This window comes from Gammaproteobacteria bacterium, from assembly GCA_030680605.1.
In the GTDB taxonomy this organism is placed as follows: Bacteria; Pseudomonadota; Gammaproteobacteria; order SURF-13; family SURF-13; genus JAQBXX01.
In genome coordinates this window covers 1-55,694 of record JAUXUQ010000010.1, presented here as the reverse complement: position 1 = coordinate 55,694, position 55,694 = coordinate 1, and the positions used below count along the sequence as shown (strand labels likewise).

The 55,694-nt window shown below is 61.1% G+C and carries 63 protein-coding genes (1 of these 63 running past the window's edge); 25 read left to right on the top strand and 38 right to left on the bottom strand.

Features of this window, described 5'->3' with window-relative positions:
* The 5 genes in view from bioB to bioD are tightly spaced (at most 1 nt apart) and all read left to right on the top strand, a layout consistent with a single transcriptional unit that may run on beyond the window.
* Positions 1 to 753, top strand: the 3' portion of a protein-coding gene (gene bioB, locus Q8L89_04950) for a biotin synthase BioB (protein MDP1708396.1). It extends 210 nt beyond the left edge of the window; 753 of the gene's 963 nt are visible here — the last part of the coding sequence; the start codon falls outside the window, past its left edge; its stop codon occupies positions 751 to 753.
* A complete protein-coding gene (gene bioF, locus Q8L89_04945; protein MDP1708395.1) occupies positions 750 to 1,919 on the top strand; it encodes an 8-amino-7-oxononanoate synthase in 1,170 nt (389 codons plus the stop codon). Before bioB ends, bioF begins: the two co-directional genes overlap by 4 nt.
* Positions 1,906 to 2,673, top strand: coding sequence for a pimeloyl-ACP methyl ester esterase BioH (gene bioH / locus Q8L89_04940; GenBank protein MDP1708394.1), 768 nt, complete (start codon positions 1,906 to 1,908; stop codon positions 2,671 to 2,673). The genes bioF and bioH overlap by 14 nt, the downstream gene beginning before the upstream one ends.
* A 1-nt stretch (position 2,674) precedes the next feature.
* Positions 2,675 to 3,568: a malonyl-ACP O-methyltransferase BioC gene (gene bioC / locus Q8L89_04935; GenBank protein MDP1708393.1), complete on the top strand. Its 894-nt coding sequence runs from the start codon at positions 2,675 to 2,677 to the stop codon at positions 3,566 to 3,568.
* Positions 3,565 to 4,245, top strand: coding sequence for a dethiobiotin synthase (gene bioD, locus Q8L89_04930; protein ID MDP1708392.1), 681 nt, complete (start codon positions 3,565 to 3,567; stop codon positions 4,243 to 4,245). The genes bioC and bioD overlap by 4 nt, the downstream gene beginning before the upstream one ends.
* Here bioD and rpoH read toward each other — a convergent pair.
* From rpoH to ftsY, 4 genes are all read right to left on the bottom strand, one after another.
* Positions 4,242 to 5,108 (bottom strand): RNA polymerase sigma factor RpoH, encoded by an 867-nt coding sequence (rpoH, locus tag Q8L89_04925; protein MDP1708391.1) that lies wholly within the window; start codon positions 5,106 to 5,108, stop codon positions 4,242 to 4,244. The genes bioD and rpoH overlap by 4 nt on opposite strands.
* A 113-nt stretch (positions 5,109 to 5,221) precedes the next feature.
* Positions 5,222 to 6,262 carry a permease-like cell division protein FtsX gene (gene ftsX / locus Q8L89_04920; protein ID MDP1708390.1) on the bottom strand — a complete coding sequence of 347 codons (1,041 nt, stop codon included), beginning with the start codon at positions 6,260 to 6,262 and terminating at the stop codon, positions 5,222 to 5,224.
* Positions 6,259 to 6,927, bottom strand: coding sequence for a cell division ATP-binding protein FtsE (ftsE, locus tag Q8L89_04915; protein MDP1708389.1), 669 nt, complete (start codon positions 6,925 to 6,927; stop codon positions 6,259 to 6,261). Before ftsE ends, ftsX begins: the two co-directional genes overlap by 4 nt.
* Before the next feature lie 41 nt (positions 6,928 to 6,968).
* Positions 6,969 to 7,967 (bottom strand): signal recognition particle-docking protein FtsY, encoded by a 999-nt coding sequence (gene ftsY / locus Q8L89_04910; GenBank protein ID MDP1708388.1) that lies wholly within the window; start codon positions 7,965 to 7,967, stop codon positions 6,969 to 6,971.
* Between the two features lie 58 nt (positions 7,968 to 8,025).
* Between ftsY and Q8L89_04905 the strand changes: the two genes are divergently transcribed.
* The 7 genes from Q8L89_04905 to Q8L89_04875 all read left to right on the top strand — a co-directional run bounded on the left by Q8L89_04905 (position 8,026) and on the right by Q8L89_04875 (position 14,918).
* Positions 8,026 to 9,414 carry a pitrilysin family protein gene (locus Q8L89_04905; protein MDP1708387.1) on the top strand — a complete coding sequence of 463 codons (1,389 nt, stop codon included), beginning with the start codon at positions 8,026 to 8,028 and terminating at the stop codon, positions 9,412 to 9,414.
* Positions 9,401 to 10,735: a pitrilysin family protein gene (locus Q8L89_04900; GenBank protein MDP1708386.1), complete on the top strand. Its 1,335-nt coding sequence runs from the start codon at positions 9,401 to 9,403 to the stop codon at positions 10,733 to 10,735. Before Q8L89_04905 ends, Q8L89_04900 begins: the two co-directional genes overlap by 14 nt.
* On the top strand, positions 10,707 to 11,303 hold the full coding sequence (gene rsmD / locus Q8L89_04895) for a 16S rRNA (guanine(966)-N(2))-methyltransferase RsmD (GenBank protein MDP1708385.1): 597 nt from the start codon (positions 10,707 to 10,709) through the stop codon (positions 11,301 to 11,303). The genes Q8L89_04900 and rsmD overlap by 29 nt, the downstream gene beginning before the upstream one ends.
* Positions 11,304 to 11,372: 69 nt before the next feature.
* On the top strand, positions 11,373 to 11,852 hold the full coding sequence (coaD, locus tag Q8L89_04890) for a pantetheine-phosphate adenylyltransferase (GenBank protein ID MDP1708384.1): 480 nt from the start codon (positions 11,373 to 11,375) through the stop codon (positions 11,850 to 11,852).
* A gap of 322 nt (positions 11,853 to 12,174) precedes the next feature.
* Positions 12,175 to 13,512, top strand: coding sequence for a DEAD/DEAH box helicase (locus tag Q8L89_04885; protein MDP1708383.1), 1,338 nt, complete (start codon positions 12,175 to 12,177; stop codon positions 13,510 to 13,512).
* A gap of 384 nt (positions 13,513 to 13,896) precedes the next feature.
* Complete coding sequence (locus Q8L89_04880) at positions 13,897 to 14,406, top strand: cbb3-type cytochrome c oxidase subunit I (GenBank protein MDP1708382.1); 510 nt, start codon at positions 13,897 to 13,899, stop codon at positions 14,404 to 14,406.
* On the top strand, positions 14,403 to 14,918 hold the full coding sequence (locus Q8L89_04875; protein MDP1708381.1) for a hypothetical protein: 516 nt from the start codon (positions 14,403 to 14,405) through the stop codon (positions 14,916 to 14,918). The genes Q8L89_04880 and Q8L89_04875 overlap by 4 nt, the downstream gene beginning before the upstream one ends.
* A 62-nt stretch (positions 14,919 to 14,980) precedes the next feature.
* Here the strand turns inward: Q8L89_04875 and Q8L89_04870 are convergent, their stop codons facing one another.
* The 18 genes from Q8L89_04870 to Q8L89_04785 all read right to left on the bottom strand — a co-directional run bounded on the left by Q8L89_04870 (position 14,981) and on the right by Q8L89_04785 (position 31,413).
* Positions 14,981 to 15,637 (bottom strand): invasion associated locus B family protein, encoded by a 657-nt coding sequence (locus Q8L89_04870; protein ID MDP1708380.1) that lies wholly within the window; start codon positions 15,635 to 15,637, stop codon positions 14,981 to 14,983.
* Positions 15,638 to 15,773: 136 nt separating this feature from the next.
* Positions 15,774 to 19,685, bottom strand: coding sequence for an autotransporter outer membrane beta-barrel domain-containing protein (locus tag Q8L89_04865; protein ID MDP1708379.1), 3,912 nt, complete (start codon positions 19,683 to 19,685; stop codon positions 15,774 to 15,776).
* A 186-nt stretch (positions 19,686 to 19,871) separates the two neighbouring features.
* Positions 19,872 to 20,279, bottom strand: a complete 408-nt coding sequence (locus Q8L89_04860; protein MDP1708378.1) for a hypothetical protein — start codon at positions 20,277 to 20,279, stop codon at positions 19,872 to 19,874.
* On the bottom strand, positions 20,251 to 20,706 hold the full coding sequence (locus Q8L89_04855; GenBank protein MDP1708377.1) for a hypothetical protein: 456 nt from the start codon (positions 20,704 to 20,706) through the stop codon (positions 20,251 to 20,253). Before Q8L89_04855 ends, Q8L89_04860 begins: the two co-directional genes overlap by 29 nt.
* A complete protein-coding gene (locus Q8L89_04850) occupies positions 20,703 to 22,052 on the bottom strand; it encodes a 4Fe-4S binding protein (GenBank protein ID MDP1708376.1) in 1,350 nt (449 codons plus the stop codon). Before Q8L89_04850 ends, Q8L89_04855 begins: the two co-directional genes overlap by 4 nt.
* An 84-nt stretch (positions 22,053 to 22,136) precedes the next feature.
* Positions 22,137 to 24,752 (bottom strand): fused MFS/spermidine synthase, encoded by a 2,616-nt coding sequence (locus Q8L89_04845; GenBank protein ID MDP1708375.1) that lies wholly within the window; start codon positions 24,750 to 24,752, stop codon positions 22,137 to 22,139.
* Positions 24,753 to 24,768: 16 nt separating this feature from the next.
* A complete protein-coding gene (locus tag Q8L89_04840) occupies positions 24,769 to 25,128 on the bottom strand; it encodes a hypothetical protein (GenBank protein ID MDP1708374.1) in 360 nt (119 codons plus the stop codon).
* The gene (locus Q8L89_04835; protein MDP1708373.1) at positions 25,112 to 25,348 is read right to left on the bottom strand and encodes a hypothetical protein; all 237 of its coding nucleotides are present in this window, start codon (positions 25,346 to 25,348) and stop codon (positions 25,112 to 25,114) included. The genes Q8L89_04840 and Q8L89_04835 overlap by 17 nt, the downstream gene beginning before the upstream one ends.
* A gap of 25 nt (positions 25,349 to 25,373) precedes the next feature.
* Positions 25,374 to 26,417 (bottom strand): SUMF1/EgtB/PvdO family nonheme iron enzyme, encoded by a 1,044-nt coding sequence (locus Q8L89_04830; protein MDP1708372.1) that lies wholly within the window; start codon positions 26,415 to 26,417, stop codon positions 25,374 to 25,376.
* A gap of 22 nt (positions 26,418 to 26,439) precedes the next feature.
* Positions 26,440 to 26,937, bottom strand: coding sequence for a cytochrome c (locus Q8L89_04825; protein ID MDP1708371.1), 498 nt, complete (start codon positions 26,935 to 26,937; stop codon positions 26,440 to 26,442).
* A 24-nt stretch (positions 26,938 to 26,961) separates the two neighbouring features.
* On the bottom strand, positions 26,962 to 27,222 hold the full coding sequence (locus Q8L89_04820; protein MDP1708370.1) for a hypothetical protein: 261 nt from the start codon (positions 27,220 to 27,222) through the stop codon (positions 26,962 to 26,964).
* A 9-nt stretch (positions 27,223 to 27,231) separates the two neighbouring features.
* The gene (locus tag Q8L89_04815; GenBank protein MDP1708369.1) at positions 27,232 to 27,531 is read right to left on the bottom strand and encodes a hypothetical protein; all 300 of its coding nucleotides are present in this window, start codon (positions 27,529 to 27,531) and stop codon (positions 27,232 to 27,234) included.
* Positions 27,532 to 27,616: 85 nt separating this feature from the next.
* Positions 27,617 to 27,745, bottom strand: a complete 129-nt coding sequence (locus tag Q8L89_04810) for a hypothetical protein (protein ID MDP1708368.1) — start codon at positions 27,743 to 27,745, stop codon at positions 27,617 to 27,619.
* Positions 27,742 to 28,431: a hypothetical protein gene (locus Q8L89_04805; protein MDP1708367.1), complete on the bottom strand. Its 690-nt coding sequence runs from the start codon at positions 28,429 to 28,431 to the stop codon at positions 27,742 to 27,744. The genes Q8L89_04810 and Q8L89_04805 overlap by 4 nt, the downstream gene beginning before the upstream one ends.
* 11 nt (positions 28,432 to 28,442) lie before the next feature.
* Positions 28,443 to 29,393 carry a cbb3-type cytochrome c oxidase subunit II gene (locus Q8L89_04800; protein ID MDP1708366.1) on the bottom strand — a complete coding sequence of 317 codons (951 nt, stop codon included), beginning with the start codon at positions 29,391 to 29,393 and terminating at the stop codon, positions 28,443 to 28,445.
* Positions 29,394 to 29,426: 33 nt separating this feature from the next.
* On the bottom strand, positions 29,427 to 30,833 hold the full coding sequence (locus Q8L89_04795) for a cbb3-type cytochrome c oxidase subunit I (GenBank protein MDP1708365.1): 1,407 nt from the start codon (positions 30,831 to 30,833) through the stop codon (positions 29,427 to 29,429).
* A 75-nt stretch (positions 30,834 to 30,908) separates the two neighbouring features.
* Positions 30,909 to 31,070: a hypothetical protein gene (locus Q8L89_04790; GenBank protein ID MDP1708364.1), complete on the bottom strand. Its 162-nt coding sequence runs from the start codon at positions 31,068 to 31,070 to the stop codon at positions 30,909 to 30,911.
* A gap of 64 nt (positions 31,071 to 31,134) precedes the next feature.
* Positions 31,135 to 31,413, bottom strand: coding sequence for a hypothetical protein (locus tag Q8L89_04785; protein ID MDP1708363.1), 279 nt, complete (start codon positions 31,411 to 31,413; stop codon positions 31,135 to 31,137).
* Between the two features lie 134 nt (positions 31,414 to 31,547).
* Between Q8L89_04785 and Q8L89_04780 the strand changes: the two genes are divergently transcribed.
* On the top strand, positions 31,548 to 31,739 hold the full coding sequence (locus tag Q8L89_04780) for a hypothetical protein (GenBank protein MDP1708362.1): 192 nt from the start codon (positions 31,548 to 31,550) through the stop codon (positions 31,737 to 31,739).
* A gap of 2 nt (positions 31,740 to 31,741) precedes the next feature.
* Here the strand turns inward: Q8L89_04780 and Q8L89_04775 are convergent, their stop codons facing one another.
* The 6 genes from Q8L89_04775 to Q8L89_04750 form a co-directional block, all read right to left on the bottom strand.
* Positions 31,742 to 32,191, bottom strand: a complete 450-nt coding sequence (locus tag Q8L89_04775; protein ID MDP1708361.1) for a hypothetical protein — start codon at positions 32,189 to 32,191, stop codon at positions 31,742 to 31,744.
* Positions 32,191 to 32,691 carry a thioredoxin family protein gene (locus Q8L89_04770; GenBank protein ID MDP1708360.1) on the bottom strand — a complete coding sequence of 167 codons (501 nt, stop codon included), beginning with the start codon at positions 32,689 to 32,691 and terminating at the stop codon, positions 32,191 to 32,193. Before Q8L89_04770 ends, Q8L89_04775 begins: the two co-directional genes overlap by 1 nt.
* Entirely contained in the window at positions 32,692 to 33,201 is a 510-nt protein-coding gene (locus Q8L89_04765; GenBank protein ID MDP1708359.1) for a cbb3-type cytochrome c oxidase subunit I, read from the bottom strand.
* Positions 33,194 to 33,787 (bottom strand): cytochrome c, encoded by a 594-nt coding sequence (locus Q8L89_04760; protein MDP1708358.1) that lies wholly within the window; start codon positions 33,785 to 33,787, stop codon positions 33,194 to 33,196. Before Q8L89_04760 ends, Q8L89_04765 begins: the two co-directional genes overlap by 8 nt.
* Positions 33,788 to 33,900: 113 nt before the next feature.
* Entirely contained in the window at positions 33,901 to 34,770 is an 870-nt protein-coding gene (locus Q8L89_04755; GenBank protein ID MDP1708357.1) for a c-type cytochrome, read from the bottom strand.
* A gap of 142 nt (positions 34,771 to 34,912) precedes the next feature.
* Complete coding sequence (locus tag Q8L89_04750; protein MDP1708356.1) at positions 34,913 to 35,035, bottom strand: hypothetical protein; 123 nt, start codon at positions 35,033 to 35,035, stop codon at positions 34,913 to 34,915.
* Positions 35,036 to 35,237: 202 nt separating this feature from the next.
* On the opposite strand from Q8L89_04750, the gene Q8L89_04745 reads away from it, so the two are divergent.
* From Q8L89_04745 to Q8L89_04730, 4 genes are all read left to right on the top strand, one after another.
* Positions 35,238 to 35,999 (top strand): hypothetical protein, encoded by a 762-nt coding sequence (locus tag Q8L89_04745; GenBank protein MDP1708355.1) that lies wholly within the window; start codon positions 35,238 to 35,240, stop codon positions 35,997 to 35,999.
* 63 nt (positions 36,000 to 36,062) lie between these two features.
* On the top strand, positions 36,063 to 38,231 hold the full coding sequence (gene recQ, locus Q8L89_04740) for a DNA helicase RecQ (GenBank protein MDP1708354.1): 2,169 nt from the start codon (positions 36,063 to 36,065) through the stop codon (positions 38,229 to 38,231).
* Between the two features lie 169 nt (positions 38,232 to 38,400).
* Positions 38,401 to 39,744, top strand: a complete 1,344-nt coding sequence (locus Q8L89_04735; protein ID MDP1708353.1) for a Fic family protein — start codon at positions 38,401 to 38,403, stop codon at positions 39,742 to 39,744.
* A gap of 145 nt (positions 39,745 to 39,889) precedes the next feature.
* The gene (locus Q8L89_04730; GenBank protein MDP1708352.1) at positions 39,890 to 40,312 is read left to right on the top strand and encodes an FKBP-type peptidyl-prolyl cis-trans isomerase; all 423 of its coding nucleotides are present in this window, start codon (positions 39,890 to 39,892) and stop codon (positions 40,310 to 40,312) included.
* Between the two features lie 75 nt (positions 40,313 to 40,387).
* On the opposite strand, the gene Q8L89_04725 is transcribed toward Q8L89_04730, so the two are convergent.
* Positions 40,388 to 40,684, bottom strand: a complete 297-nt coding sequence (locus tag Q8L89_04725; protein MDP1708351.1) for a hypothetical protein — start codon at positions 40,682 to 40,684, stop codon at positions 40,388 to 40,390.
* Between the two features lie 152 nt (positions 40,685 to 40,836).
* On the opposite strand from Q8L89_04725, the gene Q8L89_04720 reads away from it, so the two are divergent.
* On the top strand, positions 40,837 to 41,220 hold the full coding sequence (locus Q8L89_04720) for a phage holin family protein (protein ID MDP1708350.1): 384 nt from the start codon (positions 40,837 to 40,839) through the stop codon (positions 41,218 to 41,220).
* Positions 41,221 to 41,242: 22 nt separating this feature from the next.
* On the opposite strand, the gene Q8L89_04715 is transcribed toward Q8L89_04720, so the two are convergent.
* The 6 genes from Q8L89_04715 to rph all read right to left on the bottom strand — a co-directional run bounded on the left by Q8L89_04715 (position 41,243) and on the right by rph (position 45,779).
* Positions 41,243 to 41,698: a hypothetical protein gene (locus Q8L89_04715; protein ID MDP1708349.1), complete on the bottom strand. Its 456-nt coding sequence runs from the start codon at positions 41,696 to 41,698 to the stop codon at positions 41,243 to 41,245.
* 253 nt (positions 41,699 to 41,951) lie between these two features.
* Complete coding sequence (locus tag Q8L89_04710; GenBank protein MDP1708348.1) at positions 41,952 to 42,782, bottom strand: hypothetical protein; 831 nt, start codon at positions 42,780 to 42,782, stop codon at positions 41,952 to 41,954.
* Entirely contained in the window at positions 42,779 to 43,000 is a 222-nt protein-coding gene (locus tag Q8L89_04705; GenBank protein ID MDP1708347.1) for a hypothetical protein, read from the bottom strand. Before Q8L89_04705 ends, Q8L89_04710 begins: the two co-directional genes overlap by 4 nt.
* 208 nt (positions 43,001 to 43,208) lie before the next feature.
* Positions 43,209 to 44,375, bottom strand: coding sequence for a radical SAM family heme chaperone HemW (gene hemW, locus Q8L89_04700; protein ID MDP1708346.1), 1,167 nt, complete (start codon positions 44,373 to 44,375; stop codon positions 43,209 to 43,211).
* 17 nt (positions 44,376 to 44,392) lie between these two features.
* The gene (gene rdgB / locus Q8L89_04695; GenBank protein MDP1708345.1) at positions 44,393 to 44,983 is read right to left on the bottom strand and encodes an RdgB/HAM1 family non-canonical purine NTP pyrophosphatase; all 591 of its coding nucleotides are present in this window, start codon (positions 44,981 to 44,983) and stop codon (positions 44,393 to 44,395) included.
* Between the two features lie 61 nt (positions 44,984 to 45,044).
* On the bottom strand, positions 45,045 to 45,779 hold the full coding sequence (gene rph / locus Q8L89_04690) for a ribonuclease PH (GenBank protein ID MDP1708344.1): 735 nt from the start codon (positions 45,777 to 45,779) through the stop codon (positions 45,045 to 45,047).
* Between the two features lie 135 nt (positions 45,780 to 45,914).
* On the opposite strand from rph, the gene Q8L89_04685 reads away from it, so the two are divergent.
* The 7 genes from Q8L89_04685 to Q8L89_04655 all read left to right on the top strand — a co-directional run bounded on the left by Q8L89_04685 (position 45,915) and on the right by Q8L89_04655 (position 53,852).
* On the top strand, positions 45,915 to 46,787 hold the full coding sequence (locus Q8L89_04685) for a YicC/YloC family endoribonuclease (protein ID MDP1708343.1): 873 nt from the start codon (positions 45,915 to 45,917) through the stop codon (positions 46,785 to 46,787).
* Positions 46,788 to 46,807: 20 nt separating this feature from the next.
* Positions 46,808 to 47,440: a guanylate kinase gene (gmk, locus tag Q8L89_04680; protein ID MDP1708342.1), complete on the top strand. Its 633-nt coding sequence runs from the start codon at positions 46,808 to 46,810 to the stop codon at positions 47,438 to 47,440.
* A 35-nt stretch (positions 47,441 to 47,475) separates the two neighbouring features.
* The gene (rpoZ, locus tag Q8L89_04675) at positions 47,476 to 47,757 is read left to right on the top strand and encodes a DNA-directed RNA polymerase subunit omega (GenBank protein ID MDP1708341.1); all 282 of its coding nucleotides are present in this window, start codon (positions 47,476 to 47,478) and stop codon (positions 47,755 to 47,757) included.
* 242 nt (positions 47,758 to 47,999) lie between these two features.
* The gene (gene spoT / locus Q8L89_04670) at positions 48,000 to 50,129 is read left to right on the top strand and encodes a bifunctional GTP diphosphokinase/guanosine-3',5'-bis pyrophosphate 3'-pyrophosphohydrolase (protein MDP1708340.1); all 2,130 of its coding nucleotides are present in this window, start codon (positions 48,000 to 48,002) and stop codon (positions 50,127 to 50,129) included.
* 50 nt (positions 50,130 to 50,179) lie between these two features.
* Positions 50,180 to 50,569, top strand: a complete 390-nt coding sequence (locus Q8L89_04665) for a RidA family protein (GenBank protein MDP1708339.1) — start codon at positions 50,180 to 50,182, stop codon at positions 50,567 to 50,569.
* A gap of 13 nt (positions 50,570 to 50,582) precedes the next feature.
* On the top strand, positions 50,583 to 52,763 hold the full coding sequence (gene recG / locus Q8L89_04660) for an ATP-dependent DNA helicase RecG (protein ID MDP1708338.1): 2,181 nt from the start codon (positions 50,583 to 50,585) through the stop codon (positions 52,761 to 52,763).
* Between the two features lie 111 nt (positions 52,764 to 52,874).
* Positions 52,875 to 53,852 carry a sulfite exporter TauE/SafE family protein gene (locus Q8L89_04655; GenBank protein MDP1708337.1) on the top strand — a complete coding sequence of 326 codons (978 nt, stop codon included), beginning with the start codon at positions 52,875 to 52,877 and terminating at the stop codon, positions 53,850 to 53,852.
* Positions 53,853 to 53,892: 40 nt separating this feature from the next.
* Here Q8L89_04655 and Q8L89_04650 read toward each other — a convergent pair whose 3' ends face one another.
* The 3 genes from Q8L89_04650 to Q8L89_04640 form a co-directional block, all read right to left on the bottom strand.
* The gene (locus tag Q8L89_04650) at positions 53,893 to 54,117 is read right to left on the bottom strand and encodes an amphi-Trp domain-containing protein (GenBank protein ID MDP1708336.1); all 225 of its coding nucleotides are present in this window, start codon (positions 54,115 to 54,117) and stop codon (positions 53,893 to 53,895) included.
* 92 nt (positions 54,118 to 54,209) lie between these two features.
* Positions 54,210 to 54,722 carry a hypothetical protein gene (locus Q8L89_04645; GenBank protein ID MDP1708335.1) on the bottom strand — a complete coding sequence of 171 codons (513 nt, stop codon included), beginning with the start codon at positions 54,720 to 54,722 and terminating at the stop codon, positions 54,210 to 54,212.
* Between the two features lie 137 nt (positions 54,723 to 54,859).
* The gene (locus Q8L89_04640) at positions 54,860 to 55,447 is read right to left on the bottom strand and encodes a hypothetical protein (GenBank protein MDP1708334.1); all 588 of its coding nucleotides are present in this window, start codon (positions 55,445 to 55,447) and stop codon (positions 54,860 to 54,862) included.
* Positions 55,448 to 55,694 lie beyond the last annotated feature (247 nt).

The window sequence follows — 55,694 nt, the reverse complement described above, 5'->3', positions numbered from 1 at the left end:
GCGCGCTTTCATACCGGCGTGGAAAACGAGGCCATGCTGCCGCTGCAGGCCGTGCTGGAGGCTGCGCAGGCCGCCAAGGCGAACGGCGCGAGCCGCTTCTGCATGGGGGCGGCGTGGCGCGGCCCAAAGGAAAAAGACCTCGCGCCGGTGCTTGAAATGGTGAAGGCCGTGCGCGGGCTGGGGCTGGAGACCTGCGCCACACTCGGCATGCTGCGCGAGGGCCAGGCCGAACAGTTACAGCAGGCGGGCCTCGATTACTACAACCACAATCTCGACACCGCACCGGAAATGTACGGCAGCATCATTTCCACCCGCGACTACGACGACCGCCTCGATACGCTGGAAAAGGTACGCAACGCCGGTCTGCGGGTCTGCTGCGGCGGCATCGTCGGCATGGGCGAGTCACGCCATGAACGCGCCGGACTGATCGCGCAACTCGCCAGTCTCGACCCGCCGCCGGAGAGCGTGCCGATCAACAATCTGGTGCAGGTGGAAGGCACACCGCTGCACGGTACGGAAGCGCTGGATCCGCTCGAATTCGTGCGCACCATCGCCGCCACCCGCATCACGCTGCCGAAGAGCTGGGTGCGCCTGTCAGCCGGGCGCGAGCAGATGCCGGAGGCCGTGCAGGCGCTGTGCTTTCTCGCCGGTGCGAATTCAATTTTCTACGGCGACAAGCTGCTCACCACCGGCAACCCCGAGGCACAGCGCGACCGTGCGCTGCTGGAAAAGCTGGGGATGTGTCCGGCTTGAAAAAAGCATTACTGGATACGCTGACGCAGCGCCGGGCACAACACCTCTACCGAACGCGGCGTATTATCGAAAGCCCACAAGGCCCCGAGATCGTCAGCGACGGGCAGCATTATCTCAATTTTTGCAGCAACGACTATCTCGGCCTCGCCAACCACCCGCAGGTGATCGAGGCCCTGCAGGCAGGCGCTGCACGCTACGGCGTGGGCAGCGGCGCGGCCCACCTCATCTGCGGCCACAGCCGTGCGCACCACGCGCTCGAAGAGGAGCTCGCCGCCTTCACCCAGCGCCCGCGCGCACTGCTGTTCTCCACCGGCTACATGGCCAATCTCGGCGTGATCGGGGCACTCGCCGGGCGCGGCGACACGGTGCTGCAGGATCGCCTCAATCATGCCTCGCTCATCGACGCCGCACAGTTATCCGGCGCGCGCCTGCAACGCTATAAACACACGGATCCAACCGCACTCGAAAAAAAGATTGTAGCAAGCGGCGGCAGCGCAGCACTCATCGCCAGCGACGGCGTGTTCAGCATGGACGGCGACAGCGCACCTGTGACTCAACTCGCCGTACTGGCGCGTACGCACAACATTCCACTCATGCTGGACGATGCGCACGGACTGGGCGTGCTGGGCGCGCACGGCGGCGGCACACTGGAGCAGGCGGGCTTGAATCTCGACGACGTGCCGGTGTTGATGGGTACACTGGGCAAAGCCTTCGGCACCTTTGGCGCCTTCGTCGCAGGCAGTGCGGAACTGATCGAGACCCTGATTCAACAGGCGCGCAGTTACATCTACACCACGGCACTGCCGCCTGCGCTCGCGGAAGCAACCCGCACCAGCCTCAAGCTGGTACACACCGAGCCGTGGCGGCGCGAACAACTGCATCGCCTCATTGCGCGCTTTACCCAGGGTGCGGCTGAACTGAAGCTGTCGCTGCTGCCGTCGCAGACACCAATCCAACCGCTGCTGATTGGCAGTGCGGAACACGCGCTGACACTCAGCGAGCAACTGCAGGCACGCGGCATCCTGGTCAGCGCCATCCGCCCGCCGACCGTGCCCCAAGGTGAGGCGCGTTTGCGTATCACGCTTTCCTGTAGTCACAGCGAAGCGCACATAGACCAGTTGCTGGACGCGCTGGCGGCAACCTGCACACCCCATGCAACTGTTTAGCACCTGCGCCGGACAGGGGCCTGACCTCGTGCTGCTGCACGGCTGGGGTTTGCACAGCGGCGTATGGGAAGAGACTGCTGCGCAACTGACACCGCGCTTTCGGGTCACGCTGGTAGATTTACCCGGTCACGGCCAGAGTCCGGCACCCGTCGGCCCGTATACACTGGCGACACTGGCGCAAGCGCTGGCCGAGACGGCGCCGGCACAGGCGACGTGGCTCGGCTGGTCGCTGGGCGCACTGGCCGCGATGCAGGTTGCGCTGCTGCATCCGGCGCAGGTCAACCGTCTGGTACTGGTCACCGCCACACCCCGTTTTACCCAGACCACCGACTGGCCACACGCCGTAGCGCCGCAGGTGCTGGACGAATTCCATGCCGCACTGGCGGCCGATCACCACACCACCCTGCGCCGCTTCCTCGCCCTGCAACTGCGTGGCAGCGAGGGTGCGCGTGCAACACAACAGCAACTCGAAGCCCTGTTGCTTCAACAGGGCACGCCGAACCTGGCGGGATTAAACGCGGGGCTGGCGCTGCTGCGCGACAGCGACTTGCGCCGCGACCTCGCTGCCATTCATTGCCCGACGCTGGTAATGGCAGGCGAGCGCGACACCCTGACGCCACCTGCCGCCCAGCGCCACCTCGCCGAACATCTACCACGGGCACAGTTATCAGTGATCGCCGGCGCCGGACACGCGCCCTTTCTCTCGCATGGCGCAGCCTTCATGCACGATCTCAACATGTTTTTGCCACACTGACATGCACGACGCCGACTATCACATCGACAAACAACTGGTGCGGCGCGCCTTCAATCGCGTAGCACGCCACTATGACCAGTCGGCCCTGCTGCAGCACGAAGTAGGCAAGCGCATGGTGGCGCGCCTCGATGCCGTGCGCCTTACCCCGGCACTGATACTTGATGCCGGTGCAGGCACCGGCCTGCATACCCGCGCCCTCGCACAACGCTATAAAGACGCGCACCTAATCGCTCTCGATATCGCCGAAAACATGTTGCTCGAAACGCGCCGCCAGACGCCCTTCTGGCAACGCTGGATTGATCGACGCCAAACCCTCATCTGTGCCGACATCGATGCGTTGCCGTTGCGCGCGGGCTGCGCCGATCTGATTTTTTCAAATCTTGCCTTGCAGTGGTGCAATGACCTCGACACCACCCTGCTGGAATTGCGGCGCGCACTCAAGCCGGGTGGGCTGCTGATGTTTTCCAGCTTCGGCCCCGACACCCTGAAAGAGTTGCGTGCGAGTTGGGCCGAAGTAGATGCACACAGCCACGTCAGCCGCTTCATCGACATGCACGACATCGGTGATGCGCTGGTGCGCGCCCATTTCAACACACCGGTGATGGATGTCGAGCATTTCACGCTGACCTATCCCGACGTACAGCGGCTGATGCGCGACCTCAAGTTGATCGGCGCACACAACCTTACCGCCGGGCGCGCGCGCGGACTCACCGGCAAAGGTCGCCTGCAGGACTTCAGCAATGCCTACGAACGCTTTCGCCGCGAAGGCGTGCTGCCCGCCAGCTACGAGGTGGTGTATGGACATGCCTGGGCGCCTGAGGCAGCGCCACAAGAGACGAGCGATGGCACCGTCCGGGTTCCGCTCGCCAGCCTGCGCGGGCGAAAAGCGCCGTGACGCGCGGCCTGTTCATTACCGGCACGGATACCGACGTCGGCAAGACCTGGGTAACACTCGGCCTGCTGCATGCGCTCGCCGCCACCGGCGTGCGTACGGCGGCGATGAAACCGGTGGCCTGCGGTGCTGTCGCCACCGAGGCCGGGCTGCGCAATGATGATGCCCTGCGACTGCAACGTGCCGCCGTGATTGCCTTGCCCTATGCGCAGGTCAACCCCTACCTCTACGCACCACCCATCGCCCCCCACATCGCCGCCCAGCGTGTGGCGCGGCACATAGACATCACGCACATCAAAACCCTGTTTGATGCCATCGCCGCGCAGGCGGACTGTGTGGTGGTGGAAGGTGCGGGCGGCTGGTGCGTACCGCTGAATGAGCGGGAAACCATCGCCGATCTCGCGCTGAAGCTGGGCCTGCCGGTGGTACTGGTGGTGGGTATGCGGCTCGGCTGCCTGAATCATGCCCTGTTGAGCGCTGAGAACATCGCGCGCTCGGGCTTGCCGTTTGCGGGCTGGGTCGCGAACAGCATCACCCCCGACTTTGCCGGGCTTGCGGAGAATGTTGCGGCCTTGTGTGAGCGCATCCCTGCACCACTGCTGGGCGTCTTACCCCACCTCGCCGCGCTCGACGTCCAGCACATAGGCCGGACATTGAACGCGGCAGTGTCTCTGCCTTAACCCGCAGCTGCCGTGGGTACGATCGCCCGTTGCAGCTTCTTGAGGGCGTTGTTTTCCAGCTGTCGGATGCGCTCGGCCGATACCTGATAACGATCCGCCAGCGTCTGCAGCGTGGCCTTGGCGTCACCCAGCCAGCGTTGCTCGACAATGTCGCGGCTGCGCGCATCGAGCGTGGACAGTGCCTGCTGCAGGTGTTCGCTGCGGCTTTCATCGTAATCACTCTGCTCCAGCTGCATAGAGGGTTCCATACGCAGATCCTGCAGATAGGCCGCGGGCGCAAACTGTGCCGTACTGTCGTCATCGTCGGCGTGGGCATCGAAGGCGTAATCGTGACCGCTCATGCGCGACTCCATCTCGCGCACATCGCTGGCGCTCACGCCCAGATCCTTGGCGACGGCATTCACCTCCTCGCTGCTAAACCAGCCGAGGCGCCTGGAGGCGCTGCGCAGGTTAAAAAACAGCTTGCGCTGCGCCTTGGTGGTGGCCACCTTGACGATGCGCCAGTTGCGCAGGATAAATTCGTGCATTTCGGCGCGTATCCAGTGTACGGCGAACGACACCAGACGCACCCCCATCTCGGGGTTAAATCTGCGCACGGCCTTCATCAGGCCGATATTGCCTTCCTGAATCAGATCCGCCTGTGACAGGCCGTAACCGTTGTAGCCCCGCGCGACGTAGATTACAAAGCGCAGGTGCGCAAGCACTAACCGGCGCGCGGCCTCAAGGTCGTCTTCCTGCTGGTAGCGGGTAGCCAGCGCCTGCTCCTCACCCGCGCTCAACATCGGAACGCTGTAGGCGGCGCGGATGTAGTGGTCGAGGCTACCCACCGGTACCGCGAGCTGCATTGCGTAGTCGTTGGCCATGGACTTCCTCCCTGCGAACTCTAATGGGTTCATTTTATCACCCTGACAATAGGAGTGCCAAAACGAGGTTAAAGTTCAGCCTAATCAAAGAGATTTATAACAAGCACGGGGGTTCAAGACGGCTCTATGTGTGCCAGATGCCGCCCCACCGACAACCAGGCGCCCAGCAGGCCCAGCAAAGCGCCTCCCGCTACCAGCGCCAGTGTCACGTTGAAGCCGAGACCGCCCAAACTGAAATCACTCTGGTACAGCCCGGCCAACTGTTGCACAGGCGCGCGCATCAACCACAGCGCCAGGCCCACCATGACCCAGGCACAGATGCCACCCAAAGTACCATGCCACATCCCGCTGTATAGAAATGGCCGCCTGACAAAGGCATCGCTGGCTCCGGTCAACTTGACCACCTCAATTTCCTCGCGCCGGTTTTGTATGCCAAGCCGCAAGGTATTGCCAATGATGAACAGCACTGCCGCTGCAAACAATCCCGCCAGCATCAACACGCCGCGGGTAACGACCTGCATGATGGCATTCAGTCGCTTGAGCCATTGCTCCTCGAACTCGGCCCGGTCAACCTCAGGCAGCATCCGTAATTGTTCATGGATTGCGCTGGCATCCACCGCAGAATCAGCAGCCAGGCGCAGCGCGATTACCGCTGGCAGCGGATTTTCACCGAGCGCATCAAGTGCTGCATCAAAACCCGACAACTGGCGAAACTCCTGCAGCGCCTCGGCACGCGAAATCGCGTGCGCCTCTGCCACTGCGGGCCACGTGCGCAGGCGTCCGGCCAGCGCGCGACTCGCATCATCGCTGACCTCCTGTCTGAGCAGCAGCGTAATCTGCGGGCCACCACCCCAGCCTGCGCTCAGCTGTTGCGCATGTTCGAGTACGAGATACGACACTGAAGGTAGCGCCAGCGTGATACCTATTACGACAGCAGTCATCAACGTTGCCACCGGCGCACGCCACATCTGGCCCAGACTGTAAAAACATGCCTGCAGGTGTTGCGCCGCATAGCTTCTGAATGAGAACGCACCCATCTTCTGCCGCCGCGCTGCAGGCTCATGTGCGCGTACCATGGTGGGTGCAGGACCGGCAGGGCGACTGCGTGGTATCGGTGTCGCACCACTGCGACGGCGTGCAAAAAAGCGCATCATGGCGTCGCGCTGTCCGCTACCAGATGCCCATCCTTCAGGGTGAGGATGCGGTGCGGCAAGTGACGGATCAACTCCAGGTCATGCGTTGCCACCAGCACGCTTACACCAAACTGGTTGAACTCCTGGAACAGTTTCATGATTTCGCGCGACAACTCCGGGTCGAGATTGCCGGTCGGCTCGTCCGCCAGCAGCAAGGGTGGCCGATGCACCACCGCGCGTGCGATACCGACACGCTGCTGCTCGCCGCCGGAGAGTGTTACCGGATAAGCGCGCTCCTTGCACAGCAGCCCGACCTTGTCGAGCGCTGCATGCACGCGGCGTGCAATATCCTCCCGGCCTGCACCCGCGATCACCAGCGGCAAGGCGACGTTATCAAACACCGTACGGTCATACAACAGTTTGTGACTCTGAAATACCATGCCGATGCTGCGCCGCAAATAGGGCAGGCCGCGCCGCTTGATACCGGAAAGATTCTGCCCATTCACCACGATCTGGCCAAAGCTGGCGCGCTCAAGCAAGGCGATCAGCCGCAACACCGTACTCTTGCCGGCGCCGGAGTGGCCGGTCAGAAACGCCATCTCGCCGCGCCCGAGCTCGAAGCTGATCTCGCTCAGGGCTTCAAACCCGCCGGGGTAGCGCTTGGAAACGTGATTAAACAGAATCATACATACAGTAGCGAGTAGCGAGAAATGACTTTCATGGCTATTTACCCGCTTATATTCTCGCCACCGGGTTTCTCAAGCAATGCCTCCACAAACTCATTGGCATTGAACACGCGCAAATCATCCGCACCTTCGCCGACGCCGATGTAGCGTATGGGTACACCCACTTTTTCCGCCAGCGCAAAAATGATGCCGCCCTTGGCCGTGCCATCAAGCTTGGTCAGCGTAATGCCGGTCAGCCCCACGGCCTGATGGAACTGTTGCGCCTGCATCAGCGCATTCTGGCCAGTGCCTGCGTCCAGTACCAGCATCACCTCCTGCGGCGCCGCAGGATCGGCCCTGGAAATAACACGCTTGATCTTTTTCAGCTCTTCCATCAAGTTGGCCTGGGTATGCAGGCGACCGGACGTATCTGCAATCAGCACATCTACTCTGCGGGCGCGCGCCGCCTCTACTGCATCATGAATCACCGCCGCCGGATCGGCACCCGCACTCTGCGGTACAATCACCGGCATCTGATTACGCTCGGCCCAGGCCTGCAACTGCTCCACTGCGGCGGCGCGAAAGGTGTCACCGGCAGCGAGCATCACCTGGCGACCCTCGCGCCGCAGTTGCTGCGCCAGCTTGCCGATGGTCGTGGTTTTACCTGCGCCGTTGATGCCCACCATGAGCAGGATAAAGGGCCGCGCATCCGGCGCGATCACCAGCGGCTGCTCACACGGCCGCAGAATGGCCAGCAACTCTTCCCGCACGGCATCCGCCAGCGCCCCTGCATCGCGCAACTCACGCCGCCCAAGACGCGTACCCAGGTGGCCCATGATCTTCTCTGTCACCTCGACACCGACATCTGCCGACAACAGTCGTTCTTCCAGCAGCTCCAGCAAGTCGGCATCCACCGCGACAGTTCCAGCGCGCAACCCCCCCAGCCAGTCGCCCAGCCCCGTGCGCGTCAGCGCATTTCCCAGGCGTGCCAGCGCACCTGGCGCGGCTTCTGCGGCAGGGCTGGCGGTTTTCTTGAACCCAAGCAGGGTTTTCAGTGTCATAGCTGTTGTTCCGCGTATTGCGCTATCCTATCACTCAACACTCAACATCAGGGCTGACATGATATACAGGTATATTGTAGCGGGCCTCTGCCTGCTTCTCAGCGTCCAGGTACACGCAGCCGCTCCCGCCACGCATGAATACCTCCTCGACAACGGCCTCAAGCTCATCGTGCGCGAAGATCATCGTGCACCTGTGGTGGTCTCCCAGGTCTGGTACAAGGTGGGCGCGAGCTACGAGCACAGCGGCATCACCGGCATTTCGCATGTGCTCGAACACATGATGTTCAAGGGCACGCGCAAACATGGGCCGAATGAATTTTCACGCATCATTGCAGAAAATGGCGGGCGCGAAAACGCCTTTACCGGGCGTGATTACACCGCCTATCACCAGCAACTGGAGAAAAGCCGCCTGCCGGTAAGCTTTGAGCTGGAAGCCGACCGCATGCGCAACCTCCTGCTCAAGCAGGAAGAATTCGCCAAGGAGGTGCGCGTGGTCATGGAGGAGCGCCGCTTGCGCACCGACGACGATCCCGAGTCACTCACCTACGAGCAGTTCAATGGCGCCGCATTTTATAACAGCGCCTACCGCAACCCGGTCATCGGCTGGATGGATGATCTGGAGAATCTGCATATCGACGATCTCAAGGCCTGGTACAAGACCTGGTATGCGTCCAATAATGCGACCGTAGTGGTCGTGGGTGATGTGGAACCCGAGCAGGTATTGAAGCTGGCGAAAAAACATTTCGGCACACTCAAGCCCGCATCGATTCCCGCGCTCAAGCCACGCAACGAACCGGCGCAGACCGGCCAGCGCCGCATTACTGTAAAAGCGCCCGCCGAACTGCCGTATCTGCTGATGGGGTATCCGGTGCCGGTGCTGAAGTCCGCCCGCCCTGATGCCGCCTGGGAACCCTACGCGCTCGAAGTGCTGTCGGCGCTGCTCTCGGGCGGCGACAGCGCCCGGCTCGCCAGACATCTGGTGCGCGACCAGCAGATCGCCGCCAGCGCCAGCGCCGGATACAGGCTCACCGCACGCGCCTCCGACCTGTTTCTGATCGATGGCACACCCGCCCGCGGCCACACCATAGAGGAGTTGGAGCAGGCCCTGCGCGGCGAGATCAGACAGCTGCAGGAAACTGTCGCAAGTGAAGCCGAACTGGCACGCATCAAGACCCAGGTTGTAGCAAACGATGTCTATCAGCGTGATTCCGTCTTCGGTCAGGCGATGCGGATCGGTACCCTGGAAACCGTGGGTCTCGACTGGCGCCTGCTGGACAGTTATGTAGACAATATCAATGCCGTCACGGCTGAACAGGTGCGGCAGGTGGCGCGCACATATCTGATCGAGGATCGCCTCACCGTTGCCGTGCTCGAACCCTTGCCACTTGATCCCGACAAGCCGCGCGCCGCATCAGGTACAGCGGGAGGCCACAATGCCATCCATTAAGCACGCCCTTTTGTTCGCGCTGCTTGCGCTGGCTAATGTCGCGGCATTTGCCGCACCCGAGATTCAGCACTGGACAACAAAAAACGGCGCGCGGGTTTACTTCGTCCCGGCGCCCGAGCTGCCCATGGTGGATGTACGGGTACTGTTCGATGCCGGCAGTGCACACGATGACACGACAGCGGGACTGGCCGCGCTCACCAGTAACCTGCTGAATGACGGCGCACAAAGTGCTGGCGGCGAGTTGGGCGCCGATGAAATCGCTGACCGCTTTGCCAGTCTCGGCGCCCAGTTTGGTGCGGGTGTGGATCGTGATACGGCCAGCGTGCGCCTGCGCAGCCTGACCCGGCCTGCCGTGCTGCAACCCGCACTCGACACCCTCGCCCTGCTGCTGCAACGACCCAGCTTCCCGGCAGCAGCCTTCGAGCGCGAACGCGATCGCACCCGCGTGGCCCTGCGCGCGCAGGCGCAGTCCCCCGGCGATATCGCAGGCAAGGCCTTTTACCGTGCGCTCTATGGCACCCATCCGTACGCCACCGAACAGGCAGGCACCGAAGCCAGCCTCGATCTGCTCACACGCGATCACCTGGTCGCGTTCCACAAACGTTACTACGTGGCACGCAACGCCGTCATCGCAATTGTGGGCGCACTGTCGCGCAGTGAGGCCGATGCAGTCGTAGACACACTGATGGCCGGCCTGCCTGCAGGCGAGCCTGCACCCCCCCTGCCCACGGTGGAGGCACTGGCCGCCGCGCGCACGATCGAGATCGCTCATCCTTCCGTCCAGACCCACATACTCATGGGGCAGCCGGGCCTGCGCCGCATCGACCCCGACTATTTCCCGTTGCTGGTCGGCAACCACATTCTGGGTGGCAGCGGACTGGTGTCACGCCTGTCGGATGAGATCCGCGAGAAGCGCGGGCTGTCCTACAGCAGTTACAGTTATTTTCTGCCGTTGCGCGAAGCGGGCCCGTTCACGCTCGGCCTGCAGACACGCAACGAGCAAACCGGAGAGGCACTCAAGGTGTTGCGCGATACCCTGCGCACCTTTACCGAGCAAGGCCCCACGGCGCGTGAGCTGCAGTCCGCCAAGCAGAATATTACCGGCGGCTTCGCCTTGCGCATCGACAGCAATGCCAAGCTGGTTGAGTATCTGGCGTTGATCGGCTTTTACAATCTGCCGCTCGATTTTCTCGATACCTATTCACGGCACGTGGAAGCGGTCACGCTGGCGCAGATCAAGGACGCCTTCCAGCGGCGCGTGCAGCCTGAAAGGATGATAACGGTGGTGGTGGGTGGCGGCGCGGCCGAAGCGTTACCCTAAGCCCGCGTCGGGCACTCACCGTCTGCGCATCATCGGCGGCAGGTGGCGCGGGCGGCGGCTGGAATTCCCGGCCACTGAGGGTCTGCGCCCGACATCCGACCGGGTGCGCGAAACCCTGTTCAACTGGCTCGCCCCCATGATCGCAGGCGCACGCTGCCTCGATCTCTTCGCCGGCAGCGGTGCGTTGGGTATTGAGGCACTGTCGCGCGGCGCCGACAGCGTGGTCATGGTCGACAACAATACCGCCGTGGTATCGCAACTGCACGACCACCTCGCCACCCTGCGGGCGAACGGCGCCCAGATCATCCATGCCGGTGCGCTCGGCTATTTGCAGACGGCGCCGGAGCAGGCTTTCGATGTCGTCTTTCTCGATCCGCCGTATCATAAAAACCTGCTCGCACCCTGCTGTGACCTGCTGCGACGCAGCGGCTGGCTCAAGCCGGGGGCGTACATTTACCTCGAAACCGAGCGTGACCTGCCCCTCGACATGCTGGCCCTCGACTGGCGCGTCGTACGCAGCAAAAATGCCGGGCAGGCGAGCTATCACCTCGCCATCAAACAGGCCTGAGCACCCCTTGGTGCCGGCGTCGCAAGGCGCTATGATGCTGACTCTGCCCCCAAGCGGCGTGCAAAACCCATGAACATCACTGCAATCTACCCCGGCACCTTCGATCCCATTACCCACGGCCACAGCGATCTGGTACAACGTGCCGCACGGCTGTTCGACACGGTGATTGTGGCGGTGGCGGCCAACCCCACAAAGCGCCCGGCGTTTGATCTGGATGAACGCATCCGGCTGGCGCGGCTGGTGTTGTCCGGGCTGCCCAATGTGGAGGTCTGCGGCTTTGACACCCTGCTGGTCGAGTACGCCCAGGCGCGCGACGCGCAGGTGATCCTGCGCGGCCTGCGGGCGGTGTCGGACTTCGAGCACGAGTTCCAGCTGGCCGGCATGAACCGCCGCCTCGCACCCACGGTGGAGACCCTGTTCCTCACGCCGGCAGAGCAATATGCCTACATCTCTTCCAGCCTGGTACGCGAGATCGCCGCCCTGGGTGGGGATGTGTCCGGGTTTGTGCACGAGAGCGTACGCGCCGCACTCACGACCAAACCCCGCTGACCACCGCCAGACAAATCGCCCGCTATCGCAGGGCGGGCGATTCGTGTATACTGCGCTCCGCAACACCGTAGTACATATACGCGTTTCTGATCTCTCTCCGGTTTTTTGTACCGCAGGTTTCCTGATTAGCAACGTACTAAAGGAACCTGGCGGTTAGCCCCAGCCACAGCGGCACCCGCCCCTAACAGTTTTCGAACGGTCACGCCCTCCGGGTTGAAGGCGCGCCTCGTGTGCTTGCGCATTCATTGTCTTTGCGCAATCTGTTACGTATTGGTTTATTTTCTTTTGAGTCCGCGCGTGGACGGCGGATGAGGATACTATTTTGTCATTTCAAACATTGAATCTTGATGCAAAACTGCTGCGCGCCATTGAGGCCAGCGGCTACACCACACCGACCGAGATCCAGAGCCAGGCCATTCCGGTGGCATTGTCAGGTCGCGACCTGATGGCCTCGGCACAGACCGGCACCGGCAAGACGGCGGCGTTTGTATTGCCCGCCCTGCAGCGCCTGATCAGCAACGCGCCACGCAAGGGCCGCGGGCCGCGCGTGCTGGTCCTGACCCCGACCCGCGAGCTCGCGGCGCAGGTGCTCGACGCCGTGAAACGCTACAGCAAGTTCGCCCCGTTGCGCGTAGGCGCCATCGTTGGCGGCGCGCCTTATCCCGCGCAGGAGCGCATGCTGCGTGAGAATCTGGATATTCTGGTGGCGACCCCCGGTCGCCTGATCGACCACATGGAGCGTGGCCGCGTAGACTTCTCGCGCATTGAGTTGCTGATACTGGACGAGGCGGATCGCATGCTGGACATGGGCTTTATCGAGCCGGTCGAGCAGATCAGCAAGGCCACGCCGGCGGAACGTCAGACACTGCTGTTTTCCGCAACGCTGGAAGGCAAGGTGTTCGGGCTCGCGCAGCGGCTGCTGAAAGACCCCGCGCGCATCCAGGTGGCCCGGGCGCAGGCTCAGCATGCCCAGATCACGCAGCGCATGCATCAGGCCGACGACGTGCGCCACAAGCGCCGCCTGCTGGATCATATCCTGTGCTCCAAGGAACTGGGTCAGGCCATCGTCTTCACCGCCACCAAGCGCTCGGCGGATGAGCTGGCGCATTCCCTGTCGGCCGATGGCCATGCCTGCGCGGCCCTGCACGGCGACATGCAGCAGGGCGCCCGCAACCGTACCGTGCAGCGGTTGCGCCAGGGCACGGTCAAGGTACTGGTCGCCACCGATGTCGCCGCCCGCGGTCTGGACATCAAGGGCGTCAGCCACGTGATCAATTTCGACCTGCCCATGGTGGCCGAGGACTACGTGCACCGCATCGGTCGCACCGGCCGCGCCGGGGCCTTTGGCACCGCCGCGTCGCTGGTGGGGCCGCAGGACTGGGGCAAGCTGGCGGGCATAGAGCGGCTCACAGGCAACCGGCTGGAACGGCAGGTGGTGCCGGGCCTTGAGCCCAGCGTGCCGGAATCCAGGGCCTCCCGCCCTGCGCCGCACCGCAGCAAGAGCCGAGGCAATGGTCAAAAAACGCATAAGCCTGCAGCGGGCAAGGCTGGCTTTAAGCCGGGTTTCGCCAAGGGTCGTGGCGGCAAGACCGGTCACCATTTCAAAAGCCCCGCCAGCCGCCCCGGCGGCCGCAGCGGCAATGACCGGGCACGTGCCTGATAGCCAGGCGCTGGCGGTTCCACCGGCATGAAAAGCGGGGCGCAAGCCCCGTTTTTCATGCCTCTGACTACAGTGAAATGGCGCCCTGCAGGGCTTGCCCGGAAGCGCGTGCGGCAGCTATACTAGCGGTTGATAGTATTACCGAATATCAGATTTCAAGGAGAACACCATGTCAGCAACCCTGCTCATCCCGATCGTACTTTTTGCCGGCGGCATTCTGCTTGCCATTGCGATCACCAATGTCGCGCTGAGAAAGCTCGCAAAATAAACCCTGGTTGTCTCGGCAAGGGTGTGCGGACCCGCCACCCTTGCTGCCCATAGACAGTCTCACCCGCCTGGCTGCCGCTGCTGTGCAGCGGCACATCTGGTCAATCCACTCCGCTTATGTCCACTCCCCCTCATCCGCTGATCAAGTTCATCGTGGCATCGGCGTCGTTCATGTTCGTCGGCACGGTACACGGCGTGCTGCAGGTCATCCATCCGATCCGCATGTGGCTGGACTCCGTCGGCAGCCCCTACGGCGGGCCGGGACACATGATCGACCCGCTCGCCCACGCCCATATCAACATGGTCGGCGGCGTGGTGCTGCTGATCATGGCCACCAGTTACTACCTGTTGCCGATCCTCACCCAGCGCCCGCTGTATTCGGAGCGGCTGGTCAGCCACACCTTCTGGTGGGTCACCGGGGGCGTGTGCGGCTTTTACACCACCCTTATGATATTCGGCATCTGGGAGGGTAACCTCTCGCTCACCAACCCCGCCGCCGTGGATGACGTGCACCGCTATTACCCGCCGGTGATCGCCCTGGTCTCCACCGCAATGGGTATTGGTTTCTGGTGTTATTTCGCCAACATCTTTCTCACCCTGAGACGTTTCTACAGCAGCGGCGGATGAGCCTTGCGTGCGGTTGCCCGGCCAGTTTCCCCGACTGGCACCAACAGGACATCGATCTCGGTGGCGAACTCGTGCATATGGCAACGGCACCGATGTTTCTGCACATGCCGATCGGCTACGAACTGCGCGCCAACCGCCAGCGTGAAACCCTGGAACAACTCAAGCTCAAGGAACGCTGGCCGGGGCTGGTGCTGATCCAGACCGGACTGCTGCGCGGAAGGCTGCTGCGCCTGCTGGAACCCGCCGTCTCACCCGCCCACGGGCTGTCGTATCTCGCCTCGCCGTTTCAGGTGCGCGGCTTCCTGCATCAGGGGCCGGTGACCACCGTCTCGGCCAGCGTGAAACAGCTGCAAAGCAGCCTGGTCAATGCGGGTCGGCGACCGCTGGAGTTGTATCTTGGCCACCTCACCTGTCCGCGCTGCGCACCGCAGCGCGGGGGTGAAAAGATACTGCTGTTGCGGCGCTGGATGGAGAGCGCCGCACTGCTGAAACGCGTCAGGGCGCGGGGCTAGTGCCCAGCGCTTAAGGCCCCGGACGCCCGGACAGAACCCTGTCCGGTCTCGCAGCCCCGGTGTTATCTGCCCGTGCTGGGCTTGGTTGCAGGCTTGGCTGCAGGTTTGGCTGCAGGCTTGGCTGCGCTGCTGTTCTGGCTCCCGGCTTTTTCAAGCGCGGCAAGCGCCCGGCCGAACCCCTTCATCGGCATCTCGAACTGCACCGGCTTGTTATTCGCGGTGAAAAACGTGACCGCCACCTTGTCCTTCTTGGAAACCGTCGCTATCAGGTCCTTGTCCATGATAAACCGCGCCTCGCATCCGCGCTGACTACAGACGCGAAACGGCACCCGTGTCGCCTTGGCGCTGGCGAGACCCATCTCCAGACCCTTGGTCAGCAGGATGCCGGTTGGGGTGCGCACGATCGACACCAGCTTGCCGTCCCTGGCGTACACCAGGGACCACGTGAACACGACCTTCTTCGATTTGGCCTCGGCGACGTTCTGCAGCACAGTGCAGTTCTTTTTGTTTGTTACCGCATCCAGCACACACACTAACGACCAGCTATCAAACGCTGTGATCTCGGGTTTCGCCATGGGTTTCTCTGTCTGTGGTTTGGTGGTCTGTGGTTTGGTGGTGGTTGCCGTCTCTGACCAGGCCGGGCTGGATCCCACGGCGCAGGTGGCCGCAACCAGGGCTGGGAGCAGTAGCGTGCGGAGCCGCGTGCTAATTGACTTCATCGCTTTCCTTTGTTTATCGCTATGGATGTCTTGGCGGGATACATCACTGTACCGGGGCCTGCCTTATAAAAAAACAGGAGGCCGGGTCATCCCGGCCTCCCTTGTTTTTAACGGCGGCTGATTTGGTTTCAGTCGCCTACCATTTGTAGCGCACACCCACGGAGCCGGTAAGGCTGTCGTAGTCGTCACCGCCTACCACCGCGTCCACCTTGGCAAAGCCGGTTACGTTGCCGGTGCCAAAGATGTTGATGCCCGCGCCGATCTGGCCGTAGCTGCCGATGCCCTTGTCCTTGACCGTGACATCCATATCATCGCTGGTAAGTGTCACGCTGTTGTCGCCATCAAACTCGTTCCACAGGCTGGCCTGCACAAAGGGCTCGTACTTGGTGCCGCTGGCGGAGTCTATGCTGGTGCCGGCCCGCACCCCGATACGACCCCGCAGGCTGGTGCCATTCGCGAAGTTGATGTCCGTGGGGTTGATGTCATCAGGGAAGGCCGTCACATCGTCAATGCTGGTGCGCACGTACGACAGGGTCGCCATCGGCTCAATGAAGCTCGAACCGTTCTGTATCCGGTAGCCGGCATCCAGCGTAACGCCGACCGATGTCGTATCCAGGCTGAAGTCTTGCGTGAGAGCGCCGTCCTCCAGCCTGTAGTCGGTGTCGCCGATATCGCCCTTCACCACCGCATCCACGAACCAGCCGCCGTTGAGGTAGGTGACATAGGCCCCGATCGAGACGGCATCGCGATCGGCATCGGTCGCGGTGCTGTCGAAGTCAACCCTGGACTGGGTCATGCCGCCCAGCACGCCAATCACCCAGGTCTCGCCCCCGGCCCCCTGGCTTGCGGTATCCGCGCCCACCATGACGCCGAACAGGCTCTGATCGTAGCTCTGGTTGTGGGTAGAGTCCGTACCATACAGCGGGTGGGTGTAGGTGTTCGAGACGTCACGGTCGATGCTGCCGCCGATGAGTTTCGCCCAAGCGCCGCCATTGCCCGCTCCCGCCACGCGCAGGTCGGCCTGGCGGTCGAGCCAGACACCAGTGGTCTGGTGCCATGCCTCCTGCGCCGTGCTCATGAGTATCGGCAGTTCAAAGGCCTGGTCGCTCGGCGTGCTGGCCAGCCACCAATCGCTGCTGTTGGTCTCTTCCCGATACAGCTCATACTGCCAGTAGCCCTTGTTGATCGGGCCGTTGGCGAGCACAAAGCTGTCCTCGTAATCGGTTCCACCCACGCTAATCACCTTCACGCCAATCTCGTTGTAGGCGCCCGGCACACTGGTGTCGAAGTCGTTGATGTAGACGTAGGTCGTGCCGCTCACATCACCTTCAATCGTAAACAAGTCGGCGGTGGAATCACCATAGGTGCTCAGATAGGCATCGAGCACGAGATAACCCCCCTCGCCACCATCGTAGTTGCCGCTGGTGGTGAGGCGGGTGTTGGTAGAGCCGTCGGCATACGACAGGTCGATCAGGCCGCCTTCATTGTTGAGTTCTTCAAGACCGAAGAAGTTCGTGACGCCGGAGACATAGATCGCGCCGCTGTTGTTCAGCACGTCATAGCCGTCGCCGAAATCGTTGTCGCCCTCCACATACCAACTGTCGTAGCTGTAGTTGTTGAACACATCGTTGTTGTCCGTGAGATAGACCCGGCCGGTGATCGTGCCATAGTTGTTAATGGTTGCCGCACCGTCCCCTTCACCCCCGTCCACCCGGATGGCTACATCGGAGGCAAGGTCGTCATTACTGCGGATGACGCCGCCATACTGGTTGTTGATGGTCGTCATGCCGGCGACACCGCTGACATGAATGACCGCCTCGCCTTCCGCGCCGTCGCCGCGGATCAAGCCGCCGCTGTAACCCTCACCACCGTCGCCATTGTCGATGGTCACGCTGCCGTCAACCCCCGCAATCCTGATGGCGCTGCCGTTGTTGCCGACGATCTCGCCGCCGCTGTAGTACATGCCGCCGAGGTTGGTGATCTGGACGTAGCCGCCGATGTTCGATATGTCGATGCCCTGGCCATAGTCGCCGGTGATGGTGCCGTAGTCGTTTTCGATATCGACATTACCGCTAATGTTGTTGATATCAATGCCGTCCCAGTAGCCATAGATGCTGCCGCCGCCGCCCTCACCGCCGTCGTTGGTAATGGTGACATCGCCGCCCTGCACATCCGACACCGAGATGCCCTCGTCGCCGAAGCCGTTGATGAAGCCGTAGTAATTGCTGATGTTCACGTTGCCGTTATCGATCTCGTCGATATAGATACCGCTGCCGTTGTTGCCGGCGATACTGCCGTTGGTGTTGGTGATCGAGAGCAGCAGGGGGTCGCCGCTGGTCCACAGGTCGGTGATATAGATACCGTTGTTGCCGCCCTCGATGATGCCGTAGTCGTTGGTGATGGTCACACTGCCGTCGATGTCGTCCAGATTGATACCGTCGCCGCTGATGCCGGTGATGGTGCCGCGGGTATTGTCGATGGTGACGTAGTCTTCGGTGCCGTCAATCACGATACCGTGGTTGCCGCCGCTGATGCTGCCGCCAATGCCGTACAGGTCATAGTAACCGTAAAAATCGTAGAGACCGGCAATGTTGGTGATGGAGACATAGCCGCCGATGTCCTCCAGATCAATGCCGTCGCCGTTGGTGCCGGTGATGACGCCGTCGGTGTTGTTGATGGACACGTAGCTGCCGGTGCCGTCAATCACGATGCCGTCATCGACGCCGGTGATGGTCGCAACCACACCAGTGTCGTAAGCCCACCAGGTGGTGTAGTCGTTGCTATTGGTGATCTGGACATAGCTGCCGATGTCCCCCAGATCAATGCCGTCGCTGCCGCCGGTGATGGTGCCGCGGGTGTTATCGATCATCGCGTAACCGCTGATGTCGTCGAAGTCGACGCCGTCGCTGTTGATGCTGGTGATGGTGCCGCCGGTGTTGTCGATCTCCACGTTGCCGGCACTAACAGCGTCCACCGAAATACCTTCGTTGGCACTGCCGGTAATGCTGCCGCCGACGTTGGAGATGAACACATCGCCATCCGTATGGATGTTGTCGATCAAGATGCCGTAGTCGCCGCCCTCGATGGTGCCGGCGTCGTTGTAGACGTTCACATCGCCGCTGATGTCATTGATCTCAATGCCGTCGTCGCCAGCGATGATGGTGCCGCCATTGTTGTTAACGGTCGCGCTTTCCTTGTTCTGAATGAAGACGCCGTCGCCGAGCGCATGGATGGACAGCGGGCTGGTGTTATTGACGGTGGCATTGCCGTAGCCGTCGATGCTGGAGATGTACACGCCGGTGCCGCCAATGGGATCGGCCACGGTGCCGATACTGCCGGTGTTGGTGACCGTGACGTTGCCGTCGGCTTGGACCTGGATGCCGTTGTTGCCGGCCAGAATGGTGCCGTCATTGGTGATGTCCACATCAGCGGTCGTGCCGCCCTCGGCCCCGTCCGTCCGCCAGACATAGATGCCGTTAACTCCGGCGGTGATGTCGCCGCGCGAATTGATGACCACGTCACCGCGGCCATCCCACCAGGAGTCTGCGGTGACTAGGATGCCGCTACCTGAGGCCGTGATGTTACCGTCGGTCTTGAAATCAATGGTGGTGATGTCGTTATCGTCGGTGTAGATGAAGACGCCGTCGGAGTCGGTGGTCTCGATATACAGGCCTTCGCCCACTGCATCGCTATAGCCGAGATTGATGACGGCGTCTTTGTCTTCGGTAACGAAGGGATCGGGTGTTATGGGGACTGCGTTCAGGGTAATCGTCTCGTCTTCCATGTCGATCACGAGCCCGCCGCTGCCGCCCTCGGCGCCGTCGACGCAGGTGACATAGGCAACACCCCCGATATCAACATAGCCGCAGTTGACGGGGCCCGCCTGCGCCTGGCTGCTGGGCCAGAGCACCATGCCTGCGGCCAGCGCGCCGGCCATCAGCAGCGAGGAGCGTTTCAGCCCGCCGCCCACGCCTTCAGGCACCCTGGTCTTGGCGCTCTGGGCAAACCGACCGGGTAAACGATGCTGGCTGACGGGTAGCTGAATCATGGGTACTCCTCCCTCTGTTCTGTTTATTGTGACTGCATTTTCAGACATCACGCGCACAGCTCTCGCTGCGCGCATGGTTATTTGGTGCAATTATTATCATGGCCGTGAAAGGCTTGCAAGCACTTTCAGCAGTGCCGCGGCAAGTTTTCACCCCCGCCCTGTGCAGGGTAATTGACCTGCGACGGGCTAGGGCACGCCGGGTGGCGGCAGTTCGAATGCCAGCGCGCCCTCCTGGCCCGCGCGCACCAGCCGCACGCGCAAGGTGTGCGGCGCGTCGCCCCTGACCGCGATGGCGCGGCGAAACACGCCGGTGTGCCCGTCCTGGATCGCCTGCACCCACGGCTGGTCATCGTCCATGCGAATAAACACCAGCAGGTTGTACTCCGCCGCACCGGTGGGGCGCACGGCCGAGACCAGAAACTCGTTCATGCCCGCCACCACCGGCGCCGGCCGGGTCTCAAGCCCGACGGTCACGTCTTGCCATACCTGTGTCGGCAGGCGTGACCCGGCCCCGCAGGCGAGCAGCAGCAGGCACAGCAGGGCGGTGGCGCCATAACGGGCGGGGTTACTGCGGGGGCGGGCGTTTGTCGGCATTGGCATCCTGATGGGTAGCGTCATGGGTATCGTCGGTATCGTTTTCCGTGTCACTGTCCAGCCTGCCGCCGCGCTCCGAGCCATACATGTTGATCATGTAATTGACAAAGGTGAACCCCACCACGATCCACACCAGCGCCGCCGCAAACCCCCAGTCGAACCAGGCGCGCTCATAGCCGGGGCGGTCGCCCCAGAACGGGAAGCTCAAACCCACCGCCACCAGCGTGACTGCCACCACCACGGCAATGAACCAGTATGGCACCTTGTGCTGTGACTCAGGAATCTTTTCTACCAGCTCCCAGTCTTCCAGCCCACGCCTGGCGCGCCGCTCCTCATCGCTCGCATAACCATAATGGTCGTGCGATTCTTCGCCCCACTCTGGCGGTATATCGTGTGGCGAGGGGGGTGTCTTGTCTGTATCGTTCATGTTGCACCTGGCGAGTAATGTTGGATGCGCTGACTGGCCTGCCAGCCATCATCGGCGGCGTGCGCGGTGACTGTCACCGTGTACAGGCCCCTGGGCAAGGGCTTGAGCGACAGCATCACATCCTTGCGCTCTGCGGTAGCGAAGCGCGCTTCGCTGGCCGAGAGTTGATAAGCATCGCCGGGCAGGCCCGCAACGCTCACGCTGAGCTCAGCGGGGCGGTAGCGTTTGTGGGCAAGATCAATCCGGTAGTGCTGTATCACCGGGCCGTGGGCCTGATCAGCACGGTATACCGACAGGTGATACGGCTGGTAGTGCACGCTGCCCCAGGCGAACATGGCAAGGCCGACGAAGATCACCGGACTGACCCAGCCAATCCGGCCGCCCAGACCGCCCAGCCTGTGTTTCAGGCGCGCACCGGCGGCGACCGCCTGTGTCACGGATGTTGGCAGCTTGCGCTCGCCAAACTCGAAAAACAGCAGCCCGGGCTCGCCCTTGGGAAATTGCAGGGCATCGCAGGCGCTGATGCACAGGCCGCAGTTGATGCAGCTGTCAAAGGTTGTCGTATTGCGCGGGTCGATCTCGACCGGGCATACCGTCAGGCAAAAATTGCACGCGGCGCAGCGGGCGCTGCGCGCAGCGTCATAACCGATGTGCAGGGTGTGGCGGGTCTTGAACGAATGCTGCCACACGCGGTAGATGCACATGAAGCGGCAGAAGAAGTGCCGCACCACGGCGACATTGACCAGCATGATGAGCACGAACACGCTGTAGATCCAGTACAGCGACGGCGCCAGCCGCGCATCATGGCGAAAGGTGATGAACGACCACACCACGTCCGGCGGGTAAAAGTAAAGCAGGGGTATCAGTGCAAACCCCAGCGCGGCGCCGGTAAACCAGGCGCCGAGCAGGGCCCAGTTAAACCACTTTTTCTTGCCGCTGGAGACATGGACTGCCGCGCCCTCCAGGCTCACCTCGGCGCGCTTGCCGAGCAGCCTTTTGGTCAGGCGGTCGGCCCACTCTGACATGGTGTTTTGCGGGCATGACCAGCCGCAGAATGCCATGCCCAGCGTCGAGTAGGTGAGGATGAGGCTGCCCGACAGGGCGAGCCAGAATCCCGCCACCAGCATAAAGTCGGAAAACCAGATCTGCTGGCCCAGCACCACGAAACTCGCCGTCGCCGGATCAATGCGGAACAGGCCGCTCACCGGAATCAGCACCAGCAAGGCCAGTGTGCCGACCTGCACGGCGGCGCGCTTGCGCAGCAGCCCGGCGCCATTTGACGCCGCATGGCCCGTTTCAGCTACCACCCTGATACGGCTCAGGGCCTCATTTGGGCTCGAATTCATGGGGTTGATTTTACCATACAGACCCGCCGGACACGGGCGCAGTTATCCGCACAGTGTGTTGGACCCGATTGCCTGCTTGAAGTGCTATGGCTGGCCGCGCACTGCGCGATCGAGCGGGGCCACGGCGGCCAGCCGGGCCCGCAGCGCGGCGGCTTGCGCTGCATTGCCCGCCGCCTGTTCCAGCCGCCACAAGGCGCGCAGGGCCTCGGCGTGATCGGGCCGGATGGCCAGCACCCGGCGCAGCGCCTCACGCTCGTCCATGCCCTGGCGCACGGCCTGCGGCAGGGTGTCGAGCATGGCATCGGCCAGCGCAAACCCGGCCCAGCGATCCTGCGGGTTGGCTTCATGGGCAATACGCAACAACCGCGCACTCTCGCCGTCATTCTGCAGCCGCATGCGGACGGCGCGCAGCGCCAGCTCACTCGCACCATAGGCACGCTCGAACACGGGCCTGTCTGCCGCCGCCACCTGCAGCTGCTGTGCGGCCTGCTCCATATCCGGCCGCGTCGCCAGCAACTGCCCGATCAGAAGCGTCAGATGCTGTTCCGCGCCGTAGCGTGCCCGCGGCAGGCGGAACTCGATGCGCGGCGCCCATTCCTCCTGCAACGGCGCCACGCGCGGGGTAATCGCGCCCCAGTAACGGCCGAGCCAGGTCCAGGGGCCTTCGCCGCCGGTGGCCTGTCCCTGCGTCTCTGCATCGAGCCGCGCCAGATTTGCCAGCATGGCCGGGGCGCCGCCGAGCCGCGCCTGCGGCCCGACCAGCGCCAGGTGCAGCCCGTCGACAAACACCACCGCGCCCGGGAACACATGGCGAAAGCTCTCCAGCACCGTGTCGAGCGAGGCGCGATCAAACTGGTTGAGGGCGAGCCACTGCACATACAGGCCGCCCGGGGCGAGGCGCGCACGGGCGCGCTCAAACTGCTGCACCGACAACAGCGCGCTGTGCCCGGCCAGGTCGGGGTGAAACAGGTCGCCGATGATGACATCGTAGCGATGCGTGGTCGCACGCAGGAACCGGCGCGCGTCGTCATGCACCACCTGCATGGCGTCCATCACGCCGCCGTTGACCGGGGCAAACCAGCGGCGGGCGGCATCGATGGCGCCCTGCGACAGCTCCACTGCCGTGCGCTCCAGATCCGTATAGGGCAGCGAACCTGCGGCGGAGATGCCGGTGCCCAACCCCAAAAACAGCACCGAGCGCGGCGCCGGGTGCAACAACAGCGGCAGGCGCGCCTGATTTTCCTGTACCGCCACCGCCGCCTGATCGGTGGCGGCGTCCATGCGTTGCAGGTCGGAAAGCAACACCCGCTGCCCATCGGCACGCTCGATCACATGGGTGATGGCAATAGCGTCTTCGTGGCGCTCGAGGTCTGTCGTGGCGGCCAAGGCCTGGGGTAACAGCCGCGCAGCCGGTGGCAGCTGCCACACCGGCAGCGCCAGCAGCAACAAACCCACTGCCCCCAGCGCCAGCCAGACCAGACGCAGGCGCGATGGCGCCACCCAGACCCAGCCGCAGGCCAGCAGCAGCAGCGCGGCAGCGCTCACCGTGCCCGGTGCGCCGAGTGTCGGCAGCAATACCACCCCGGCCAGCGCCGCCCCCAGCATCGCGCCCAGCGCGTTCACTCCATACAGCCAGATACCGCTGTGGTGACCGGACTCGCCCAGGCGCTGGCTCAGCAAGGGCAGCCAGGCGCCCAGCACCAGCGTCACCGGCAGCGTGATAGCCGCCAACCTCAGCGACTGCGCCAGTATCGCCGATGCCAGACTGGCATGGCGGGCCTGCTCGGCCCAGGCGGAAAGCGCCGGCAACCACCACAGGCTGAGGACAGCAAACGCCCCCGCCAGCACCGGCAGCACGCTAAACCAGACCGGTCCGCGCAGATAACGCGCCAGCAGGCTGCCCGCGCCGATACCGACGAGGTACACCGCCAGCAATACCGCCAGCACATACTCGGTGCGCAACAGCACCATGCCATACAACCGCGTCCAGCCGATCTCCAGCATCAGCGCCGCCGCGCCCACCCCGGCATAGGCCCACAATGACAACGTGTCGGGCCGCTGGCCGGACACTACCGGGGCCATCTTGTCCGGTGTACCGTGCCTTTTCGCCCACACCCAGGCCGCCAACCCCGCCAGCAGGCCGATGACCGCCACCACGCGCAGGGATACTGACCAGCCCAGCTGCGGCAGCAACCACAGCGGCAACAGCGCGCCCAGCGCCGCACCGCAGGTATTCAGTCCATAGAGCGACGCCAGCGAAAGTTGCACCCCGCGCGCGGCCTGCAACGCCAGCGCAAAACCCACGCCCATGCCCAGCGCCGGGATAAATATCAGTAGCAGCGTAAAGCCGCTTTGCAGCGCGTACCAGCTCGCCAACCCGGTGGACGGCGCCATACCCGTCAACAGGCTGTCCATGCCCTGCAATAACAGCGGCGAGGCCAGCGCATACAGCGCCAGTCCGATCTCAATCAGCGCGAACAGCCGCAGCGGTGAGCCCACCCGGCGGCTGATGCGCACACCCCACAGGCTGCCTGCGCCCAGCCCGCCCATGAAGGCGCTGATGCCCGCCACCACACCAAATATGCTGACGCCGAACTGCAATACCAGCACCCGCACCCACAGCACTTCGTAGGCCAGGCTGGCAAGACCGGAGAGGGCGTAGATCAGGGCCAGCGCCCATGCGGGGGTCAGCAGGCGCACGGCGCAGGGAAAGCTGTCAGGAGGGATAAAACCAGACGATGGCCACAATCGCGTGGACGATGGCCAGGGTCAGGCTGAAGCCGGCGGCAATCATGTGGGCGACAAACACCGGCTTGTGATACAGCGCCATGGCAATCCCGAGACCGACCGTGGTTCCGATCCCTGCCAGCAACGCAAAACCCATAACAAACAGAATCTGATGCCGGGTCTTCTGTTGGGCCAGCGCGGCCTCTGCAGACTGGCCGGTCTTCCCGGCAATGAACTGCTGCATCACCTGCTCGCCGCTGTCGGCCCTGTCGGCCGCAGCAGCGATGGGCCCAGCCAGCAAACAACCGGCGGCGAGCAGGCCGAAAAAGAATCTACTCAGGCGCGTCATCTTTGCCCTGCTCGTCGCGCGCCCGGGCACGGCGCCAGTACATCCACATCAGCACCACGAACGGGGCCAGCACCAGCGGCGCCAGAATGAGAAATATGTTCCATATGGTATCAATGGTCACGTGCAGATAGCGGTAACTGTCGGGCGCCAGTGCATAGGCCTGCGCGGGCGCCAGCAGGCCTGCCAGCCAGCACAGCACGTGCTGCGTGTATTTCGTCATGATGGCACCACCCTGCACCTTATGGTCACTGGCTGTCCTGCGCGCAACGAAAGCCGAAAAAGTCGGAGGCATAATGGGGCAGCGAATAGTTGCGGTGATAGGTCGCCGTCGAGAACGGGTCACTTTTCCAGGAGCCACCGCGCATCACCTTGTAGGTAGCATCGGTCGGCACCGTATCCACCATCTGCAGGCTGCGATCGGCAGCAGAGGCGGCCACACCGACCTTTGCCTGAAATAACTCTGCGGGCACCTGACTGTCCGGGTAGGGTGCGAGGTCAGTCGCTGTCCACTCGCTCACATTGCCTGCCATATCCATCACCCCGTACGGGCTTGCGCCTTGCGGGTAGTGTGTCACCGCTGTTGTGTTGCCGGCATTGTAGTAGGTATTGAGGCGGCCCGCGTCCATGGCCTCGCCCCAGGGCCAGCGCCGCCCATCGTTGCCGCGCGCCGCCTTTTCCCATTCCGCCTCGGTCGGCAACCGCTTCCCGGCCCACTTGGCATAACGCCCGGCGTCGTACCATGAAACCAGGGTTACCGGATGCAGCGCCTGCCCTTTGGGAATCTTGCCGCCCGCCCAGTTTCCCGGCGGGCGGTGGCCGGTGGCCGCCACGAAGCGGGCGTATTGTGCGTTGGTCACCGGATATTTGTCGATGCGGTAGGCGGGCAGCATGACCGTGTGTTGTGGCCGGTTCTGCAGATCTGCGCGCGCGTGGTCAGTGCCCATGATGAATTCCGATGCAGGGATTTCTGCCATTGCTTCGACTTCAGCCCACTGCTCAGGGCTGAGGAGGGCCTCGACCTCCTGCGGCCGATACAAGCTCATCGGCACCTTGGCTTCGCCAGCGCGCCGCACGGCCTCTTCGCCGGCGGCGCGAATGCGCGTATCCATCGTGCTGACGTCGTAAGTCGCCTTGCTGCGCATCTCCTCCATGCGCCCGGCGCCCAGGTTGATCACATGCCAGCTGCCCCCCAGCATGACCAGCGCGACACAGGTGACGATGGTTGCGACCAGATAGCGCATGCGCTTGGCGCGTGCGCCGCGTGCAAGCACTGCGGGAGGCGGTGACATGGATTTCATCGGGTACTGTCTACTACTGTGCGGCGTCTGGATGGCGTACGCCGGTGAGCTTCTCCTGCTCCGCCCTGCGGGTTTCTTCCAGATACCAGTCCTGCACCTTCAGGCTGGCCATGTAGGCTGCCAGTGTACGGCGCTCCTGTTCGCTGAGGTGGGCATAACTCGGCATCCGGTACTGCGGCTTGAGCCGCGTCGCCAATATGCTTTGCGGATTTTCCGCCGAGAAATAACTGTAAAACCATGCCTCATCGCGCAATGAACCTATGCCGTCCAGCGCTGGCGCGGGCACCGATTCAAACATGTTGCGCACCGTCCACAGGCTGTGGCAGCTTTTGCAGTTCAGGGCCCGGTACAGATCCGAGCCGGCGCGGGTCAACTCAGGTGTCGCGGTGCTGTAGAAGGGTATACCGGGGTCAGGCGTCGTGTTCGCCCCCATCTGCCAGAAGGTCTTGCCCACGGCCCACAAGGCGAGCACAGCCGCTGCCCCCCATACCCATTTTTCTCCTGTGCGCACGACTGAACAGCCCCTGGCAACAGGTCAAACCTGGCCCGAGCGCTCCTTTTGCAGATCTTCCCGGCGCTTGATCTGACTGGCCAGCACTTCCTGGCTTTTGGCATATTCTGCCGGGTCCATGCGCTCGCGGTCGCTCTCGTTGAACATCACGTACTTGATGTCTTCGTCAAACTGTTCGTTGCGCATGGCCCAGCGTATCCCGAAGGCCACTGCCACCAGTATCATCGCCCCGACCACCAGCCACAGGTAAATTGTCCAGCCGTCAACCAGTATACTTTCGTTCATATCACGCTCCTAAAGCAGGTAGCCCCCAAGCAATTGCAGGACACCCAGAATTACCGCTACCACAATACCCAGGAAGATCCAGGCAAACAGCCATTTTTCACCCGTCTTCAGTCCTTTGACATTTTTTCCCGCCATAAATGCCATGACGATGCCGGCAAAAAATACGATGGCAAGCAGCATGAAAAAAAATATACCGGTACTGAACTGCTGGCTGTAGAGGCTGTTGACCCCCAGATCGGCGGTCACCTGCGCATCAGCGGCCTGGTTAGTGAATACCTTGGCAGGCTGGTCTGAGGTGGAGTTGGGCATCGGACGGTATTATACGCTCTGTGGCCTGAAACGGCGATGCCGCTCATCGGAGCGGCATCGCGTTGCATCCTTGAGCAGGATTGGCCTACTGCTTTTTCTTTTTGTACAGGTTCGGTGCATAGCGATCCACTATGAAGCTGTAGAGCACCGGCACAATCAGGGCGAGCAGGCTTACGCCCGCCAGCACCAGGGGGGGGTTGTCGAGATCAATCATGCTACTCTCCTCTTTTGGCCGTGGACACTCAGTTCGGCAATCTCGGCGTCCGTCAGCATGCGCTCATTACCATGGCGCGGTTGCACCGAATAAGGCGGCAGACGCTTCACCACCACCATCACCGCGATACAGAAATAGATCAAGTAAAAGATGTCGATGGTATAGCCCATATCCCACCATGGCTGCTGCCGCACCTGCGTGCCGTCCGCGCGCATGTTGCCCTCGAAGTTGGCCAGCACAATCTTGCTGCCCACCACGGTGTAATCGTCCAGTATCGCACCCTCCGCGATTAACGCTTCCAGTTGCGGCCGCAGCACACGCAGATCATCCATGCTGATCGGGTGGTTGGTGTGCGGGGTAGCATACTTGGAACCGGCGTCGCGCGCCTGCTTCACCATGTAGTCCATACGCGCCTGATCCGTCGGCAGCGCCTGTACTTCAGCGCTGTCCATGGCCTCCACGAACTCTTGATAGATCGCGGCCGTCGGACGCTGACCCCAGAGCGGGAAGGTGATCAGGAACGCCGATATGATGGTCAGCACCAGCAGATACACCACCGGCTGCGGCAGGCGGTTGTTGTTTTCCATGATGCCGCCCATGCTTTCTGATTCCCATACCTCCATGGCGGTCTTGTTCTGCTCTTCACTGGTCAATGTACGCAGCGGATTGTCAAATCTCCATGTCATGACGCATTCTCCTACTTCAGGTTCAGGACAAAGTCTATGAGGTAACGAATTTCGCTATCGCTGCCATAGCTCGGCACCTCAGGCGGCGTAATACGCTCGCCGTTGCGGTATTCCACGTACTCCTTGCGCCAGGCGGCGTAATCGATCGTGTTGCCTGCGGCATCGGTCTTGCCCCACAGGTAATCAAAGCGCGGCATGATCGAGTGCGGCTGCACCAGGCGTGGATTGAAGAAGTGCATCATCATCCACTCCCTGGAGGAGTTGCGCGAACCTACGTGCAGCAGGTCAGGCGCCTTGCGGTCAGAGCCGAACGCGGTCGGTGATTCGCCGTTGAAGTCGCCCAGATAGGGCGGTGCACCGAAGTACTGGAAGTCCTGCGTCTGCTCCGGCAGCAAGGTGTGGCACCACCAGCAACCCTCGCGCACAAAGATCACCTTGCCGGCACCCGCGTGGCTGGTATTGGCGTCACCCGCTGACGCCAGCGTGCCTTCGGTTGCCCAGCCACGGGTAACGGTGGCATTCTCAATGTAGGGGTATGTGGTGCCGTTATGCTCGCCATGGGCGACCACGAACACCGCACCTGTGGCCTCGCTCGCCTCATTGATCTTGCCCTGCTCCACGCTCAAGACGTCAGAGCCTGAGCCGAGCACCGCCGGGTGCAGGATACCGCTCGGAAAACGGGCCTTGGCCGGAAAAACGTAGGCATACGTCGGTTCCATTGCGGCGCCGGTCTGCGGATCCTGTTTAAGCAGAACCTTGAGCGGCTTGTTGACGCCGGTCAGGAACATGTCATCCGGGTTCCAGCCGCTATTGAAGCCGTAGGTCAGCTGCTTGTCCAGGGCCAAGGCCGTAGAACCCACAGAAATGATGTTAAAGCTCGGCATGACCAGCGTAATGAACATGGACATGCTGAGCGCCAGGCCGAACATCACGGCACCTATTCGATATTCTCTAAAAGCCACGTCAGTGCTCCCTAAATTATTATTTGCAGACGATTAGCGCTCATAGGCCAGTTCATGCACCATGCGGCCTTCCGGCACCACCGTGCCTTCGCGTGCCGTCATCCACATGTTATACAGCCATACGCAGTTGCCGAGGAACACCAGGGTGCCTCCAAACCAGCGCGCGATCATGTACGGGTGCTCGGCGATCACGATGTCGATGTACGGCACTTCGTAGATCTTGCCCGCACCCTGAATCAGGCCGGCAATGGTCATCGCAATCCAGTAGATCGAGAAGCCGATGAGCAGCATCCAGAAGTGGAAGTTGGCCAGTGCCAGCGAGTACAGCTTGCGCTTCAGCAACACCTGCAGGCCGTAGTACACGGCAGCGACTTCAATGAAGGTGGAGAAGCCGAGCAGCGCAAGGTGGGCGTGCGCCACAATCCAGCCGGTGCCGTGAATGTACCAGTTGATCGAACGCGTCTGCTGGAAGCCGCCCTGCATGTTGAGCGGGATAGCCAGCAACACACCTGTTACGGTAAAGCGCACCTCGATATTCTCCACGAACATGTTCCACTTGCCCTGCAGGGTGAGCAGGATATTGGATACGAAGGCAATCGCGGGCACCAGAATCAGCACCCCTTCCACTGAGGCGAAGGACTTCAGCCACTCCGGCAGCGGGGCGGACATCAGGTGATGGGCCGCAGGCGTGGAGTAGAAGATCACGATCGACCAGAAATGCAGGTGACCGATACGGTGTGAATACAGCGGGTTGCCGGTGATCTTGGGGATGGTGTAGTAGGCAATGGCGGCGGCCACCGGCGTAATCCACAATCCAAGAATATTGTGCGCATTCCACCAGGTGAGATAGGCCTCGGTCAGGCCGGTGAGGTGGAAGTACTCAGGCAGGTTGCCCACCAGCAGCACGATCATGAGCATGAAGATCGAGGCGGCGAAGAACCAGTTGGTGGTGTAGATACCCTGGGTGCGGCGCTTGGCGATGGTCATCCAGACATTGAGCGCCACCGGTATCAGCACGCCGAACAGGAGAATGAGGTCGATGGGGTAGATAAAGTCGGAGTACTCACGCCCGGAGGTCATGCCCATCCACAGCGTGAACAGGCCTATGGCGAGGCCGATGTTCCACATCATGCAGCTCCACAGGCCGAGCTTCTCTGACCAGAGCTTGGTGTTGCCCAGCGCCGGGGTGATGTACATCATGGCGGCTACGAAGGCCATGGAAATCCAGCCGAAGATGACTGCCATGACGTGTACCTGGCGCATCTTGCCAAAGGCGAGATATTCAAAACCGGTCACCCAGTCCGGGAACGCCAGCTTGGCGGCATTGAACGAACCCAGCCCGGTACCGATAATGAACCAGATAATGGCGGAAAAGGAGAAGAAAATAGAAGCTGTCCCAGGTGGGATCTCCTCGTTCTTGCCCATCAGATATTTGATCAACATGCGAGCTACCTCATCAATTCAGAAATCTTTGAAATTTTTGTTAGCGATGGTTGCAGGTCAGGGGGCGGCAACTCAGCCTTTCTTGCCCGGCGCCGGACAGCAGGGCTTCACCAAGCCCCGCAGACCCACCTTGCCACAGACATTGCAGGGGATCATGAGGTACCAGGCGAGCCACATGCTTGAAAAGGCGGCAACCATGCTGAACACGGCGGCGATTTTTGCTAGAAATTCCATTGCTGTTTGCTCCAGTAAATTTCAGCGCTAGGCGACTGTATGAAGTTTTTGTTTTATGAAAAAATTAATGCCCACTGCTCTGCTGGGTTTTCGACATCTTGTCGTGACCATAGAGGGCAGCCAACAAAATCCAGATGAAGGCAAACCCGAACACCAGCATGGTCCAGGTCATGAAGCCGTTGAAATAGCCGAACGGTATATACGACTGGGCGCCCCAGCCACCCCACTCGGCGAACATGCCGCGGCCTAAATTGGCCATGAGGTAAATCCCGAACACGCTGCCGTTCCCCATTCCCACCACCATGCCTACTACCAGGCTCAGGATGAGGGATTTTCTTACCATGCTGACTTGCTTTGCCATCCCAGCCTCCAAACTTGAAATTGTTCCCTTCTGCGTCCGATTCCCGTGACGCAGGCGTCATTAATCTAAACTATACTTAATTTACCTTAGGTCACAGGTTGATTTCAACACCCGCGATGAAAGAACTCTTAATTTATACTTTGGCCGGCCTCAGCGGCCTGGTCATTCTCGGCTATTCGGTGCACATGTTCATTGGCGGATTGGTCAGCCCGGAAACGGAATACACGGTGATTGCCATTGTCTGCCTCATAGGCGCACTCTGCCTCGCCTATATGGCCTGGGATGTCGTCAAGCGGCGGCGCGGGTAGCCTTACTTGTAAGCCTGCAGCTGCGCCATAACCTCCTTGTACACCTGGTCATTGCCAAACTGCCCCTTGTGCAGCACATGCTGGTGTGGGCAGCCGAGCGTATCCTTGCCCGAAAGCCCGAATGACTTGCCTTGCGTGTCGACATAAAACCGCACGTCCTTCACCAGGCTGATGTGGCTGCCGTTGCGCAGCGCGAACCGGACGTGGCCACTGTCAACCTCCAGCGCGACGGGCGCCGTGGGCAGCAGCATGAGACGGGTCTTGAGGATACGGCTGGCCCCCGCAATAAAGAAGAACGAGGCCATGAAAAACAGCACGTAGGCGGCACCCTGATTACCGCCGTACCAGAACTTCACGGCCAGCAGACCCAGCACCCCCACGGTCGGCACATACAGCAGCAGATCCCAGAGCAGGCCGGCGCGATCCTGTTGCAGTTCGTAGCGCGCATCCATCACTGCGCCCTCTGGGTTGCCAGCACCGGGGCGAGCGCCGCCTCAAGCTCTGAGGACAGTACCCGGCCTGCCTGCACGTAGCGCACCGTGCCTTGCGCATCGATAATAAACGTCCACGGGTCACCCATCACGCCAAAGGCCTTGAATGCCTGGGGATTCTGGTACTGGTCCATGTGCAGAAACAGCACCCGCCCCTCGTATTTGTTGAGCATGGCCTTCAGCATCTGCAACTGCTGATCACAGGGGGTACAGTGGCCGGGGGTGGCGAATTCGAGCACGATAGGCTGGCGCAGCGCCAGCGCCTGATCGATCGAATACTGGTACATGCGCGCATCGGGCTGGCGGTAGGTGGTGATCTTGCCAAAATCTCCGCCCACGTCGGCGAGCGTCTTGGTCGCGACGGGCGGGGCCTGCATGCCGACCTTGACCTTGGAGCCACCCTCACAGGCCACCAGCAACCCGGCCAGCACCAGCATTGCGAAAATCTGTAACCTGTGCATTTACTTGTCAAATCCCCGGCAGGTGCGAAACAGATTGTAGGCCCATAGGATATTGGACAGCAGCACCAGGCTGCCAAACATGCCCACGCCGATCATGAACGGGCGCACGACGCGATTCACCTCGTCCATGTCCATGGTTTCGCTGGCCAGCCCGCCCAGACTGCCTGCCAGCACGAATGACACCACCATGCCAAGCAGCCCGAAGTTGTGAATCCAGAAGTGGATATTGACCAGCCGCATGCTGTAGATGTTGCGCTGCACCACGCGCGGCACGATGTAATAGGTGGCGGCAAAAATCGCCATTTCCACCCACCCCAGCAGGTTCAGGTGGCCATGGCCCAGCATGATGAGGTGGGCATGCGGCCTCTGGTTGATAAAGGCGCGCAGGTCGGGGAGCATGCCGACAAGCACGCCCCACGAAAATCCGATAATGCTGTAAATCACACAAGCCGCAATAAACCAGATGATATAGCGGCGGTATGGCAGATCCTGCCCGTATGCCTCACTCATGCGGTGATATCTCTTGCTGCTGCAGCTGGGCATCGGCCTCGACCGACTTGCTGCGCCGCTCCTCCACCCCCTCTTTCCATTGTTCCGGCGCCCAGAAGCTGGCCACCCCCTCAACAAAACCCGAACTCTCTTCCGGCGGACGGCGGGCTGTAGCCGAACCCTGCTCGGCCTTGAGTTCAGACAGGAAGGCCGCGATAGCCGCCAGGTCGGAAGCGGGGAGGGCGCTGAATCGGGCGGCCTCCTTGGGCGGCGCGCCATGATCGATGGTGGCTGTTTCATAGACGCTCTCGGGCGTCTTCAGGAACTGCTCCAGCCAGCCCCGGCTGCGGCGTGAACCAATGCCATCAAGCGAAATGCCCTGATTGGTGCCATTTCGCATCGCGCGGTGACAGGCCGTGCAGCCCGCCTCCCGAAACAGCTTCGAGCCGTACTGGCCTTCGGCGCTGAAGGCATAGGAGGAGCGCGAAACGAACATCGGATCCGTCATCTGCGAGCGCACGATCTCCAGCACCACATAGCCGATCACCGCGAGCACAAAAAACGCGCCGAACACCGCAAACAACACCTTTTCACCGGGCTTGAGCAATTACTGGTACTCCGTCGATATCTGCTTTTTAAGGCGAGGGGTATGCCAGCCGGAAAGCATAAAGGGCGGTAACCCGCCCTCTATGAGACCGCTGTGTGTTCGTTAAGGTTCGATCAGTGTGCGGCTTTACCTGCTGCATCAGGGCTTACATGATGCGGCTGGCGTGAATTACCCCCGGAAATGGGCGGGGCACTGGTCAGGTAGGCGGCGACATTGTGGATTTCATCGTCGCTGAGCTTGGCTGCCACGTAACGCATCTGGGCCAGCGGGTCGTTGGCACGGCTGCCGTCACGCCACTGTTTCAACTGGGTCACCAGATAGACGTAACGCTGGCCACCGATGGCGGGATAAACAGGGTACGCACCACGGCCGTTGTACTGGTGACAGCTGCTGCAGGCCGGCACATTCCGCTCCGGTATTCCATACAGCACGATTTCCTTGCCCAGATAGCGCTCACCTACGGGCACCATGCCGGCGGCCTTGACCTCCTCCAGATTGGAGGCGGCGGCAAGCGCATCCGCACGCTGGTTGGCTTCATAGGCCGAGATATCCGCCTTGTCCTGGTCGGAAAGCGCCCTGGCCACGCCGTTCATCACGCCCATGGTGCTGTCGGTGCGGAGGTCGGCGGCAAAGTCATACAACTGTTTTCTCAGATAGACAAAGCCCTGACCGGCCAGACGCGGGGTACCCATGTTGTCATCCCCCAGGCCCTGCTCACCGTGGCAAGCCATGCAGGGCGGTGCCTCGCCCTTGCCTTCCATGAAAATTTTCTCACCGGCAACCGGATCACCCACCAGCTTGAGCGCGCCCGTTGGCATAGGCTGTGCGGCTGGCGCTATCGGCGCAGGCGCCACATCGGCCATGGGCGCAGCCTCTGCCGCGACCTCGGTCTCTGCGGTATCTACCGCCTGATCTTCTGCCCAGACGATGGCGAGCCCGGAAAGCGTAAGCGCCGCAATGAGTGCTGTTAAATACCGACGCATATTGAACTACCCTCCCAATTTTTAAGCAAAAGTTATTCTGGGGCGACCTCAAGCCACATCTACGCTCCCACTTACACCATGAGTACAGTACCTTAGGTGTTGGGGCTGCGCTTAATACCCTGCGGCAGGCTGCCCGGCGATTTCAGGATTTCTTTTTGGTCGCAGTTTTATACCCGATAATGGCAATCGCCACCACCACGGCGAGAATGATGCCGTACATGCTGAGTACGTCGCCAGTGCTGTATTCGACTGAATCTTTGGCCAAGTTTACTGATAAATCTAACAAGCTACACCTCCGTTGCCCAGGACGCTTTCATGACACACTATAATTTCCTATAACTTCGTGAAATTATGACACGAGATATTCACCCCCGCAAGCAGGACTTCGGCATGCGGCCGCCCACCCCGGATCATGGGACGCCTTGGCGCTGGCAACCCGAATCGGGCTTAACCATAAAACCCGGCTTATGGATATTAAAGATTTTGTTGTCATCATCATTCTCTTTATCTTTGCCGACATCATTTTCTATGTTGTGGTCATGAAAGGCTTGATGGTCAAAAGCATTCAGGGCAAAAGCCACGCCGAGACCCTGCAGAGCCAGCCCGCGCCGCACGAAGGGCCCGCCTTTACTGCCAGCCTGGTTTACCATAACCTACGACAGTTGTCGGGAAACAGCATGCGCGGCAACCTCGCGCCAGCACTGTACGACCCGGCGGCAGTCATGCGGCGCGAGGCCGCCGGCCTCAGCCTGGGCGAACCACGCTTCGGTGCCCCTACCGACCTGATGGTGGGTGAGCCCGCCCGCCTTGAACTGGTATTGCAGCAAAATATTGTCATGCCCATCACCCGCGCCCTTAACCAGGCCGCCCCGGCCAAGGTCACTACGCTCAAGATCGGCGCCCGGATCAGCGCACAGCTGGCGGGCGATCACTTCAGGGTTACCCCGCTTGCCATACCGGAACAGTGCCTCATGGCACCCGAAATGCGCTGGGAGTGGGAGATATTGCCGCTACAGGCAGGGCATCACGCCCTGGCCTTGGAGCTTGGCCTGGCGCTCAAGATACCGGACTGCGAGGAGACCCTGCATTTCAATTGGCCCCGCTGTGCGGTAGACGTGGCCCCTAACGCCTACTTTGTACTCAAGACCTTTCTGCAGCGGCACTGGAAGGGCTCTCTCGCAAGTGCTGGCCTGCTCGCGGCAGGCCTGTATCTCTGGCTGCATGGGTAAACTTCTCCGACGACCGAGCAGAGCCCGATGAGCGGGCCTGGTAAAGTAGTCGACGCACCCGCCATGGAACACCAACCTCTCCACATTCTCCGCACCGTCTTCGGCTACGAACGCTTCCGCGCGCCGCAGGACGCGGTCATCCGCGCCCTCATGGCGGGCAGCGATGTGCTGGTGCTCATGCCCACCGGCGGCGGCAAGTCGCTCTGCTTCCAGATTCCGTCCATCGTGCGCCCCGGCACCGGCGTCGTGATCTCGCCGCTGATTTCGCTGATGCAGGATCAGGTGGCGGCGCTGAAGCAAGCCGGCGTGCGTGCGGCACTTCTGAATTCCACGCTTGATGCCGCCACGGCGCGCATGGTTGAACAACAACTCCTGCGCGGCGAACTCGATCTGCTGTACGTCGCGCCCGAACGCCTGATGACCGAGCGCACGCTCAACCTGCTGGCGCGCTCGAACATCGCGCTGTTCGCCATCGATGAGGCGCACTGCGTTTCGCAATGGGGCCACGATTTCCGCCCCGAGTACATGCAACTTTCCGTACTGCACGAGCGCTTCCCCGGCATCCCGCGCATCGCGCTCACCGCCACCGCCGACGAACCCACGCGGCGCGAGATCATCACGCGCCTGGGCCTCGAAAACGCGCACGTGTTCATCAGCGGCTTCGACCGCCCCAACATCCGCTACCGCATCGCGCAAGCCGACAGCGGACGGGGTAGCAGTGCGCGCGAACAACTGCTGCGCTTCATCCGCACCGAACACGCGGGCGACGCCGGCATCGTCTACTGCCTCTCGCGCAAGCGCGTGGACGAAATCGCCGTCTGGCTCGAAGCCCAAGGCCTGGCCGCGCTGCCCTATCACGCCGGGCTTTCCGCCGACGTGCGCGAACGCAACCAGTCGCGCTTCATCAACGAGGAAGGCGTCATCATCGTCGCCACCATCGCCTTCGGCATGGGTATCGACAAACCCAACGTGCGCTTCGTCGCGCACCTCAACCTGCCGAAGAGCATCGAGGCCTATTACCAGGAAACCGGCCGCGCCGGACGCGACGGCCTGCCCGCCGACGCGTGGATGATCTACGGCCTGCAGGACGTCATCACGCTACGCCAGATGCTCGAAGCCGGCGAGGCCGACGCCGCGCGCAAACGCGTCGAACGCCTCAAGCTCGACGCCATGCTCGGCCTGTGCGAGCTCACCACCTGCCGCCGCCAGGCGCTGCTCGCCTACTTCGACGATGCGCAGCCCAACCCCTGCGGCAACTGCGACACCTGCATCAACCCGCCCGAAACCTGGGACGCCAGCGTGCCCGCGCAGAAGGCGCTCTCCTGCGTGCACCGCACCGGGCAACGATTTGGCGTGAACTATCTGCTCGACGTGCTGATGGGCAAAACAGACGACCGCATCCAGCGCTTCGGCCACGACACGTCGAGCACCTTCGGCATCGGCAAGGACTTGAGCCAGCAGGAATGGCGCAGCATCTTCCGTCAGCTCATCGCACGCGGCCTGCTCGACGTGGACATCGAAGGCCACGGCGCGTTGCAACTCACCGATGCCTGCCGCCCCGTGCTGCGCGGCGAAGAGCGCCTGTGGCTGCGCCGCGATCCCGTCAAAACCAAAACCTCAGCTTTGAAGGGAGAGGGCAGGGCAGGAGCAAAAGACTCCAAGCGCGGCGGCGCCTTCACCAGCGAAGCCGACTTGATGCTGTGGGAAGCCCTGCGCGCCCGCCGCCGCGAACTCGCCCTGGCGCAAGGCGTGCCGCCCTATGTCGTGTTCCACGACGCCACCCTCACCGAAATGGTTCAGCGCCGCCCGCAGACGCTGGAAGAACTCGCGCACATCTCCGGCGTCGGCGAACGCAAGCTCGCCGCCTACGGCGAGGATTTTCTCGAAACCATCCTCGCGCAGGATGACAAAAACACCGCCCTCTCAGACACCGCCGCCGAAACCCTGCACCTGTTCCGCCTCGGCTTGGACGCCCCCGCCATCGCCGACCGCCGCGGCCTGAAACAGACCACCGTCTACCACCATCTCACACTCGCCATCGCCCGCGGCGAACTCAAACTGCGCGATGTGGTACCGCTGGACGAGGAAGACCTGGCCCGCATCCACGCCGCCCTGCACGCCAACGGTGGCGGACAGGCGCTCAAGCCGGTGTTCGAGGCGCTGGGCGGGCGGTATTCGTATGAGGTGTTGCGGTGTGTGAAGGCGGTCGAGGCTGACGCCATTTTCGATTGAAATAATGACCCCGATACAACTTATCTCTATTATAATCAATACATTGATCAATATTTTTGATAAATTGATACAGAATTATCAATAATTAGAAAATTGATGTATATTTATCAATTACTGAATTTAAATCATTGATTGAGTATCATCAATTTTATGGGAATTGATAATCAATATGAAAGTCGCCCAAAGGCCCAAGCAACGATCAGAGCTTTTCATCAAATACGCAGCGCGCTTACCGGACATCATCAGATGCGGCATTAACGCCGCCCCGAAAGGACGCTACCTGCACTGGGACAAGCTGCGGCATCTTACGCCACCCTGCGACCTCAACCATGAAGAGTGGTGGCTGGGCGTGAAGTTTGCGCGATCGGGCATGTACCGCACGTTGCCGCTGAAGGACATTGCCGGTCAGCCCTTCAGCTTCACGATGCCCGATATCGTGCAGGAAAAAGTCCATCTGATCGACCGCAAGGGCGGCGGGCGTATCGAGTTGCCGGAACAGATCACCACACCAGAAACACGCGACCGCTATATCTTTAACTCACTCGTGGAGGAGGCGATTACATCCAGCCAGCTTGAAGGTGCTTCGACGACGCGCCAGGTCGCCGCGGACATGCTGCGCAATGGAACCACGCCCCGGAATACCAGCGAGCAGATGATCTTCAACAATTTCGAGGCCATGAACAAGATCCGCAGCCTGAAGAACACAGCACTCACGCCGGAAACCGTGCTGGATTTGCACAAGGTTCTGACCAGAGACACACTCGATGACCCTGCCGCTGCCGGGAAACTTCAGGATGTCAGAGAGGAGAGAGTGCGCGTTATTGACAATACGAGCCAACAGGTTCTTCACACGCCGCCGCCTGCAAACCAGCTGCCAGACCGCCTGGTTAAAATGTGTGAATTCGCAAACGATGTCACCCACACAAAGGGATATGTGCACCCCATCATCAGGGCGATCATCCTGCACTTCTGGCTGGCCTATGATCATCCCTTTATAGATGGCAATGGCCGAACCGCAAGGGCATTATTCTACTGGTCCATGCTTGCCCAGGATTACTGGCTGTTCGAATTTGTATCCATATCCAGGATACTCAAGGAGGCGTCGGCTCAGTATGGAGAGTCCTATCTCCACTCGGAGACAGACGACAACGATCTTACTTATTTCATCATCCACCAGCTTGATGTAATCATTCGCGCAATTGCCGATCTGGAAAAATATCTTCAAAGAAAGATGGAGCAGACGCGCGTCGTGCAAAAGATGCTTAAGAATTTTCGAGACATTAATCATCGTCAACTTGCATTACTTGGCCATGCCATCAGACACCCCGGCACCGAGTACTCCATACGATCACACCAGACCAGCCACAGTGTTGCCTATGCAACAGCACGCGCCGACCTGTTTGATCTCGCGGACAAGGAACTGTTAGTAAGGCGACGATTAGGAAAAAAGATATTGACGTTCATGTCGCCGCCCAATCTGGAGGCGCGCTTGCGCAGGCTGACGCAGAATTGACAGCTGTAACAGGGGAGCGGTGAGTGTTACTCCATCTGCAATAGGTAGCTTTAAAAGGGCATTGCCAGCCCGCACCTGCCAAACCAACGGACATGGCTGGGTTATACTTGCCGCACAGTCCTTAATCTTTCCCGATGGAGCCTTGATGAACATTCGCACCTTGCTGGCATTCGCAGCACTCGCTGCCTGCATTACGGCCTATGCCGAACCGACGCCCACCGCACCCACGGAGCTGGTCAAAATCGATCTGCGGGCGGGGGAAGGGGCCGAGGCCAGCGCAGGCAAGCAGGTCTCGGTGCACTACACCGGCTGGCTGTATGATGCGGCCGCTCCCAAGCAACGCGGCACCAAGTTCGACAGCTCGCTCGATCGCGGCCAGCCGATCACCTTTGTGCTGGGCACCCGGCGCGTCATCAGCGGCTGGGACATGGGCCTCGAAGGCATGCAGGTCGGCGGCCAGCGCACCCTGATTATTCCGCCGCACCTGGCCTACGGCACGCAGGACAGGGGGCCGATTCCGGCCAACTCGACGCTGATCTTTGACGTGGAGCTGGTCGACGTCAAGTAGCGGCCGCCCGGCATCCATGCCCTGATTACCTTTATTTTTTACAGTCGAAATCCCACGTGCAGGACTGAATCTCCTTCACACAGCGCTCGCCCTCCCAGATGATGCACTCCATGGTGCAGCGCATGCATCCCTGCTGGCATAGCGCCCGGGTTGTTCGGGATTGACCCGCATGCCTTCGCTGAAACGGGCCACCTCTTTTCCGCTCTGGTCTACGATGGCGCTGCCATCCTCGGAGATGTGCAGCTGCAACGTCGTCATGTCTTGTGTCTGCCCAGCCCCCTGCGGACTCTCCGCCAAAGCGGGCCCACTCAGGAGCGGGGTCGTTAGTATCAGCGCCATCATCCAGCGGTAATTCAGCCATGTGTTGCGCATGTTTCCTCCCTTCATGATTGTTCTACCGGCTGCACGCTGAAGGCCGTATCGGCTCATACACGCCAGATTAAACGCCTTACTTTGTTCCACCGCAAGTGGCATATGCTCCGGGAAACCCTGCCGGAGCCGCATTGGATATGCGAAGATACCCAATGGCCGGCCTCATCTTACGTCTGCTGATCGTTGCACTTGGCCTGGCGCTGGCCTCCGAGCTGGTGCCCGGCATTGAGGTGCGTGGCGCAGGCACCCTGCTCGGAGCGGCGCTGCTGCTGGGTATCGTCAATGCCGTGGTGCGGCCGGTACTGATTATCCTCACGTTGCCTGCCACCATCTTTACGCTTGGATTGTTTCTGCTGGTCATCAACGCGGCGATGCTGGGTCTGGTGGCGTGGATGTTCGACAACTTCAGCATCGCGGGTTTCTGGCCGGCGCTGTTTGGATCAATTGTGGTAAGCGTGACCGGCTGGCTCGCGTCGTACTTCATCGGCCCACGCGGGCAGGTGGAGGTCATCATCACACGCCAGCGGCGCTACTAGCGCCGCTGCATGCAGTTATCGCCTAGATGCAAAGATAAACACAGCGCGTTCTTGCGGCCCCCGGCGTGGGGCAGGCGTTAATGCTGCAACCGATGAGAAAGCAATACTTGCCCGCAGGCGAACCCGGCGGGTTCCAGGGCGGGCAGCCGCGCAACAGGCAAATCCATTGGCCCATCGGAATCCAGACATTGCAAAACCGCAACATCGTATGCAGTGCTGCGCGCGGGTCTGTAAGTTTGTAGCGGGTGGTGGAGGGCTTGGCCTTCGGTTTGTCCAGCCTGCGCTCCACTATCCTGAGCTCGGCGTCCTCGGTGGTAATGGCCAGATCATAGAGCTCTTGGGCCAGGTGCATATGCGCCTCAGCATCGGTAGCACTCGCCTTCAGCACCTTCTCCCACTTGCGTCCCAACGCCATCAGTTTGCGTTCATTACGGTCCGCATGGGGTTTTGCCTTGCCGGCCTTTCTCTTCTTTAGCATGTGATCCTCCCTCGGTTGGACTGCGCTGTTTGGTCTGACGTCATGCCTACCATCCTGTACCGCTGGCAAGAAGCTCAGACCACCTCACACTTGCCCTGCAATGCTTTGCGATCAGGTGGGCTGTACCGGGTACGGTGCTTTTTGCCCCCTGGCGCCACCCATCAGCGTTCCCTGACGCGGCTGGAAAAATCATTGATACAGGTCTGCGTGTTCTCCATGGCCTGCTCCTCGATTTACACGGTAGAGTAGACAGTTACTGTTCTGGAAATGCGTTACGCCAGTCGGCTACGGCGTCCTTGACGAGTTTGACGTGGTTGTCAGCATCCAGAATCAGCGTCAACAGATCAAGCCGCAGCGACTCAAATGACTCCACCCGGTCAGGCAGGCTGCGGTTGATGCGTTGCTTGTAGGCCGCAACCACCTCGCGCATGGCCGCAGGGTTATGCGCGGAAAGATCGGCAAACAACAACGGCTCCGGGCTCCTCACCTGGTTCAGCGGCCGCAGCACGGAAATCAGAAACGGGCCGGCGCCATGCGATAGCATCCCCCGGAATTTGTCCTCATCCCGGAAGGCGCCCAGGGCCATGCTGCGGTATTGCAAGGCCAGACCAGAGGCATAGTTATCAAGGGTAGGGGGGGCATCGGTGGATATAGCGGGAATGTTGAACAGGTTGGTTTCATCTTTGGGGATATTGGCCGCTTCCAGCTCACTGGCGGTACTGGTTGAGGATTCGATAGCCGCCAGCAGGGCCTGGTAGCGTTGCGCCACATCATGCGACAAGGATGGGGCTTGCGCACCCACCCTGCGCCCGAACAGTACGTAGGTGTACACAGCGTACCCCGGGCGCTCACTGTCGAATGCGGCCAGGAGATCATACGCATGGTGGAGCACCTGTGGTGTTACAGGGCCGTTTGCCATGGCGGGCGGCCTGGCAGTCTCGGCCTTGCCGTTTTTGGCTGCTGGCGGTGGTGCCGAGACGGGCACATCTGTCCGTTTCGCCTCTTGCGAGGGCTCGCAGGCAGTAATAAGGCTGGCAACACATACCATGATTGCCAGTAACAGGCGCGTTGTGGCCGGCCTCATTGCCCCTCTCCCTGGCGTCGCCTCCACCGTGTCCAGGCTACATTCAGTGCGGCAGCGACAACCAGCGAAAACAGCGCAATTAATGTCAGCACTTCTGTGACATCAACCTGGGTGAATATCCATTTGAATATTGCCAGCAAGGCACTCCCAACGAGTACTGCGACAATAAGCACCCGGGCGGCGAGCGACACTACACCGGATTCATGGCTGGAAGGCATGGGCCACCTCCTATGCTTGTATGTCCTCAACCGGGCAGGAATCCCGGTGCGCTCTCGATCTTGCCGTGGGCAGTCTGACCTGCGGGCGCAGGACAGACAGATTTTGCGGCCGTCCCTTTGCAAACGCAATAATGCCGGGCGCATTAATCAAAAAATACCATACCACGGCACAGGTGACGGACTTATGACGCACCGCCGCTGGCCGTACTCAGCGCGGGTTGGCGGGCGGCAAAAACAATCCCGTCAAATCGTTGAGATAACGCTGCCCTTGGGCAGTGGGACAAAGACGGTCTGCGGCGCGCGCTATCAGGCCTTGCTCCTCGGCCAGCACGAGAGGTTTCTCAATGCAGGAGGGCGGCAAGCCGGTGTGCCCGGTAAACAACCCCAGCGCAAAACCTTCGGTGAGCCTCAGCGCATTCAGCATGAACTCAAACGCGACATCGGCGGGCGCAAGCAGGCTCTCTTCGCCGATACGCTCAGGTGTCTCCGCCTTGTTCATGTAATCGCGTGGCTGTTTAAGCTTCCACATGCGTGTGATGTTTTGTTTTTGCGCATCGGTAATTTTTCCGTGTGAGCCCGCACCTATGCCCAGGTAATCCCCAAACTGCCAGTAGTTGAGATTGTGCTTGCAGCGAGCGCCCTCGCGCGCATAGGCGGAAACTTCATACTGCTGAAAGCCGTGCTCGGCCATGCGCGCCTGACCGCGCTCCTGCATCGCGGCGATCACATCTTCTTTTGGCAGTTGCGGTGGCTGCTTGTGGAACAGCGTGTTGGGCTCGAGGGTCAGTTGATAACAGGAGAGGTGTGCGGGCTCCAGCGCCAGCGCAGTAGCGACATCGTTCTCAGCCTGCCTGAGCGTTTGATCGGGCAGGCCGAACATCAGGTCGAGGTTGAAGCTCTCAAAGCCGGCGTCATGCGCGGCCTCTGCCGCGCGCAATGCCTCGTTGCGGCCGTGGATGCGCCCCAATTTTTTTAAGCTGTCGTCATCGAAGCTCTGCACGCCAATGGACAGACGATTGATACCGAGGGCGCGAAACTCACGGAATTTTGCATACTCCGAGCTGCCGGGGTTGGCCTCCAGCGTAATCTCTGCCAGCGGCGAGAGCCGCAACCGCGCCCGCACCGCGCACAGCAGGCGGTCGAGCGCCTCGGCTGAAAACAGGCTCGGCGTGCCGCCACCGATGAACACCGAGACTACCGGCCTGCCCCAGATGCGCGGCAGGTCCTGCTCCAGATCGTTCACCAGCGCGTCGATGTAGGCCCGCTCCTGCACCTCGCCTTCGTGCGAATTGAAGTCGCAATAGGGGCATTTGCGCACGCACCACGGCAGGTGAATGTATAAGGAGAGTGGCGGCAGGGTGGTGAAATGAAACATGGGGTCTGCCTGTGAGTTCAAAGGGTGGTGATATCCGCCAACAATTTACGCAGTGCCTTGCCGCGGTGGCTCAGTTGATTCTTCACCGCCGCTGGCAGTTCGGCGGAGGAGCAGCGATGCGTCGGCACAAAAAATACCGGGTCGTAGCCGAAGCCGCCATCACCCTGTGGCGCGCTCAGGATACGTCCCTCCCACGTGCCGTGGGCAATGACCGGCATGGGATCGAGCGCGTGACGCAGGTACACCATGACACACTGAAAGCGCGCCTGTCGCAGATGTTCCGGCGTACCCTCCAGATCGTGCAGCAGTTTGTCCAGGTTGGCGCGATCGCTCGCATCGGGGCCGGCGTAGCGCGCCGAGTGGATGCCCGGCGCACCGTTCAGCGCATCCACCTCCAGCCCGGAGTCATCGGCGAGGGCGGGCAGACCGGTGTGCCGTGCGGCATGACGTGCCTTGAGGATGGCGTTTTCAACAAAGCTCAGGCCGGCTTCGTCTGCCTCACTGACACTGAAGTCGGACTGCGGCAACAGCTCGAATGCCGTGCCTGCCAGCGCCTGTATCTCGCGCAGTTTACCGAGATTGTTGCTGGCGAGGACGATGCGTTTCATAAATACAGAGACGAGTGGCGAGTCGCCAGGGGCGAGTAAAATGTTTTTACCTGGCCACTCGCTACTGGCGGCTCGCCACTGTTTCACTCAGCACCGCCTTCTGCTTTGTGATCAGGTCGGTGATGCCGCCGCGCGCGAGATCGATCATGGCGGCCAGTTCATCGCCGCGGAAGGCATGACCTTCGGCGGTGCCCTGCAATTCTATAAAATGGCCGGCGTCGTTCATTACTACGTTCATGTCGGTCTCTGCCTCCGAGTCTTCGATATAGTCGAGGTCAAGCACCGGCTGGCCCTGATAAATGCCCACCGATACCGACGCGACAAAGCCGTGTATCGGGCTGCGGCGGATGACTTTTTTCTTGCGCAGGTGCTCGACGGCATCCACCAGCGCAACATAGGCCCCCGTAATCGAGGCGGTGCGCGTGCCGCCGTCAGCCTGGATCACGTCACAGTCGATGGCAAGCGTGCGCTCCCCCAGGGCAGCGAGATCGACTACTGCCCGCAACGAACGTCCAATCAGGCGCTGTATCTCCTGCGTGCGCCCGGCCTGCTTGCCACGCGCCGCTTCGCGATCCATGCGCTTGCCGGTGGAGCGCGGCAGCATGCCGTATTCGGCCGTCACCCAGCCCTGTCCCTTGCCCTTGAGAAACTGCGGCACCCGCTCTTCCACGCTCACGTTGCACAACACGCGGGTATCGCCAAACTCCACCAGCACCGAGCCCTCGGCGTGCTTGGTATAACGGCGGGTGAATTTAATGGTGCGCAGATCGGAGGCTTCGCGTCCGCTGGGGCGCATGGGATATCCTTTACTTCAGTGGGAAGGCGCGTAGCCTAGCACACTGGCGGTTGCGACGCAGCCTGCCGCCTGGTTGCACAATGGGGGCTAGCCCCCTAGTATGTGTGCGATCAGTATTAATGGAAGTCCCCTGCCGTGATACGCAGCATGACCGCCTTTGCGCGGCAACAGCAACAAACCGAATGGGGAACCCTGAGCTGTGAATTGCGCTCGGTCAACCATCGCTATCTGGAGGTTTCCCTGCGGCTGCCGGAGGAGCTGCGCGCCCTTGAGGGCGCGGTACGTGAGCATGCCAGTGCCCAGGTTGCACGCGGCAAACTTGACTGTAACCTGCGCCTGCAGACAGACGCAGGCATGGCCTCCACCAGCGGCCTGCACATCAACCGCGCGTTGGCGGAGGCAGTCACCCGCGCCTGCCGCGAGGTAGAAGGCCTGCTGGAGCATCCCGCGCCGCTCAACGCACTGGATATCCTGCGCTGGCCGGGCGTAGTGGAGGCCCCGCAGGTAAATCAGGAGCAGCTGGCCACACAGGCACTCGCATTGTTCGACCAGGCACTGGCCGAGTTGATCGCGACCCGCGAGCGCGAGGGAGCGCGGCTTGAGGCGTTGATTGTGGAGCGCTGCCAGACCATGCAGACGCGCGTCGCCGGGGTACGCGCGCTGCTGCCACAGATTCACGCGCGACTGCGGGTAAAGCTCACCGAACGCGTCCTTGAACTCAAGGCCGGCTTCGACCCCGCGCGCATGGAGCAGGAGATGCTGCTGCTGCTGCAGAAAATAGATGTGGATGAAGAGCTCACCCGCCTCAACGCACATCTTGACGAGGTGCTGCACGTACTCGGGGCTACGGCGCCTGCCGGACGACGGCTCGACTTTCTCATGCAGGAGCTTAACCGCGAGGCAAATACGCTCGGATCCAAGTCAGCGGACGTTGAATCCGCGCGCGCGGCTATCGATCTCAAGGTATTGATCGAGCAGGTGCGCGAGCAAATCCAGAACATAGAATGAAGACCCTACAACACCTCAGCATCGCGCGTGGCACACTCTACATTATCGCCGCGCCCTCCGGTGGCGGCAAATCGAGCCTGGCACAGGCGTTGCTGGAGTCCACGCCGTGCCTGCAACTGTCTGTGTCCTACACTACACGCACGCGCCGCAATGGCGAGCGTGACGGCGCAGATTATCACTTCGTCAGCCCCGAGCGGTTTGAGGAGATGTGCACCGCAGGTGAATTTCTCGAACATGCCACGGTGTTTGGCAATCGCTACGGCACGGGGCGCAGCTGGGTAGAGGGGCGCCTGAGCCAGGGCACAGATGTTGTTCTTGCCATCGACTGGCAGGGCGCGCGTGCCTTGCGCCGCCTGTTGCCCGAGTCGGTGCACATTTTTCTGCTGCCGCCCTCACATGACGTGCTCGAACAGCGTTTGCGCTCACGCAGCCAGGACAGCACCGAGACCATCGCCCAACGCATGCGTGAAGCGGTCGACCAGATCAGTCATTACGACGAATTCGACTATTTGGTGTTGAACGACGACTTCGACACCGCACTGGCCGATGTTCAAACAATCATCCATACGCAACGGCTACGACGCGAGTCCCAAGCCGTCAGGCTGCGGCATTTACTTGAGGAATTACTGGCGCCCGCGCCGCGTGTTGAGTAAAATCAAGCTGAGTCCACTATTCCTAGAGCGCACCCATGGCACGTGTCACCGTAGAAGACTGTCTGGACAATGTAGATAACCGTTTCCAACTGGTGCTGGTAGCGAGCAAGCGCGCACGCCAACTTGCCAACGGCGCGCTGTCACACGTGCCGGTAGGAAACGACAAACCCACTGTGGTGGCATTGCGTGAAATCGCCCTTGGCCATATCGACCGCAGCATTCTCGACCAGAAACCCCCGCCCCCACCGGCCGAAGAGCCCGTCGTCGCAACCGATGCAGCCGAGGCCACACCGGAAGAGCCGAGCACCGAAGCCTAAACCCGTGGCCGTCGGGGCCGCGTTAGTCCGGGGCGCGCTTTTATACCTCGCGCCAGCCATCGTGGCGAGTGGATTTTTCGCCCTTGGCTCCTGTCTCCCGTGACACTGGCATATCCGTGCGCGCTGGCGGGGTTGGCAGGGCACAGGCACCGGAACGTGCATGGAAGTCTGCCACCACCCGGCCCGGGGCTCCGAACATTGCACGAACCCGCATCAAAAACGCGCAGCAGATTTATGGCGCCATGTATATGTACCTCATCGACGACCTGACCACACTGCTCGAGACCTACCTCAAACCCAAGCAGGTAGACGAGATTCGCCGCGCCTACGAATTTGGCGCCAGGGCACACGAAGGCCAGATAAGGCTCTCGGGCGAACCCTACATTTATCATCCCCTTGCCGTCGCGCGCATCCTGGCCGAGATGCGCATGGATCATCACAGCATTCTCGCCGCCCTGCTGCATGATGTCATCGAGGATACTGCCACCGCCAAGGAGCAGATCGCGCGTGAATTCGGCAGTGAGGTCGCCGAGCTGGTGGACGGCGTCAGCAAGCTCACCCAAATCCAGTTTGAAAGCCGCGCCGAGGAGCAGGCGGAAAACTTCCGCAAGATGCTGCTCGCCATGGTGCGTGATATCCGCGTGATCCTGGTAAAGCTTGCCGACCGCCTGCACAACATGCGCACGCTCGGCGCGATGCCGCCGGAGAAACGCCGCCGTATCGCGCGTGAAACGCTGGAGATTTACGCACCCATCGCCAACCGCCTCGGCATGAACCTGTTGCGCGTGGAGCTCGAAGACCTGGGCTTCGCGGCGCTTTACCCCGCGCGCCACCGGGTACTGGTGGCGGCGGTGAAGAGGGCGCGCGGCAACCGCAAGGAAATCGTGCGCAAAATCGAGAATGCCATCAAGCGCCGGCTGCGCGAGGAAAAGCTTTCCGGTGAAGTTGCAGGGCGCGAAAAACACATCTACAGCGTGTACCGCAAGATGATACAGAAGCACTTGCCGTTTTCCGAGGTTACCGATGTGTATGCCTTCCGCATCATTGTAGACTCGGTTGATGCCTGCTACCGCGTGCTGGGCGCGGCGCACAATCTTTACAAACCGCTGCCGGGCAAATTCAAGGACTACATCGCCATCCCCAAGGCCAACGGCTATCAGTCATTACATACCGCGCTGTTCGGGCCGTTCGGCGTGCCCATCGAGGTCCAGATCCGCACACAGGACATGGATCGCATCTCCGAGGCCGGCATCGCCGCACACTGGCTATACAAGGCCGGCGACAGTGCCGGCGGCAGTGCACAACAGCGCGCGCACGACTGGCTGCGCGGCCTGCTCGAAATGCAGATGAACGCGGGCAACTCGCTCGAGTTTCTGGAAAGCGTGAAGATCGATCTGTTCCCGGACGAGGTCTACGTGTTTACCCCCAAGGGCAAGATCATGGAGCTGCCGCGCGGCGCCACGGCGGTGGATTTCGCCTACGCAGTACACACCGACGTCGGCAATACCTGTGTGGCCGCACGCATCGACCGGCGTCTGGCGCCGCTCTCCACCCCGCTGCAGAACGGCCAATACGTTGAAATTGTGGCCTCCAAGCATGCGCGGCCCAATGCCGCCTGGCTCAACTTCGTGGTCACTGCCAAGGCCCGCAGCACCATTCGTCATTTCCTGAAAAACCTCAAGCACGACGAATCCATCGAGCTGGGTCGTCGCCTGCTGAACCAGGCGCTGGCCACCCTCGGACGCAAACTGTCTACCACCCCTGCGGCGCGCATTGAGACACTGCTGCACGAACTCAAAATCAAGTCGCTGGACGATCTGCTCGGCGAAATCGGCCTGGGCAATCGCCCCGCACTACTGATCGCACGCCATCTGGCCCCGCCCGTAAAGGGCGCTGCCAGCCCGGAACACCCTGTGGCAGCGGAAGGCCAGCCGCTGGCGATCATGGGCACCGAGGGCATGGTAGTGACCTACGCCAAATGCTGCCGTCCGATTCCCGGCGACCGTATTCTTGGCTATGTGAGTGCCGGGCGCGGCATCGTGATCCACACCGAGTCGTGCAAAAATGTAACTGTATTCCGCAAGCACCCGGACAAATGGATAGCAGTGGAATGGGCACCAGGCGTGGTGGGCGAATTCGCGGTCGATATTCGCGTCGAGGTCGCAAACCAGCGCGGTGTGCTTGCGACGATAGCGGCGGCCATTGCAGAGCTTGGCGCCAACATTGAAAATGTCACCATCGAGGAGCACGATGGCATGTATACCGCCATCAACTTCACTCTCGCAGTACGTGACCGGCGCCATCTGGCGCGCATCATGCGCCGTCTGCGATCGATACCGATGGTGGTGCGCATCGCCCGCGCCAAGGGTTAAACCAGCAACGACAGGACGTCAGCCTTTCTTTCGGCCTGCGGATAAAAAACATGACCTCAAAAACTGTTATCAGCACCGACCAGGCCCCCAAGGCCATCGGCACCTATTCGCAGGCTGTGAAGGCAGGCAACACCGTCTACCTCTCCGGCCAGATTGCGCTGCATCCTGACACCATGGAGCTTGTAAACGACGATGTCCGCGCCGAAATCACGCAGGTGTTCGACAACCTCAAGGCGGTGACGGAAGCTGCGGGCGGAACACTGGCGCATATCGTCAAGCTCAATGTCTACCTTACCGACTTCGCGCACTTCCCGCTGGTCAACGAAATCATGGCGCGCTATTTCGCTGAGCCTTACCCTGCCCGTGCCGCGGTTGGCGTCGCCGCCCTGCCACGCGGCGTGCGGGTAGAGATGGACGGCATCCTCCACCTCGGCGACTAGCGCCCTGCCAGCCTTGCTCGATAACCTCCCCGCCACGCACCTCAGAGGTGTGGGACCGCGCCTCCTCGAACGGCTGGCGCGACTCGACATCCGCAGCGTGCAGGATTTGCTGTTCCACCTGCCGCTGCGCTATCAGGACCGCACCCGCATCACACCCATCGGCGCGCTGCGCCCCGGCGCAGAGGCGGTGATCGAGGGTGAAGTGCAACTCACGCAAGTGCGCTACGCCCGTAAACGCACCTTGCTCTCGCAACTGCACGATGGCACCGGCGCCATTACACTGCGGTTTTTTCATTTCAATACCACACAGCAGGCGATGCTGGCGCGTGGTGCGCGCGTGCGTTGCTTCGGTGAGGTGCGTTTCGGCAAGGCCGGGCCGGAGATGGTGCACCCGGAATATCGGCTCGTGTCTGCCGACGCGGTCACGACCGTAGAGGAGCGCCTGACGCCCATTTATCCCACCACCGAGGGCCTCCACCAGATCAGCATCCGCACCCTCACGCAGCGCGCGCTGGAACTGCTGCGCAAACAGCCCGACGCACTGCGTGAATGGCTGCCCGAACAAACGCTGGCGCAACTGCACTTTCCTACACTGCGCGAAGCCGTGGAGTATGTGCATTACCCGCCACCTGATGCGCCACTGGAGCTGATTGAGCAGGGCGCGCATCCGGCGCAACGGCGGCTGGCGTTTGAGGAACTGCTCGCCCATCACTTAAGCCTGCGGCTGTTGCGCCAGCGCGTGCAGCGCAACATCGCACCCGAACTTGGGGCACGTGGCAAACTCATGGCCGCACTGCTTGCCGAGTTGCCGTTTGATCTCACGCGCGCGCAGCAGCGCGTGATTGGCGAAATCCGCCGCGACCTCGCACTCGCCACCCCCATGCTGCGGCTGGCACAGGGCGATGTCGGCTCCGGCAAGACACTGGTTGCCGCCTGTGCGGCGCTGCACGCCATCGAGTCCGGCCATCAGGTGGCGCTGATGGCGCCCACTGAACTGCTCGCCGAACAGCATCTGGCCAACTTCAGCCGCTGGCTCACGCCACTCAAGCTGGAGGTCGCGCTGCTCACCGGCAAGATCAAGGGCAAGGCGCGCACAGCGGCGCTCGCGCACATCGCCTCCGGTCAATGCGCGCTGGTCATCGGTACCCACGCCTTGTTTCAGGAAGACGTTAGCTTTTCCCGCCTCGGCCTCGTCATCATCGACGAACAGCATCGCTTCGGCGTACACCAGCGCCTGGCACTGCGCACCAAGGGCCTTGATCAGGGCCGTTATCCGCATCAACTCATCATGACCGCCACGCCCATTCCGCGCACGCTCGCCATGGTGGGCTATGCCGACCTCGACAGTTCGGTGATAGACGAATTGCCGCCCGGACGCACGCCGGTAGAAACGGTGGTGATCGCCGACACGCGCCGCGCCGACGTCGTCGAGCGCGTACACACCGCCTGCCGCGCGGGACGGCAGGCCTACTGGGTGTGCACGCTGATCGAAGAATCCGACGACGCACAGGGACGTGCAAGTGTCGCGGGAGGGCCGCTCCCGCGCATCCCTGCGCCCGCGACATTGGGGCGTCCTGCCCGGCACAGGATGCCGGGAGCGACAACCTTACAGTGCCAGGCCGCCATCGACACCGCCGCGCAACTTACCGCCGCGTTGCCTGATCTGCGCGTGGCGCTGATACACGGACGCATGAAAGTAAAAGAGAAAGAACAGGCCATGCGCAAATTCAAGCAAGGCGAAATCGACCTGCTCGTCGCCACCACCGTCATCGAAGTCGGCGTGGATGTGCCCAACGCGAGCCTGATGATTGTCGAAAATGCCGAACGGCTGGGGCTGGCGCAATTACACCAGTTGCGCGGACGCGTAGGGCGCGGCGCGACGGCGAGTCACTGCGTGCTCATGTACCACGCCCCGCTGTCGCGTTACGCCAAGGCACGCCTTGCCGCACTGCGCGCAACCAACGACGGCTTCGAAATCGCACGCAAGGACCTGGAACTGCGCGGCCCCGGCGAAGTGCTCGGCACCCGCCAGGCCGGCCTGCTGCAACTGCACATCGCCGACCTCGCGCGCGACCAGCATTTACTGCCGGAGATCGAGCACACCGCCGTGCTGCTACTCAATAGTTATCCCGCTCATGTGCCGCCCCTGATCCGCCGCTGGCTGGGCCAAGGCGCGCAGTATGGGGAGGTTTAAACCCCACGCCTCCATATAATTAAAAGGAATAAGACATTAGATTATATTATTTTTAGTTATTTTGATCTATCGCTATAGTGCTTCACGCCACCCGGCCATGGAGCCTGATGTATGAAAATTCGCAATCTGGACCTCTCGCAGAACCCGATCAACAAAGAGCACCGCGAGCTCGGCCTGCCGCCCGTCGAGGAACCCATATCTCATCCCGGCACCCATCCACTGCTGCGCATGGCTGTGTGGTTTACTGCCCTGGTATTAATCGCACTGACCCTGTTTCTGATGGGACGCCTTTTCCTTCCCAATAACTGGGCTGGCGGCTTGCAGATTATCGGCGAGACGCTCAACGGCAGCGTGTTCTGGAGCGCGGTGGCGGTCGGGTTTTTCGCGCAGGTGGTGGATGGCGCCCTCGGCATGGCGTACGGCGTCACCGCAACTACATTTCTGCTGGCGACAGGCGCCAGCCCCGCAGCGGCGAGCGCGAGCGTCCATATTGCGGAGATTTTCACCACCGGCGTTTCGGGTATCTCCCACACCAAGTTCGGCAACGTAAACAAACAGTTATTCGTACGCTTGCTGATACCGGGGATTCTGGGCGCGGCATTGGGTGCGGTATTGGTAACGCAGGTCGATGGTGCGCTGTTCAAGCCGTTTGTGTCTGCCTACCTGTTACTGTTGGGCCTCTACATCCTCAGCAAGGCGTTTCGCCAACTGCGACTGCGCACACGGGCGCCCAAACACGTAGGCAAGCTCGCCCTGTTTGGCGGCTTCGTTGATGCAGCAGGCGGCGGCGGATGGGGCCCGGTGGTCACGACAACGCTGGTGAGCTCCGGTAACGACCCGCGCACCACCATCGGCTCGGTCAATTTCGCGGAGTTTTTTCTGGCCTTTGCCAGCGCCGCGGTTTTCGCATTGCTGATGGAAACCAACACCTGGCCCATCATCGCCGGTTTGGTATTCGGCGGGCTGTTCGCCGCACCGTTTGCTGCATTACTATGCAAGAAACTGCATGCCAAGACGCTGCTGATACTGGTAGGAGTATTGATAAGCACTATCAGCCTCTACAATCTCTACCGGGCACTTGCCGCGTAATGTAAAGTGTACCGATTCACGCTGCGGCACGACGAAGTAACTACTCGTTGGTCCACTTGATCTGAAACTCGATCTCCTCCTCGCCTGCCTCCCGCTCGTGCTCAATATTGAACCTGGCACGAACAGGTACATATATTCGCTCTCCGGCAATTTGTACCTCGAACTTCTCGCCTTTTTCCAGTGCATCAGCCAGACGCCTCAGCCTGGTCACAAATTCCTCGGTTGAACAATCTTTTTCAATGTCCCTGTCAGGCTTTTCACGCATAGGCTTTTCTCAAATAAATAAAGGTATAGATGCTTGGCTGTCTCGCAGCCGCTCTATTCTACACCCCTGCATAGCGCGCACCTGGCCGGTCTTTAAGGCTCGCCGGTGAGCACGTCGGTCAGGATATCCACAATCACCTGCGTACGCTCATCCACCAGCACAACGTCCCGCCCCGCCATCCAGCGCTTGTAGCCCTTGGGCTCGAGTGATAACAACCGGTTCAAATCGTCGGGGAGGCGCTTTTTCTCCAGGCCGGGTGGCAGCGTGCCGTGGCGTTCGAGATGTTTCTGCAAGCCCGGTGGCAAGTGCTCGCGCTTGGCGAGTCCCGGCGGCAGGCCTTTTTCTTTACCCTTGTGTTTCTGTCTCTCTTGCTTTTTGTTAAGCGTGTCGTAGTAATCACGAATGATCTTTGCGTCCTTCGCACTGAACACCGCGTTCATCGCCTGATCGAGCGCAGCATTATTCTCCGGGGGCGGAGACCCTGCCGCTGTTTTCAGAAACGCACCCCGCTCATGTGCGGACAGCCCGGCATGCATCGTCTGGGCAGACGCCGGCCCCGCCACCATGGCAGACAATGCAACAGCAACAAGATATTTGCGCATCATTGATCTCCTGAATAAGCTTAGACAACGGGCGGGTTGTGCGCAGTACATGTTGCCTGCAAACCGCAGAATACGTTTTCATCATGCCATCTGGCGCCACAGGCTGCGCTGTTGCGCCCTACTGAACTTGTTATAACACCTCAAATAAGCTGCGCACGGTGTGTGCCGATCCCAAAACAAAATAGCCCTTCTTTTGGTGCTGGGCGTGCTTTGTGCAGCTTTTCTAGCACCGCCTCTACATCTTCGCGCACCCGCTTTGCGAAGGCATCTGTTTTAATTAGCTGCTCCCAATCTGCGAGTGGTCTTTGGCCAAGGTAGCTGTCTAGCTGATCGTTAACGTCTCGCTTTTCATATTTCTGTTTTATTTCCCCAGATCGTCCATGAGCCATAGTATTTCTGAACTCTAGAAGCTTTACAATGGTCTGGAGCGGCCTTTCTCCGCTATTCTCCGTGAACCTCACCTTAAGGGTCTCACAAATAAGCTCGAACTTCGCCCAAGGCGGCAGCCTCTCTAGCTGGCGCCAGCAGGATATAACGGAAGGGCCAACGTGATTCAAATATGCCTCGAAGGCAAATGCCGTTAACACAGTACTTGAGAGAAACTGCCAAGAAGAACCTTGCGGTTCGCGCACCCCCGCATCAAGCACACACCGCGATGCGTGCCAAAGCTCCGAATACATATGAACCACCCGCTTTTTTGAAACAAGCGCTTTGTGCGGTTTCGTCATTACTCTTGTATCCCTAATGCTGAGTAGTCATCCTAAACGGGGCATTATTTTGCGTGCCATATCGTAGACTTCCACGGCCTTATCATTAAATCAATATTTTGAAGCCTTACGCCAAAATATAGACTTGGTCATGATCTGCGTCAAACCCACCCTCACCCCAACCCTCTCCCGGAGAGAGAGGGGAAAGTGGTGGCTCCCCCAAAGGACAAGGCTAAACGAAGCGTGCGGGGGGGGGGGGGGGGGGGGG

Bases quoted from the DNA above. Each gene is read 5' to 3' on its own strand.
- Q8L89_04650 (MDP1708336.1), bottom strand. From the start codon at position 54,117: ATGCGTGAAAAGCCTGACAGGGACATTGAAAAAGATTGTTCAACCGAG.
- Q8L89_04775 (MDP1708361.1), bottom strand. From the start codon at position 32,191: ATGGATGCGCGCTACGAACTGCAACAGGATCGCGCCGGCCTGCTCTGG.
- ftsX (MDP1708390.1), bottom strand. From the start codon at position 6,262: ATGATGCGCTTTTTTGCACGCCGTCGCAGTGGTGCGACACCGATACCA.
- Q8L89_04855 (MDP1708377.1), bottom strand. From the start codon at position 20,706: ATGAACGATACAGACAAGACACCCCCCTCGCCACACGATATACCGCCA.
- rpoZ (MDP1708341.1), top strand. From the start codon at position 47,476: ATGGCACGTGTCACCGTAGAAGACTGTCTGGACAATGTAGATAACCGT.
- rpoH (MDP1708391.1), bottom strand. From the start codon at position 5,108: ATGGCCAACGACTACGCAATGCAGCTCGCGGTACCGGTGGGTAGCCTC.
- Q8L89_04850 (MDP1708376.1), bottom strand. From the start codon at position 22,052: ATGAATTCGAGCCCAAATGAGGCCCTGAGCCGTATCAGGGTGGTAGCT.
- bioC (MDP1708393.1), top strand. From the start codon at position 2,675: ATGCACGACGCCGACTATCACATCGACAAACAACTGGTGCGGCGCGCC.
- Q8L89_04735 (MDP1708353.1), top strand. From the start codon at position 38,401: ATGAAAGTCGCCCAAAGGCCCAAGCAACGATCAGAGCTTTTCATCAAA.
- Q8L89_04840 (MDP1708374.1), bottom strand. From the start codon at position 25,128: ATGACGCGCCTGAGTAGATTCTTTTTCGGCCTGCTCGCCGCCGGTTGT.
- Q8L89_04805 (MDP1708367.1), bottom strand. From the start codon at position 28,431: ATGACATGGAGATTTGACAATCCGCTGCGTACATTGACCAGTGAAGAG.
- Q8L89_04900 (MDP1708386.1), top strand. From the start codon at position 9,401: ATGCCATCCATTAAGCACGCCCTTTTGTTCGCGCTGCTTGCGCTGGCT.
- Q8L89_04830 (MDP1708372.1), bottom strand. From the start codon at position 26,417: ATGTCACCGCCTCCCGCAGTGCTTGCACGCGGCGCACGCGCCAAGCGC.
- Q8L89_04810 (MDP1708368.1), bottom strand. From the start codon at position 27,745: ATGATTGATCTCGACAACCCCCCCCTGGTGCTGGCGGGCGTAAGCCTG.
- bioH (MDP1708394.1), top strand. From the start codon at position 1,906: ATGCAACTGTTTAGCACCTGCGCCGGACAGGGGCCTGACCTCGTGCTG.
- Q8L89_04835 (MDP1708373.1), bottom strand. From the start codon at position 25,348: ATGACGAAATACACGCAGCACGTGCTGTGCTGGCTGGCAGGCCTGCTG.
- Q8L89_04645 (MDP1708335.1), bottom strand. From the start codon at position 54,722: ATGATGCGCAAATATCTTGTTGCTGTTGCATTGTCTGCCATGGTGGCG.
- rdgB (MDP1708345.1), bottom strand. From the start codon at position 44,983: ATGAAACGCATCGTCCTCGCCAGCAACAATCTCGGTAAACTGCGCGAG.
- Q8L89_04640 (MDP1708334.1), bottom strand. From the start codon at position 55,447: ATGACGAAACCGCACAAAGCGCTTGTTTCAAAAAAGCGGGTGGTTCAT.
- Q8L89_04720 (MDP1708350.1), top strand. From the start codon at position 40,837: ATGGCCGGCCTCATCTTACGTCTGCTGATCGTTGCACTTGGCCTGGCG.
- Q8L89_04875 (MDP1708381.1), top strand. From the start codon at position 14,403: ATGAGCCTTGCGTGCGGTTGCCCGGCCAGTTTCCCCGACTGGCACCAA.
- hemW (MDP1708346.1), bottom strand. From the start codon at position 44,375: ATGTTTCATTTCACCACCCTGCCGCCACTCTCCTTATACATTCACCTG.
- Q8L89_04870 (MDP1708380.1), bottom strand. From the start codon at position 15,637: ATGAAGTCAATTAGCACGCGGCTCCGCACGCTACTGCTCCCAGCCCTG.
- Q8L89_04820 (MDP1708370.1), bottom strand. From the start codon at position 27,222: ATGAACGAAAGTATACTGGTTGACGGCTGGACAATTTACCTGTGGCTG.
- spoT (MDP1708340.1), top strand. From the start codon at position 48,000: ATGTATATGTACCTCATCGACGACCTGACCACACTGCTCGAGACCTAC.
- Q8L89_04880 (MDP1708382.1), top strand. From the start codon at position 13,897: ATGTCCACTCCCCCTCATCCGCTGATCAAGTTCATCGTGGCATCGGCG.
- Q8L89_04785 (MDP1708363.1), bottom strand. From the start codon at position 31,413: ATGGTAAGAAAATCCCTCATCCTGAGCCTGGTAGTAGGCATGGTGGTG.
- Q8L89_04790 (MDP1708364.1), bottom strand. From the start codon at position 31,070: ATGGAATTTCTAGCAAAAATCGCCGCCGTGTTCAGCATGGTTGCCGCC.
- Q8L89_04770 (MDP1708360.1), bottom strand. From the start codon at position 32,691: ATGCACAGGTTACAGATTTTCGCAATGCTGGTGCTGGCCGGGTTGCTG.
- Q8L89_04865 (MDP1708379.1), bottom strand. From the start codon at position 19,685: ATGATTCAGCTACCCGTCAGCCAGCATCGTTTACCCGGTCGGTTTGCC.
- Q8L89_04815 (MDP1708369.1), bottom strand. From the start codon at position 27,531: ATGCCCAACTCCACCTCAGACCAGCCTGCCAAGGTATTCACTAACCAG.
- Q8L89_04780 (MDP1708362.1), top strand. From the start codon at position 31,548: ATGAAAGAACTCTTAATTTATACTTTGGCCGGCCTCAGCGGCCTGGTC.
- ftsE (MDP1708389.1), bottom strand. From the start codon at position 6,927: ATGATTCTGTTTAATCACGTTTCCAAGCGCTACCCCGGCGGGTTTGAA.
- Q8L89_04705 (MDP1708347.1), bottom strand. From the start codon at position 43,000: ATGCCTTCCAGCCATGAATCCGGTGTAGTGTCGCTCGCCGCCCGGGTG.
- Q8L89_04745 (MDP1708355.1), top strand. From the start codon at position 35,238: ATGGATATTAAAGATTTTGTTGTCATCATCATTCTCTTTATCTTTGCC.
- ftsY (MDP1708388.1), bottom strand. From the start codon at position 7,967: ATGACACTGAAAACCCTGCTTGGGTTCAAGAAAACCGCCAGCCCTGCC.
- coaD (MDP1708384.1), top strand. From the start codon at position 11,373: ATGAACATCACTGCAATCTACCCCGGCACCTTCGATCCCATTACCCAC.
- Q8L89_04665 (MDP1708339.1), top strand. From the start codon at position 50,180: ATGACCTCAAAAACTGTTATCAGCACCGACCAGGCCCCCAAGGCCATC.
- Q8L89_04725 (MDP1708351.1), bottom strand. From the start codon at position 40,684: ATGCGCAACACATGGCTGAATTACCGCTGGATGATGGCGCTGATACTA.
- recQ (MDP1708354.1), top strand. From the start codon at position 36,063: ATGGAACACCAACCTCTCCACATTCTCCGCACCGTCTTCGGCTACGAA.
- Q8L89_04755 (MDP1708357.1), bottom strand. From the start codon at position 34,770: ATGCGTCGGTATTTAACAGCACTCATTGCGGCGCTTACGCTTTCCGGG.
- Q8L89_04765 (MDP1708359.1), bottom strand. From the start codon at position 33,201: ATGAGTGAGGCATACGGGCAGGATCTGCCATACCGCCGCTATATCATC.
- rph (MDP1708344.1), bottom strand. From the start codon at position 45,779: ATGCGCCCCAGCGGACGCGAAGCCTCCGATCTGCGCACCATTAAATTC.
- Q8L89_04715 (MDP1708349.1), bottom strand. From the start codon at position 41,698: ATGCTAAAGAAGAGAAAGGCCGGCAAGGCAAAACCCCATGCGGACCGT.
- Q8L89_04860 (MDP1708378.1), bottom strand. From the start codon at position 20,279: ATGCCGACAAACGCCCGCCCCCGCAGTAACCCCGCCCGTTATGGCGCC.
- Q8L89_04905 (MDP1708387.1), top strand. From the start codon at position 8,026: ATGATATACAGGTATATTGTAGCGGGCCTCTGCCTGCTTCTCAGCGTC.
- Q8L89_04730 (MDP1708352.1), top strand. From the start codon at position 39,890: ATGAACATTCGCACCTTGCTGGCATTCGCAGCACTCGCTGCCTGCATT.
- Q8L89_04710 (MDP1708348.1), bottom strand. From the start codon at position 42,782: ATGAGGCCGGCCACAACGCGCCTGTTACTGGCAATCATGGTATGTGTT.
- Q8L89_04655 (MDP1708337.1), top strand. From the start codon at position 52,875: ATGAAAATTCGCAATCTGGACCTCTCGCAGAACCCGATCAACAAAGAG.